The organism is Streptomyces albicerus (assembly GCF_008905045.1).
Lineage (GTDB): Bacteria > Actinomycetota > Actinomycetes > Streptomycetales > Streptomycetaceae > Streptomyces > Streptomyces albicerus.
Map to the genome: position 1 here is coordinate 1 of NZ_VWMY01000021.1, position 45,741 is coordinate 45,741.

Consider the following 45,741-nt stretch of genomic DNA (forward strand, 5'->3'; position numbering starts at 1 on the left):
GGAGCGGGGGTTCGGGGGCTGGCCCCCGAGACGGGGTCTGGGGCGGAGCCCCAGAAGGATGGGACGGGTAGGGGCGGCGGGGGCGAAATCCCCCGGCCGACCGAATCGTCGGGCTCGTCCCCCGCATTCCGCCCCGATTCGTTCCGTGCTTACGATGCGCCCTGTCGTACGACAGTTCTCGCACCACTCGGACGAGGAGCACGGTACTAGTGGAGATACCCCCGCCCTCTGGGCCCCAGCAGCCTCAGGGGCAACCCCAGGGGCAGCAGCCTCAGGGGCAGTACCCGCCGCCGGGCCAGCCGCAGGGACCGTACGGCGAGGGGCCGTACGGTCCGTATCCGGGCCAAGGGCCGGGACCGTACCCGGGTGGTCAGGGTCAGGGGCAGGGGCAGGGGCCGTATCCGCCGCAGGGGCCGGGCCCGGGCCCGTACGGCTATCAGCCCTGGGGACAGGGCTACTCCCCGTACAACAGCCCCGCGCCCGTCAACGGTCTCGCGATCGCCGCGCTCGTGCTCGGCATCCTGTGCTTCCTGCCGTTGATCGGGCTGATCCTCGGATTCTTCGCGCTGGCGCAGATCAAGAAGAAGGGCGAGCGCGGCAAGGGCATGGCGATCGCCGGGATGATCCTGTCCGGGATCGGCGCCGCCCTCCTCGCGATCGCGTTCATCACGGGCGGCGCGGCCGAGTTCTGGGACGGCTTCAAGGAGGGGGCGCGCGACGCGAGCGAGAACGGCGCGACCTTCTCCGTGAACGAGGGCGAGTGCTTCGACACGCCGGGCGGTTCCCTGGAGGGCATGGCGTACGACGTCGACACGGTGTCCTGCGAGGGCGAGCACGACGGCGAGGTCTTCGCGAACTTCAAGATGGCGAGCGGCAGTTACCCCGGCGACGACGCGATCACCGAGGCCGCCGACGACAAGTGCTACACGCTCCAGTACGCCTACGCGATGGACTCCTGGGCCCTGCCCGACAACGTCGACATCTACTACTTCACGCCCACCCGGGACAGTTGGAGCCTCGGCGACCGCGAGATCAGCTGCCTGTTCGGCAACGTGGACGAGAAGGGCAGCCTGACCGGCTCGCTGCGTCAGGACGAGACGACCCTCGACGCCGACCAGCTCGCCTATCTGAAGGCGGCCCAGGTCCTCAACGAGGCCATGGACTCGGTGCCCGAGGAGGAGTACGTCGAGGACGACCTGCCCGGCCACAAGGAGTGGGCGACCAGGGTCTCGGGCGCTGTCACCGAGCAGATCGGCATGCTGCGCGACCACGACTGGCCGGCCGACGCGAAGGAACCGGTCACCGCGCTGGTCAAGGACCTGGAGACGGCACAGGGGGAGTGGGCGAAGGCGGCGAAGGCCTCCGACGCGGACGTCTTCTACGAGCACTACGACAAGGCGCTGCAACTCACCGACGCCAAGAAGACGGTCACCACGCGCAAGGCTCTGGGTCTCGAATCGACGCCCCCGGAGTCGTACGAGGACGACGGCGGTGAGGGCGGCGGTACAGGAGGCGGCACGGGAGGCAGTGGCGCAGAGGTGTGACGGCGGCTATAGCGGGGAGAAAGTGCCTGCGTAAAGCCCCCGAGGGCCCCGAGTAATCACATCGAGTGATTCTCTGGCCTTTGCTTGCCTGGCACAACCCACGGTTGCCACCCTGTTGCTGTCTGTACAACTTGACGGGAGTGGCCAGTGACATTCGGTGAGCAGCCGGCGTATCTGCGCGTCGCAGGTGATCTTCGCAAGAAGATCGTCGACGGATCGCTGCCACCGCACACACGGCTCCCGTCACAGGCCAGAATCCGCGAGGAGTACGGGGTCTCGGACACGGTCGCCCTCGAGGCCCGCAAGGTGCTGATGGCCGAGGGCCTTGTCGAGGGCCGCTCGGGGTCCGGCACGTACGTGCGCGAGCGCCCGGTGCCGCGCCGTATCGCCCGCTCCGGGTACCGGCCGGACAGCGGCGCGACGCCGTTCCGCCAGGAGCAGGGCGATGTCTCCGCGCGCGGCACATGGGAGTCGCACAGCGCGCAGGCCGAGGCCAGCGGCGCCATCGCCGAGCGGCTCGGCATCCAGACCGGCGACCGCGTGATGTGCACGAAGTACGTCTACCGGGACGGGGGCGAGGCGATGATGCTCTCCACCTCCTGGGAGCCCCTCGCCGTCACGGGCCGTACGCCGGTGATGCTCCCCGAGGAGGGCCCCCTCGGTGGCATGGGCGTGGTCGAGCGCATGGCGGCCATCGACGTGATCGTGGACAACGTCACGGAGGAGGTGGGCGCGCGGCCCGGCCTCGCCGAGGAGCTGTCGGCGCTGGGGGGTGTGCCGGGGCACGTCGTGCTCGTCATCCAGCGGACGTTCTACGCGTCGGGCCGGCCGGTGGAGACGGCGGATGTGGTGGTGCCGGCGGATCGGTACCGGATCGCTTATCACTTGCCGGTGAAGTAGGCGGCGAAGTGAAACAGGCGGTGAAGCGGACGGTGAAGTGAAACAGGCGGTGAAGTGAGCGTTGAAGTGAAGTAGGTCGTATGGGTCGGCCCGGGCGTCGGCCCATGAGGTGGCCCGGTGGTTCCGCCCGGCAGATGCCGGTGGAATTCGGTCTTTCTCGCGGCGGGCCGCCCGTTCTCGTACTGGCCCTACGGCCCTGTCTCCGTGCTGCTGGCCCGACCCCGAGGGGGTATGAGGGGGCGCATCCATCAGGGTGCGCCCCCTCTGTGCTGGCCGGTTGCGTACCTCGCGAGTGCCTCTTTGTGAAAAGGCGTATTCGCTGCGTGAAGGTTAGGCGTAGGCTCGGGCATATGCGGATTGCGGTTTCCTTATGGGACGGGGCAGGGCGCGAGCCGGGGGCGGGGAGTGGAGGGGCGCGATGAACGACGGCACGATCACACTTCCCTGGCTCGTCATACGACAGGACGACAACGGCAATCGCTACCGCGTCGGCAGGTACGCGACGAGGGCCGAGGCCCAGAAGATCGCGGACAGCCTCGACGACCGTGGGCACAAGCAGCTCTACTGGGTCGAGCGGATCGGGCAGAACGGCGCGAAGTGACTGACGCGGGCGTGGGCGGCTGACGCCAGCGTGGTCGCGCGGCTCCCGTAGGCTCCGGCGCATGACCGAACGGATCGTGGTGGTGGGAGCCGCCGTGCTGCGGGACGGGTGTCTGCTTGCCGCGCGCCGCAGTGCGCCTGCCGAGTTGGCCGGGCGGTGGGAGTTGCCCGGGGGCAAGGTGGAGTCCGGTGAGACTCCTGAGCGGGCTCTGGTGCGGGAGCTTCGCGAGGAACTGGGCGTTGAGGCGGAGCCGGTGACGCGGGTCCCGGGCGAGTGGCCCCTCAAGCCTCCGTACGCCCTCCAGGTCTGGACCGTCCGTCTCCTCCCCGACTCCCCCGCCCCCAAGCCCCTCCAGGACCACGACGAACTCCGCTGGCTGCGCCCGGAAGAGCTCTGGGACGTGGAGTGGCTGGACCAGGATGTGGCGGCTGTCTTGGAGGTTGCGCGGGAGTCTTGGGGGAGTTGGGGGAGTGGGCTGCCTGGGGCTTGAGGCGTGTGTTGCCTCGCCCCCGCTGAAAATCAGCCCCTCCGGCGTTTGAGGAGCGGGGGTTCGGGGCTGGCCCCCGACGGGGTCTGGGGCGGAGCCCCAGAAGGATGGGACGGGTAGGGACGGCGGGGGCGAGAAAACCCACCCCAGACCGCCCGCCCCCCGCCACGTGTGACCAGCGCAACTTCGCGCACCCGAGTCTGCGGGATGCGGGACGCGCACCGTACGTGGGACGCTCGGCCCCGCGAGGCGCATGTGGCGGCTGAGGCGAGCGCCGAGTACGCCGTTCGTGCCACAGTGCGCCCTCGCGCACGGTACTCCGCCCGGGATATCGGGTATGTGCCCATTAACCCCATGAAACCGGACATGGTCCGCTTCTGGCCTGGGAGTGATCTGCGTGATCCACACCGAGGGCGACACCGCCGAGTGGACCTTCCCCGCGGATCCAGGCGCCGTGCGGACCGCCCGCACGGTCGTCCGTGGCCAGCTCCGCTCCTGGGGCCTCGAGTCCCTCGGAGACGTGACCGCGCTGCTGGTCAGCGAGCTGGTGACCAATTCCCTGCGGCACGCGACGGGCCCCATCGGCGTACGCCTCGTACGCCCCGCGGAGCCGCTCGACGCCCTGCTCGTAGAGGTCTCCGACCCCCTCCCCGACCCACCCCGGGAACGCGCCGCCCAGCCCGAGGACGAAAGCGGCCGAGGACTCCAACTGGTGGCGAACTCCTCGCGCCGCTGGGGCACCCGACCAGGCGGAACAGGCAAAACGGTGTGGTTCGAACTGGCCCTGCCGGGCTGACGGAAAGCCGACCGGAGGCCGTCCCAATGTCGACCGGAGGCGGACCGTATGCCGGCCGAAAGCCGGCCGAAAGCCGAGCGAATGACGGGCGAATGACGGGCGAATGCCGAGCGAAAGCCCGACCGCAGGGCGATCTGGAGGGGCCCCCGGGGCGCCGGCGTCGCCTCGGACATGGGAGCTACCCGGAGTCTGTGGTTCGACGGGGTGCCGCATGGTTAGAAGACTGGGAGTGTTTGTCGCGGCCGGTCCTAAAAGCATCGGGACCGTGCTGTGATCGTGAACACCGTGTTGTGCGGCACCGTAGTGCTGGATACTGCGGGCAGCCGCCTCCGGTGACCGGTGCCGGACGCGGTGAGCTGGAGGGGACGGTTCGCGTGAGCGAGATACCAGCGAAGGCCACGGAGTCCGAGGACCCGTCGGGCGGCGCGATGGCTGATGCGACGACAGGCGATGGCGCCGCGCCGGCGCCGGGCCGGGTGCCGGGCGAAGTGGGGGGCGGACTGCCCGGCGAGGCGCCGGGCGAGGTGCCCGGCGAGGTCGTGTGGCAGAGCAGTCCGCCCGGATCGATCTACGACTACATCAAGGTCGCCTCGTTCTCGATCGGCCCCGACGGCCTCGTCGACCAGTGGAGCCTGCGCGCCGAGCAGCTCTTCGGCATCGGGACCGAGCAGGCGCTGGGCATGGACCCGATCGAGGCCTTCGTCGCGGAGGACAAGCGCGAACTGGGCCAGCGGAAGATGGCCGAGGTCCTCGACGGCAGAGAGTGGACCGGTGTGGTCCCCTTCCGGCTGCCGGACCCCGAGGGCACCGGCCGGATCGCCGAGGGACTCGCCGAGGTCTACGTCATGCCGACGCGGACCGAGGAGGGCGAGCGGGCGGCCGTATGCATCGTCGTGGACGTGCGCACCCTGCGCCGGATCGAGACCGATCTCGCCGCTTCGCAGGCGATTTTCGGCCAATCTCCGTTCGGTTTCCTCCTGATCGACCCGGACCTGCGGATCCGCCGCGCCAACGAGCGGTTCGCCTTGGTCTTCGGCGGCACCGTCGACGACCATCGCGGACGCACAGTCAAGGACTATCTGGGACCGGGCGAGGCGGAACGTGTCGCCGCGGTACTGCGCAGGGTCCTGGAGACGGGTGACTCGGTCACGGAGATGCTGGTCACGGGCACGGTGCCCGGCTCCACCGAGCGTCGCCACTGGTCCATCAACCTCTATCGCGTACACAGCGGTTCGGGCCGTCCGATCGGTATCGCCTGGCTGGGCACCGACATCACCGGGCGCCGCGCCGCCGCCCGCGAGGCCGCGCAAGCCCGGCGCAATCTCGCCCTCCTGAACGAGGCGGGCGCGCGCATCGGCAACTCGCTCGACCTGGAGACCACGGCCCGCGAACTCCTCGACGTGGCCGTGCCCGGCTTCTGCGACCTCGCCTCCGTCGACCTCTACCAGGGTCTCCTCGCCGGTGACGAGACCCCGCCGGGCCTCGCCGACGGCAGCGCCGAGCTGCGCCGCGTCGCCTTCTCCAGCGCCGTGTCCGACGCTCCCTTCATCGGCGGTCCGGAGGCCGTGAACGTCGGCGCGGTCCACCACTACGCGTTCAACTCCCCGTTCGCGGACGCCCTGCGCACCGCCCGCCCGCAGGCCGTCGCCGCCGAGGAGGGCGGCCTGATCCAGTCCACGCTCGCGGTCCCGATGGTCGCCCACGACACGGTCGTCGGGCTGGTCCAGTTCTCCCGTACGAAGGGCAGCGAGCCGTTCGGGGAGCGCGACCGCGCCCTCGCGGTCGAACTGGCCGCGCGTGCCGCGGTCTGCATGGACAACGCCCGCCTCTACCGCCGCGAACACGAACGCGCCCTGATACTCCAGCGTTCCCTGCTCCCGCCCGGCGACCCGGAGGCCTCCGGCCTGGACATCGCCTGCCGCTACCTCCCGGGAAACGCGGCCACGGAGGTCGGCGGTGACTGGTTCGACGTCATCGAACTCCCCGGCCACCGCACGGCGTTGGTCGTCGGCGACGTGATGGGCCGCGGCCTGCGCGCGGCCGTCGCGATGGGTGAACTCCGCACGGCCGTACGCACCTTGGCCCTCCTCGACCTCGAACCGGCCGAGGTCCTCTCCGCGCTGGACGAGATCGCCCGGGGCCTGGGCACGCCCGGCGGAGTCCAGCAATCTACGCGCGGTGCCCGCCAGTCCCGGGACGCCGACCTCTCCGAGGTCTACCTCGCCACCTGCGTGTACGCGGTCTACGACTCCGTCACACGCCGCTGCACCTTCGCCAACGCGGGCCACCTCCCGCCGGTCCTCGTCGAGCCCGGCGAGAGCGCGCTCATGCTGGACGTACCGCCGGGGATGCCGCTCGGCGTGGGCGGCGAGCCGTTCGAGGAGGTCGAGGTCGAGCTCCCGGAGGGTGCCCTGCTCGCGCTCTACACGGATGGGCTGGTCGAATCCCGCGACCACCCCCTCGACGAGGGCCTGCAGGCCTTCGTGGGCGCCCTCACGGACCCCTCCAGCCCGCTGGAGGACGTCTGCGACCACGTCCTCAACACCCTCGACACGCACCACGGCGAGGACGACATCGCGCTGCTGATGGCACGTGTCCAGGGGCTGCCCGCCGAGTCGGTCGGCGACTGGACGCTGCCGCGCGAGCCGCGCAGTGTGGGCCGCGCGCGGGAGTACGCCCGCGGCCAGCTGCTCGGCTGGGGCCTCGAACCGCTCGTCGACACCGCCGAACTCCTCGTCAGCGAACTCGTCACCAACGCCCTCCGTTACGGCGAGGGCGAGATCCGCCTCCGCCTCCTCCTCGACCGCACCCTGGTCTGCGAGGTCTGGGACGCCGGCCTCGTCCAGCCCCGCCGCCGCCGGGCCCGCGACACGGACGAGGGCGGCCGGGGCCTCCAACTGGTCGGCCTCCTCAGCGCGGCCTGGGGCTCCCGCCGGACGCCCCGCGGGAAGACGGTGTGGTTCGAACTGCCCCTGCCCAACGGCGAATCGAGCCTGACGGATCCGGCGGAGGCGTTGCTGAGCCTGTTCTGAGCCTGGTTGGCCCGGGTGCAGGGCGAGTCGGCCCGTCGGCTCACAACCGAACGAGTCGGCCCGCCGGTTCACAACCGACCGCCACCGGCCTCCCGCCGTCGCGTCCCACCGCGCCGTCGAAGAGGTGTAGTCACCCGCCTACGCCGACTCGGACGGCCTCCGGCGGATCTTGTTCCCCAGCCACACCAGCGGATCGTACTTCCGGTCGACCGCCCGTTCCTTCAAGGGGATCAGCGCGTTGTCCGTGATCTTGATGCCCTCGGGGCAGACCTCCGTGCAGCACTTGGTGATGTTGCAGTAGCCGAGCCCGTGCTCGTCCTGGGCGGTGCGTTTGCGGTCCAGACCGGTCTCGGAGGCCGCGTCCAGCGGGTGCATGTCCAGCTCGGCGACCCGCATGAGGAAGCGCGGGCCGGCGAAGGCGGTCTTGTTCTCCTCGTGGTCGCGCACCACGTGGCACGTGTCCTGGCAGAGGAAGCACTCGATGCACTTGCGGAACTCCTGGGAGCGGTCCACGTCCTCCTGCATCATCCGGTACTCACCTGGGCCGACACCCTCCGGCGGTACGAACGCGGGCACCTCTCGCGCCTTCGTGTAGTTGAAGCCGACGTCGGTGACGAGGTCACGCACAACGGGGAAGGCCCGCAAGGGAGTTACGGTGATCGTCTCCTCCCGCGTGAACACCGACATCCGCGTCATGCACAGCAGCCGCGGCCGCCCGTTGATCTCCGCCGAACACGAACCGCACTTGCCCGCCTTGCAGTTCCAGCGCACGGCGAGATCGGGGGCCTGGGTCGCCTGGAGGCGGTGGATGATGTCGAGGACCACCTCGCCGTCGTTCACCTCGACCTTGAAGTCCTCCAGGCCACCGCCCTCGATGTCCCCGCGCCACACCTTGAAGCGGGCCTCATAGCTGCTCACTCGTAGAGCTCCTCTTCGGCGAGGTACTTGACCAGCTCCTCCTTCTCGAAGAGGGCGAGCAGGTCGGGGCGGATGGGTTCGGTGGTCTCGCGGACCAGATCGATCTGACCGTGTACGGGATCGGTGGCCGCCAACCCGCCCGTCGGGTCGGTCAGTTGACAGAGCAGGTTCACGCGCCGCCAATCCCGCTCCATCGCCGGATGGTCCTCCCGCGTATGGCCGCCGCGCGACTCCGTACGCTCCAGCGCGGCCCGCGCCACACACTCACTGACCAGCAGCATGTTCCGCAGGTCGAGTGCCAGGTGCCAGCCCGGGTTGAACTGCCGGTGCCCCTCGACCCCGGCCCGCCGCGCCCGTACCCGCAGGTCCGCGAGCTTCTCCAGCGCCGCCTCCATCTCCGCCTCACGACGGATGATGCCGACGAGGTCGTTCATCGTCTGCTGGAGCTCCTGGTGGAGGGTGTACGGGTTCTCCGGCGGACGCCCCTGCTCGGCACCGGGCTCGGGGCCCTCGGCCGAGAAGGGCCGCAGTGCCTCCGCGGCCGCCGTGTCGACCTGGACGTCGTCCACGAGGGGCCGTCCCCCGGAGAGCCCGGTGGCGTACTGCGCGGCGTGCAGCCCGGCCCGTCGCCCGAAGACCAGCAGGTCGGAGAGCGAGTTGCCGCCGAGCCGGTTGGAGCCGTGCATCCCGCCGGCCACCTCCCCGGCCGCGAACAGTCCGGGCACTCCACGGGCCGCCGCCGTGTCCGACTCGACCGCGATCCCGCCCATCACGTAGTGACAGGTGGGCCCGACCTCCATCGCCTCGGCGGTGATGTCGACGTCCGCGAGCTCCTTGAACTGGTGGTACATGGACGGCAGCCGGCGCCTGATCACCTCGGCGGGCATGCGCGTGGAGACGTCAAGGAAGACACCGCCGTGCGGGGAGCCGCGGCCTGCCTTGACCTCCGAGTTGATGGCCCGCGCCACCTCGTCCCGGGGGAGCAGTTCGGGGGGACGCCGGTTGTTGTCCGGGTCCTCGTACCAGCGGTCGCCCTCCTCCTCCGACTGCGCGTACTTCTCCTTGAAGACGTCCGGGATGTAGTCGAACATGAACCGCTTGCCCTCGGAGTTCCTGAGCACCCCGCCGTCCCCGCGCACGGACTCCGTGACGAGGATCCCTTTCACCGACGGCGGCCAGACCATGCCGGTCGGGTGGAACTGCACGAACTCCATGTTCAGCAGCGGCGCACCCGCGAGGAGCGCCAGCGCGTGACCGTCACCCGTGTACTCCCACGAGTTCGACGTCACCTTGAAGGACTTGCCGATTCCGCCGGTGGAGATCACGACCGAAGGGGCTTCGAGGACGAAGAAGCGGCCGGACTCGCGCTCGTAGCAGAAGGCCCCGGAGACCCGGCTCCCGTCTTTGAGGATCCGGGTGACCGTGCACTCCTGGTAGACCTTCAGCCGCGACTCGTAGTCACCGGTTTCCTTGTAGTCCTCCTGCTGGAGCGACACGATCTTCTGCTGGAGCGTCCGGATCAGCTCGAGTCCCGTGCGGTCGCCGACATGCGCGAGCCGCGGGTACTCGTGCCCGCCGAAGTTGCGCTGGGAGATGCGCCCGTCCTTCGTACGGTCGAAGAGGGCGCCCCAGGTCTCCAGCTCCCACACCCGGTCCGGGGCCTCCTGCGCGTGCAGTTCGGCCATCCGCCACTGGTTGAGGAACTTGCCGCCGCGCATGGTGTCGCGGAAGTGGACCTGCCAGTTGTCGCCGGCGTTGACGTTGCCCATGGCCGCCGCGATGCCGCCCTCGGCCATCACCGTGTGCGCCTTGCCGAACAGCGACTTGCAGATCACGGCCGTACGCGCCCCGCGCTCGCGTGCCTCGATGGCGGCCCGGAGGCCGGCGCCCCCGGCACCGACCACGACGACGTCCCACTCCTGTCGGTCGACCACGGACATCAGAACAACCTCGGATCGTCGAAGGCGCCGGACGCGACCAGGTACACGTAGAAGTCGGCGAGTGCCACGCTCACCAACGACGTCCAGGCGAGCAGCATGTGACGGGCATTCAGTTTTCCGACGAGCTGCCAGGTCCGGTAGCGCACGGGGTGCTTGGAGAAGTGCTTGAGCTTGCCGCCGACGATGTGCCGGCAGGAGTGGCAGGAGAGGGTGTAGGCCCAGATCAGCACGATGTTCACGAGGAAGACGATCGTGCCGAGGCCCATGTGGCCCCACTCGTAGTGCTCGTCACGGAAGGCGAGCACGGTGTCGTACGTGAGGATCCCGGCGACCGGCACCGCCGCGTAGAAGAAGTAGCGGTGGATGTTCTGGAAGATCAGCGGGAAGCGGGTCTCGCCGGTGTACTTCTTGTGCGGCTCGGCGACCGCGCAGGCCGGGGGCGAGGCCCAGAAGCCCCGGTAGTAGGCCTTGCGGTAGTAGTAGCAGGTCAGCCGGAAGCCGAGCGGGAAGATCAGGATGAGCAGCGCGGGGGACAGGCCCCACCAGCTGCCGAAGATCTCCCAGTTCGGGCCGCTGCGCATCGGCTCGCAGTTCTCCGCCAGACAGGGCGAGTAGAACGGCGAGACGTACGGGGCCGCGTAGTAGTCGCTGTTCGCGAACGCCCGCCAGGTCGAGTAGACGACGAAGGCCAGCAGCCCGGCCGCGGTGGCGGCGGGCGCCAGCCACCAGCGGTCGGTCCGCAGATGCGGGGCGGCGATCGCGGCGCGCGTACGGGTCCGTACTCCGCCGCTGTTCATTTGGGGTTCCGTACCAGTGGCCAACTCAAAGCTCCGGTCGGGGATCAGGGTGCGTGGCGGTCGCGGGCGCCGAGACCCTCGTCGTCGGAGTCCGTCCACAGGGTGTTGTCGTACGGGGTGTCGGGGATGGACACGAGGTCGGGGCGCCGGGGTTTGGCGAGGTCGGGGGCGGCCTCGCGCAGCAGCGCCACGCTCTCGCGCAGATGGTCGGCGTCGGTGCGTACCCGGCGGATCTCCAGGCCGCCCCCACCCATCTGCTGTTCCAGACGCTTCACGGACCTCACCAGGTCGTCGAGACAGCGCTGGACTGACGTCAGGTCGTCGTGCACGGACATGACTTGCCCTCACTTCCGCGGACCCTCCGGCCCAAAGGCGGCAACGTTCATGCGCCTGCGAGTGTCGCGCGTCACATCGGTCCCTGTGAAGGGATCTGCATGGATTACCGGATCGTGTCGTCCCTCGCGCGCCGTACGCGCGCCCCCCCGGCCGGGCGGGGCGCGCCCCTTCGCGCGAAACCGTTGGGCCGGACGGGTGGCCTTCCGTGGCCCGGTCGCCGTGTCGCCGCCCGGAGGCGGCGACGGTCCCCTTCAGTGGGGCGATACATCTGATCAACGCCATTATACCGCCAAACGTGATCTACATCACAAGGCCTGACCTGCACGCTCAACGTGATCAGCACCGCCCCGGAGGTACCAGTCATGTCCCACGACGGCGTCGGACCCCGCGCGGTGATGCGCTCGGTCGCGTTCCTCACGGCGGGCGTGCTCGCGGTGCCCGCCCTCGCCGGATGCAGTGAGAAGGACGAGGCCGGCAGGCCCACCGCGGGCCAGGACATCGCCCCCGCGGGGCGTGCTCTGATCGCCGACGGCGGCACGGTGCGCTGGGCCGTGGACAGAGTCCCGCAGACCCTCAACACCTTCCAGGCCGACGCGGACGCCGCCACCTCGCGCGTCGCGGGCGCCGTGCTGCCCGCCATGTACCGGCTCGACGCCAGCGGCCGGCCGCAGCGCAACCCCGACTACCTGGAGTCCGCGAAGGTCGTGAAGCGCGAGCCCAAGCAGGTCGTGCTCTACAAGCTCAACCAGCAGGCCGTCTGGAGCGACGGCCGGGAGATCGGCGCAGCCGACTTCGCCGCCCAGTGGCGCGCCCTGTCCGGCAGGGACACCGCGTACTGGACCGCCCGCAACGCCGGCTACGACCGCATCGAGAAGATCGAACGCGGCGCCAGCGATCTCGAGGTGCGGGTCACCTTCAGCAAGCCGTACGCCGACTGGCAGTCGCTCTTCTCGCCGCTGTACCCGAAGGACGTCATGGGCGCCCCGGGCACCTTCAACGACGGTGCCCGCCGCAAGCTGAAGGTCACCGCGGGGCCCTTCGCGATCGACAAGATCGACCGCGAGGCCGGCGACGTCACACTCAAGCGCAACCCGCGCTGGTGGGGCCGCCCCGCCAAGCTCTCCGAGCTGGTCCTGCGCGCCGTACCGCGGGAGCGGCGCGCCGCCGCGCTCGCCGACGGCCGGCTCGACCTGGCCGAGATCGACTCCTCCGAGGCCCACCGCATCGCGCTGGCCGCCCGCGACAAGGGGAAGTCCCTGACGCAAGGGCCCGGCGCCGCGCTGACACCCGGCAAGGCCCTGCGCTCCTGGGCGATCGCGCACGGCTCCGACGAGGAGGCGGCCGACGAGGAGATCACGGCCCGCGAGAAGCGCGGCAAGGCCATCGCGAAGTACGCCGACGAGCAGTCGGCCCTGCGCGCCTTCGAGGTCCGCAAGTCCCTCGAACCCGCCTTCACACAGCTCGCGTTGAACGGATCCGAGGGTCCGCTCGCCGACGAACGGGTCCGCCGGGCCGTGGCCCGCGCCCTGGACCGGGACGAGCTCGCCCGGGTGGTGCTGCAGCCCCTGGGCCTGCCTGCCGAACCGGTCGGCAGCCATCTCGCGCTCGCCGGACAGCACGCCTACGCCGACAACAGCGGGGCACTCGGCGACCAGGACACCAAGGAGGCGCAGGCGCTGCTGTCCGACGCCGGGTGGGTGGCCGGCGGTCCCGTCAAGGAGAAGAAAGAGAAGAAGGCGGCCGGCGCCGAAGCCGCCAAGACGTCGAAGAGCGACGACGGCTCAGGGGACGACGGTACGTACATCGTCGGCGAGGACCCGAAGCCGGGCGAGGCGTACGGCTCCGCTTACGGCTCCACGGACAGCTTCGCCGGGGATGACAAGCCTGGTGACAGCGGCAGCTCCGCCGTACTCGCGCCCGCCCCCATGGCCCGGCTGCAGCGGGTCGCACTCCTCGACCAGGCCTATGCGCTGGGCGCACGCGACGAGGCCGAGCGGGAGAAGAAGAAGCAGGAGAAGAAGCAGCCGAAGGGGAAGCAGGACGGGGCGGACACGTCCGGCCAGGCTGCGAAGAAGCACCTCGCCCAGGACGGAAAACAGCAGCTCAAGCGTGGTGGCGCCCCCGGCGCGTACGCACCGAAGGGCACGGCCGCCCCGGAGCGTGCCGCGGCCGGACCGCTCGCCAAGGACGGCAAGCCGCTGTCCCTGCGCTTCGTGCTTCCGTCGGGCCCCGGCTCGGAGTCGCTGCGGGCGGTCGGCGAGCGGATCTCACGGATGCTGGAACGTATCGGCATCCGTACGGAGATGTCCAAGGTCGCGGACGAGAGCTACTTCAAGGACCACATCGCGTCGGGTCAGTACGACCTGGCGCTGTACTCCTGGCCCGCGTCCGCGTTCCCCGCGACCGACGCCCGTCCCATCTACTCCAAGCCGGTCCCGGCGGCCGACGGCTCCCTGAACGTCGAGCAGAACTACACGCGGGTCGGCACCGACCAGGTCGACCAGCTCTTCGACCAGGCCATCGCCGAACTCGACACCGGCAAGTCCCGCTCCCTGATCCGCAGGGCCGACGCCCGCATCTGGTCCGCCGCGGGTTCGATCCCCCTCTACCAGCGCCCCCAGCTCACAGCAGCCCGCACCGCCCTCGCCAACGCAGGCGCCTTCGGCTTCCAAACCCCGATCTACGAGAACATGGGCTTCTTGAAGAAGAGCACGAGGCCGCAGGCGACCCCATCGTCCTGAGCAGGGCATTGCCCGGTAAGTGGGCGCGGGGCTGTGACATATGCGGCGTCGCCGCGTGGGCGCGCGCAGCCCCCACAGCCCGCCTGTGAGAACCACCCCACCCGGCCAGCGAAGCCCAAGCGGCCGCGTGCCCGTACGATGGAGTAAGGCCGTGGCATGTTCAAGCCCGGCGGGGCCCCGCTCGGCGGTGGCCGTTCACTCACTCCGGGAGAAGCGCCTCAATATGGCCACGCGCCACGACATCCGCAACGTCGCCATCGTCGCCCACGTCGACCATGGCAAGACCACCCTGGTCGACGCCATGCTCAAGCAGGCCGGTGCCTTCGCCGCGCACGCCGCCGAGTCGCTCGACGACCGCATGATGGACAGCAATGACCTGGAGCGTGAGAAGGGCATCACGATCCTGGCCAAGAACACGGCGGTCAAGTACCACCCGAAGGATGGCGGCGACGTCATCACGATCAACATCATCGACACCCCCGGCCACGCCGACTTCGGCGGCGAGGTCGAGCGCGGCCTGTCGATGGTGGACGCGGTCGTCCTCCTCGTCGACGCCTCCGAGGGGCCGCTGCCCCAGACCCGCTTCGTGCTGCGCAAGGCGCTGCAGGCCCGCCTGCCCGTCATCCTGTGCATCAACAAGACGGACCGCGCGGACTCCCGTATCGACGAGGTCGTGAACGAGGCGTACGACCTCTTCCTGGACCTCGACGCCGACGAGGACCAGATCGAGTTCCCCATCGTCTACGCGTGTGCACGCGACGGCGTGGCCTCGCTGACCAAGCCGGAGGACGGCACCGTCCCGGCCGACAGCGACAGCCTGGAGCCGTTCTTCTCCACGATCCTGTCGCACGTCCCGGCCCCCGAGTACGACGAGGAGGCCCCGCTCCAGGCGCACGTCACGAACCTGGACGCCGACAACTTCCTCGGCCGTATCGCGCTGCTCCGCGTCGAGCAGGGCGAGCTGCGCAAGGGCCAGACGGTCACGTGGATCAAGCGTGACGGCACGATGTCCAACGTCCGCATCACCGAGCTGATGATGACCGAGGCGCTCACCCGCAAGCCCGCCGAGATGGCCGGCCCGGGTGACATCTGCGCCGTCGCCGGTATCCCGGACATCATGATCGGCGAGACCCTCGCCGACCCCGAGAACCCCATCGCGCTGCCGCTGATCACGGTCGACGAGCCCGCGATCTCCATGACCATCGGCACGAACACCTCGCCGCTGGTCGGTCGCGGCGCCACCGGCAAGGGCGCGGACAACAAGGCCGCGGTCAAGGACCGCAAGGTCACGGCCCGCCAGGTCAAGGACCGCCTCGACCGCGAGCTGGTCGGTAACGTCTCGCTGCGTGTCCTGGACACCGAGCGTCCCGACGCCTGGGAGGTGCAGGGCCGTGGTGAGCTGGCGCTGGCCATCCTGGTCGAGCAGATGCGCCGTGAGGGCTTCGAGCTGACCATCGGCAAGCCGCAGGTGGTCACCCAGGTGATCGACGGCAAGGTCCACGAGCCGGTCGAGCGCATGACGATCGACGTCCCCGAGGAGCACATGGGCGCGGTCACGCAGCTCATGGGCGTCCGCAAGGGCCGGATGGACAACATGTCCAACCACGGTTCGGGATGGGTGCGTCTGGAGTTCGTCGTGCCGTCCCGCGGTCTCATCGGGTTCCGGACCGAGTTCCTCACCGGCACCCGCGGCACCGGCATCGCGCACTCGATCCACGAGGGCCACGAGCCGTGGTTCGGCACGCTGACGACCCGTAACAACGGCTCGCTGGTCGCCGACCGCTCCGGCTCCGTCACCGCCTTCGCGATGACGAACCTCCAGGAGCGCGGCGTGCTCTTCACCGATCCGGGCACCGAGGTGTACGAGGGCATGATCGTCGGCGAGAACTCGCGCGCCGACGACATGGACGTGAACATCACCAAGGAGAAGAAGCTCACCAACATGCGGTCGGCCGCGGCCGACTCGTTCGAGGCGATCGTCCCGCCGCGCAAGCTCTCCCTGGAGCAGTCCCTGGAGTTCTGCCGCGACGACGAGTGTGTCGAGGTCACCCCGGAGTCCGTCCGCATCCGCAAGGTGAACCTGGACGCCCGCGAGCGCGCCCGCGCCGCGAGCCGCGCCAAGCACGGCTGACGCTCTCTCAGACGGCGCCGCACGCCTCTGAACGCCCGGTTCTCCGCACGACGGGAGCCGGGCCTTCAGCGTGCCCGAGTGCCGAAACCGTCCTACTTCGGGCGACGGCGGAATCGATGCCACTGCGTTCGCATACCGGGCATCGGGCAATCAAGTTTCGGACACGTAAACGAAATTTTCCTCACCGATGTCCGTTTTGGGAGATTCACATCTCACCTGTCAAGCGCGCGCAGGTGTCATTCTCTGCAATTTTTGCTCAAAATATCGACGGTAGGGAGATCCCTATGTCTTCCGCCCTTGACGCGCGTTGACCCACTTGGTGAAAGTTCCCTGAAACCACAGAACCTGCCGGTATCTGTGCTGCGCTCAACTCTCCATCCCCCGGGGGAAGAACAAAGATGACCAGTCCAACCAAGGCCGAGGGCTCCGGGCCGTCGGCGGCCTTGGACCCCGAGCTCGCGACGATCGCCGAGCCCGCCGAGGCGGAGAAGCTCGAGGGCCGTTCCCCCGGGCAGTTGATGTGGCATCGCTTCAAGCGGGACCGTACCGGAGTGATCTCCGCGGGCGTAGTGATTTTTTTCTTCGCCATCGCCGCCCTGGCCCCGGTCATCTCGAAGCTGTATGGCAAGGACCCCTACACGCTCTACGCGCAGGAGCCCGACTACCCGTTCCTGCTCGATGACTTCGCCATGCCGACCGGTTCCTTCGGGGGGATCTCCGGTGACTTCTGGTTCGGCGTGGAGCCCAAGCTGGGGCGCGATGTGTTCACCATGCTGCTGTACGGCATGCGCACCTCGCTCTACATGGCCGTAGTCGTCACGGTGTTCAGCGTTGTGACGGGCGTCATCATCGGTATGGTCAGCGGCTACTTCGGTGGCAAGGTCGACTACTGGCTGGGCCGGACGACCGACTTCTTCCTGGCCTTCCCGCAGCAGTTGTTCTTCATCGCCTTCATGCCGGTGGTCACGGCGCTGTTCGTCTCCCCGACGGACGAGACTCCGGTCTATCTGCGCGCCGTCGCCATCATCCTCGTGATGTGGTTCCTCGGCTGGATGGGCATGGCCCGCCTGGTGCGAAGCTCCGTGCTCTCCCTGCGGGAGCGGGAGTTCGTCGAGGCGGCCAAGGTCTCGGGAGCCTCTCCGGCGCGCATTGTCCGCAAGGAGATCCTGCCGAACATCGTCACCCCCATCCTCGTGCAGGGCACCTACATGCTGCCCAGCTCGATCCTCTCCATCGCCTTCCTCTCGTTCGTGGGTGTGGGCTTCACCGAGCCGACGCCGGACTGGGGCCGCATGTTCGCCATCGGCGCCGGAGTCTACGAGCAGGACCCCATGTTCATGTTCTTCCCGGGCGTCGCGATGGTGGTCTTCGTGCTCTGCTTCAACCTTCTCGGCGACTCCGTCCGGGACGCATTCGACCCCAAGACCGGACGCTAACCGTCCATTGGTGGTGGGGGGGCTGCCACCCCCGTTCCGGGCGACCGGACCGTCAGGCAGCACTCGTGGACAACTATCGACAGGTAGGTGCATCGGCATCATGAAGCCCAACAGATTGCGCACCGTGCGCGCCATAGCCGTCGCCATCACAGCGGGGTCGCTGGCGCTGACCGGCTGCTCCAGTGACAGTGGCAAGGACAACTCCAAGGACAACTCCAAGTCCAAGGAAGACGCCGCCGCACAGTCGAATCCTGTCGCCTACGGTGACGCCCAGGCGTCCAACGGCCCGGCCGAGGCGGTGGCCGGGGCCAAGTCCGGCGGCACCATCAACGTGTACCAGCAGTCCGACCTGACCCACATGGACCCGGGTCAGATCTACGTCAGCGACGCCGGCCAGTTCGCCAACCTGGTCCACCGCGGTCTGACGAACTTCCAGGAGGACGACAAGGGCAACCTGACGGTCGTCGGTGACGTCGCCACCGACTCCGGCAAGTCGTCCGACGGCGGCAAGACCTGGACGTACACCCTCAAGGACGGCATCAAGGACGAGGACGGCAACGCCATCACGTCCGCCGACGTCCGCCACTCCATCGAGCGGATGTACGCCAAGTTCATCTTCGACGGTCCGACCTACGTTCAGACGTGGCTCTCGGGTGCCGAGTACCGCAAGACGCTGCCGGACGGCCCCTACAAGGGCAAGCACCTGCCGGACTCCGTCCTGGAGACCCCGGACGACAAGACCGTGGTCTTCCACTTCAAGCAGGCCCAGCCGGACCTCCCGCAGGCCCTGGCCATGGCCGGCTACGCCATCGTGCCCGAGAAGCAGGACACGAAGGAGAAGTACGACAAGGCCCCGGCCGCCCTCGGCCCGTACAAGGTCTCGGAGTACAAGGCAGGCAAGTCCGTGAAGCTGGTCAAGAACGACCAGTGGGACGAGAAGACGGACTCGGTGCGCCACCAGTACGTCGACGGCTACAACTTCACCAACACCATCGACCAGGCCAGCCAGACGAAGCGTCTGCTCGCCGACCAGGGCGAGGCCAAGAACGCCATCCAGTTCACGGACTCGGTGGACCCGGCCCAGCTCTCCACGGTCATCGGCAACGCGGCCGCGAAGAAGCGCACCATCCAGGGCTACCAGCCCTACGTGTGGCAGCTCTCCTTCAACCTCGACAGCGCCAAGATGAAGGACAAGAAGGTCCGCGACGCGATCACCTACGCGATCCCGAACCAGTCCATGGTCCAGGCCGACGGTGGCCGGTACGGCGGTGAGGTCGCCGGTGGTCTGATGGCGCCGACCCTGCCGGGCTTCGACCCGAAGTACGACCCGTTCGGCAAGCTGAAGAAGCCCAACGGTGACCCGGCGAAGGCGAAGCAGCTGCTGGAGGAGGCGGGCGTCAAGGAGGGCACCAAGCTCAGCTACGCCTACTCCAACACCCCGCGCGGCCAGGCCCAGATGGTCATCATCAAGGACGCGCTGAACAAGCTCGGCTTCGACGTCCAGGCCAAGGAGATCGACCGCGCGACGTTCTACGAGCAGGTCGGCAAGCTGAAGAACCCGTACGACCTCTACATGACCGGCTGGGGCCAGGACTGGCCGTCCCCGGGCACGGTCATCACCCCGGTCTACGACGGCACGCAGGTCGCCGACGGTTCGCCGAACTACTCGCACATCAACGACAAGCAGGTCAACGACCTCATCCAGAAGGCCCTGACCGAGCAGCCGGAGGCCGCCGCCAAGACGTGGGCAGAGGCTCACCACCGCATCGTGGAGGAGATCAACCCCGGTGCCCCGGTGTACTACTCGAAGCAGATCCAGCTCTACGGTTCGAACATCGGTGGTGCCCGGTACAGCGTCGAGTCGAGCTACATCGACATCAACGACGTGTTCCTGAAGCAGCCGTAATCCGTCAGTTCGGCTGATCCGCGGGGGTGTGCGCCAGGCGGAGCGCACCCCCGCGGACGGTATCCCCCTCCTGCCGCCGCGTTTCGAAGAGAGCATCCACCCGCCATGCTTCAGTTCCTCATCCGCAGGCTGATCGGCGCCGTCGTCATCATGTTCCTGATCGGCGCCTTCACGTTCTTCCTGTTCTATACGATCCCTCAGGACTTCGCGCAGCTGGCCTGCGGAAGAAACTGTTCCCCCCAGAACATCGAGGTCATCCGGGAGAACCTGGGCCTGGACAAGCCCATCACGACGCAGTTCTGGGAGTTCATGACCGGCATCGTGTCCGGGCGGGACTTCCCCCAGGGGCACTGTTCCGCCCCCTGCCTGGGCGTCTCCTTCGACACGGGTGACTTCGTCTGGGACTCCATCATGGACCGCTTCCCGCTGACGCTCTCGCTGACGGTCGGCGGCCTGGTGATCTTCCTGCTCTTCGGCCTCGGCACGGGTCTGCTGGCCGCGTGGAAGCGCGGTACCTTCGTCGACAAGCTGGTGAGCGGCGCCTCGATGGTGCTCAGCTCGTTCCAGATCTACTTCCTGGGCCCGATCGTCCTCGGCCTCCTCGTCTACAGCACCGGCTGGATGGAGAACCCCAGGTACGTCTCGTTCACCGGTGATCCGGCGGGCTGGTTCGTGGGGATGCTGATCCCCTGGGCCGTGATGGCGACGATCTTCACCGCCCAGTACACGCGTATGGCACGCTCGACCATGATCGAGCAGCTTCAGGAGGAGCACGTCCGCACCGCGCGCGCCAAGGGCATGCGGCAGCGGTACGTATTCTTCAGGTACGCCTGGCGCGGTTCCCTCATCCCCATCGTCACCATCATCGGCATGGACCTCAGCGCACTCCTCTCGGGCGCCGTGGTCACGGAGTTCACCTTCGACCTGGCCGGTATCGGGCGTCTGGCGGTCGAGTCCTCGCTGACCAAGGACCTTCCGCTGACGATGGGCGTCATGCTGTTCGGGGCCTTCTTCATCCTGATCCTGAACATCATCGTGGACCTCGCCTACGCCTACATCGACCCGCGCGTGCGCCTCGCCTAGGAGAAATACCGTGACCACACTGACCAAGACCGAAGGCGCCGAGGCCCCGAGCGGGTCTGAGGCCTTCCTCTCGGTCCGCGACCTGCGGGTGCGGTTCTCCACCGAGGACGGCATCGTGAAGGCCGTCGACGGACTCTCCTTCGACGTCGAACGGGGCAAGACCCTCGGCATCGTCGGTGAGTCGGGCTCCGGCAAGTCCGTCACCAACCTGGCCGTTCTCGGTCTGCACAACCCCAAGAGCTCCACCGTCGAGGGCGAGATCGTCCTGGACGGGAAGGAACTGGTCACGGCGACCGAGAAGGAGATGGAGAAGCTTCGCGGCAACAAGGTCGCGATGATCTTCCAGGACCCGCTGACCGCGCTCTCGCCGTACTACACGGTGGGCCGGCAGATCGCGGAACCGTTCATGAAGCACACCGGCGCCTCCAAGAAGGAGGCGAAGGCGCGGGCCATCGAGATGCTCGACAAGGTCGGCATCCCGCAGCCCGCCATGCGCTTCAACGACTATCCGCACCAGTTCTCCGGCGGTATGCGCCAGCGCGCGATGATCGCGATGGCCCTGATCTGCGACCCCGATCTGCTGATCGCGGACGAGCCGACCACGGCCCTGGACGTGACCGTCCAGGCGCAGATCCTGGACCTGCTCAAGGACCTCCAGCAGGAGTTCGGTTCGGCGATCATCTTCATCACCCACGATCTGGGCGTCATCTCCAACATGGCCGACGACCTGCTGGTGATGTACTCGGGGCGTGCCGTGGAACGCGGCACCGTCCGCGAAGTCCTGCGCAACCCCCAGCACCCCTACACCTGGGGTCTGCTGAGTTCGATGCCGCGACTCGGCGGTGACACGGCGCAGGCGCTCACCCCGATTCCCGGGACTCCGCCCAGCCTGCTGAACCCGCCGTCGGGCTGCCCCTTCCACCCGCGCTGCGGCTTCACCGCCGAGGTCGGCGGAACCCGCTGCTCGGACGAGAGGCCGCAGTTGCCCGAGGGCCGGGGTGCCGCCTGTCATCTCGGCGCGGAGCAGAAGTCGACCTTTTTCATCGAGCAGATCAAGCCCCGGCTGGGCTAGGGAGAACGAGACATGAGCGACAAACTCACCCTGCCGAAGCCGCAGGACCCCGTCGACGGAGTCGGCGAGACGCTGCTCTCCGTCGAGGGCCTGACGAAACACTTCCCGATCTACGGCGGCTTTCCGATCAAACGCAAGGTCGGAGCCGTGCAGGCGGTGGACGGAATCGACCTGTCCGTCGGCGTCGGCGAGAGCGTCGGCCTGGTCGGTGAGTCCGGCTGCGGCAAGTCGACGACGGGCCGGCTCATCACCCGGCTCCTGGAGCCGACCGGCGGCAAGATCACGTACGCGGGGCAGGACATCACGCATGCCTCGCGCAAGCAGATCGCCCCTGTACGGTCCGAGATCCAGATGATCTTCCAGGACCCGTACTCCTCGCTGAACCCGCGGCAGACCGTCGGCACCATCATCAAGTCGCCGATGGAGGTCAACGGCATCAATCCGCCGGGTGGCCGGGAGACACGAGTCCGGGAACTGCTCGAACTCGTCGGCCTCAACCCTGAGCACTACAACCGCTTCCCGCACGAGTTCTCCGGCGGTCAGCGTCAGCGCATCGGTGTGGCCCGGGCGTTGGCCCTGCAGCCGAAGCTGATCGTCGCCGACGAGCCGGTGTCGGCCCTGGACGTGTCGATCCAGGCGCAGGTCGTCAACCTGCTGCAGAAGGTCCAGGAAGAGATGGGCATCGCCTTCCTCTTCATCGCCCACGACCTGGCGATCGTCCGGCACTTCTCGCAGCGCCTCGCGGTGATGTATCTCGGCAAGGTGGTGGAGGTCGGCGACCGGGACTCCATCTACAACCGGCCTCGCCACCCCTACACCCATGCCCTGCTGTCGGCGGTTCCGGAGGTCGCGCTCGACGACGAGCCCCAGGACCGCGAGCGGATCCGGCTCTCCGGCGACGTTCCCTCGCCGATCCACCCGCCGTCCGGCTGCCGCTTCCGCACGCGCTGCTGGAAGGCGCAGGACAAGTGCGCCACCACGGAGCCCCCGCTGGTCCAGATCTCCGGAAACCGTGCGGGTCACCTGACGGCCTGCCACTTCCCGGAGGACCCGACCACCGAGGCGCGCGACGAGGACATCGTCCTCGACCCGGCGCTGGCGGCGCTGGAGAAGGACGTGGAGGACTCGAAGTAGGGCAGAGCTCGGAGCGGGGCGTAGGGCTGGTCCGGGGACTGGCGGGACTGGTGGGAGCGCGGGGGCTCCCACCCAGTCCCCGGAAGCCGTTGAGTGTGGGTACGTACGCCTGCGCTCGCGCTCCGCGAGCCAACAGACCGGCCCGCTCCGCGAGTTAATCGTTCGACATCCCCTCGGCCGTCGGCGATGCTCCCTGCGATGAGTCGAACCGACACGCCTCCCGTATGGGACGAGCGCACGCAGCTGGCCACCTTCCTCGACTACGTACGGGACACCGCGCGCGCCAAGTGCGAGGGTGTGACGCCTGAGGACGCGCGGAAGGCGCCGCTTCCGGGGTCCCCGCTGATGACGCTGTGCGGGCTGATCAGCCATCTGCGGTGGGTCGAGCACTACTGGTTCGAGGTGGTGTTCCTGGGTGAGGAGCTCCAGGGACCGCTCGCCGGGGCGACCGAGGACGACCCCGACCCGGAGATGCGGACCGCCGTCGACATCCCGCTGTCCCAGCTCCTCGCCGAGTACGAGGAACAGAGCGCCCGCTGCCGCCGACTGCTGGCGGACCACGACCTGAACACCGCGGCCAAGCGCCCCGTCAGGGACGGCCGGTACGTCGACCTCCGCTGGGTGGTCCTCCACATCATCGAGGAGACCTCCCGCCACAACGGCCACCTCGACATCGTCCGCGAACTGGTCGACGGGAACACCGGCGTCTAGCGATGGCATGCGTTCGGCGAGGGCGTGCGATTCAGCGGTGACTCGCGACAAGGCCCATGGAGGAGCCAGTTGAACCAGGTGAACCCCACCATCCGCCACATCACCTTCGACTGCACCGGAGACCCGTACGATCTCGGGCTGTTCTGGAGCGAGCTGCTCGGACGGCCGCTGGCCGACGACGACAAGCCCGGCGACCCGGAGGCGGTACTCAAGGATCCCGACGGCGGTCCGGCCCTGCTCTTCGTCCGGGTCCCGGAGGGCAAGACGGCCAAGAACCGCATCCACTTCGACCTGTGGCCACAGGGGCGCACCCGGGAGGCGGAGGTCGAGCGGGCCGTCGCCCTCGGAGCCCGCCTGATCGCGGACCGGACCCGGCCCGACGGCGGCGGCTGGTTCACCCTGGAGGATCCCGAGGGCAATGAATTCTGTGTAGAGCGGGGGGAGTTGGGCCGGATCACCGACACCCCGTCTGACTCGGCCGACTCGGCCGGCGCCCTCGGGTAGTCGGGGGATGTCTTCGGCGCTCCGCCCGGAGCCGTCTCGCCTGGAGCCGTCTCGCCCGGAGTCGCCACACCCGGAGTCACTCCACCTGGAAAAGGTCACCCCGGACAACGTCGAGGCCGCAATCGCCCTCAAGGTCCGCCCCGACCAGGAACGCTTCGTCTCCCCGGTCGTGAAGTCCCTGGCCGAGGCCTACGCGCAGCCCGAGACCGCCTGGCCCCGGCTGGTGTACGACGGCGACGAACTCGTCGGCTTCGTCATGGCCTTCTTCGACGTCCGCTTCGACCCCGACAACCCCGACGACCGCCCCCGCTCCGGCCTCTGGCGCCTCAACATCGCCGAAGGCAAGCAGGGACGCGGATACGGCCGCTTCGCGGTGGAGTCGGTCTGCGAGGAGATCCGCCGACGCGGCAACTCCCACCTCGTGACGGTCACCTGGGCGGAGGGCGAGGGCGGCCCCGAACCGTTCTACCTGCGGCTCGGCTTTCACCGTACGGGGGAGATGAGCGGGGACCAGGTCGTGGGGGAGCTGGATCTGAACCGGTGGGCCGAGGGGCGGTGAGCCGGGGCGTCTGACGAGTAGGGCACGTCAGCCCGCTTCCTCGGTACCCCTGGACAGGCGGGGCGCCGACACGGTGTCCCGGGATCTCCGGGGAGTGGCACGCCGTCAGATACCCCTCCCCGTTCCCCTCGACGCGCACCAGCCCCGGCGCTCCGACGTGCGCCTCTCCGTGGCCTTCCAAGCAGTGAGTCCGGAAGCGGCAGTCGGATGGCGAGTTGCGCGGGGGAGTGTTCGATATGCAGCCTCCGATGTTTCGTCATGCACGCACCCGGCCGTGGCGCGCCGTGCGTGCATTCGGAGGGTGTCTCCACTCGGAAGGGTGGGATGAATGTGCGCTATGAGCCTTCTGACCCAATATTGGGCGCTAAAGGCACAGCGCTCCGCGCCGGAGCCACAGCGCACTCTGAGGAGGCACTCCATGCGTGGAGCGACGCACGCCAGATGGGCCGCATGTGCGGTGGCGGTGGTCCTCGCCGCGACGGCCTGCGGGGACAACGGTGGCGGCGACGAAGGCGGCGGCGGCAGCGGCGACGGCTCCGGGACCCTGAGCGCCTCGTGGACCGATCCGCAGAATCCGCTGGAACCGGCCAACACCAACGAGGTGCAGGGTGGCAAGGTCCTCGACATGATCTTCCGGGGGCTGAAGCGGTACAACCCCAAGACCGGCGCGGCCGAGGACATGCTGGCCGAGAAGATCGACACCTCGGACTCGCAGAACTTCACCATCACGATCAAGGACGGGTGGAAGTTCAGCAACGGCGAGGCCGTCACCGCCCAGTCGTTCGTGGACGCCTGGAACTACGGCGCCAGCCTCAAGAACAACCAGAAGAACGCGTACTTCTTCGGGTACATCGAGGGCTACGACAAGACGCATCCCGAGGACGGCGGAAAGCAGACCGCCGACACCCTCTCCGGGCTGAAGGTCGTCGACGACAAGACCTTCACCGTCAAGCTCAACCAGAAGTTCTCGACCTTCCCCGACACCCTCGGCTACTCGGCCTTCGTCCCGCTGCCCAAGGCGTTCTTCGACGACCGCGCCGGCTGGCTGAAGAAGCCCGTCGGCAACGGCCCGTACAGCGTCGAGTCGTACACCAAGGGCTCGCAGATGGCCCTCAAGAAGTGGGACGGCTACACCGGCGACGACAAGGCGCAGAACGGCGGAGTGACCCTGAAGGTCTACACCGACAACAACACCGCCTACACAGACCTCATGGCCGGCAACCTCGACCTCGTCGACGACGTGCCGGCCTCGCAGCTCAGGAACGTCCAGAGCGACCTCGGCGACCGCTACATCAACACCCCCGCCGGAATCATCCAGACCCTCGGCTTCCCGTTCTACGACAAGGCCTGGGACAGGGACGGCATGGAGAAGGTCCGCCAGGGCCTGTCCAGGGCGATCAACCGCGAACAGATCACCGACACGATCTTCCAGAAGACGCGTACGCCCGCCACCGACTGGACCTCGCCCGTGCTCGGCGCGGAGGGCGGGTTCAAGGAGGGGCTGTGCGGTGACGCCTGCGAGTACAACGCGGCCGAGGCGAAGAAGCTGATCTCCGAGGGCGGCGGCATCCCCGGCGGCAAGTTCACGATCTCGTACAACGCGGACACCGGCTCCCACAAGGAGTGGGTCGACGCCGTCTGCAACAGCATCAACAACGCCCTCGGCGACGACAAGGCCTGCGCGGGCAACCCGGTCGGCACCTTCGCCGACTTCCGCAACCAGGTCTCGCAGCAGAAGCTCTCCGGTCCGTTCCGGGCCGGCTGGCAGATGGACTACCCGCTGATCCAGAACTTCCTGCAGCCGCTGTACTACACCAACGCCTCCTCCAACGACGGCAAGTGGTCCAACGCGGACTTCGACAAGCTCGTCGACCAGGCTAACCAGGAGACGGACACCGGCAAGGCCGTCGAACTCTTCCAGCAGGCCGAGGAGGTCGTACGGGACAACATGGCCGCCATCCCGCTCTGGTACCAGAACGGCAGCGCCGGCTATTCGGAGCGGCTCTCGAATGTCGCGCTCAACCCGTTCAGCGTGCCCGTCTACGACGAGATCAAGGTCAGCTGAGCCGAGGGGACACCCGTCGGCATCGGCACACGGGTGTCCCCGCCTACCTCCGGAGCCCTCATGGGACGGTATGTGATCCGGCGTCTGCTGCAGATGATCCCGGTCTTCATCGGCGCCACCCTGTTGATCTTCCTGATGGTGAACGTGATGGGCGACCCCATCGCGGGCCTGTGCGGCGACCGGCAGTGCGACCCCGCCACGGCCGCCCAGCTGCGCCGGGAGTTCGGCCTCGACAAGTCCGTGGCGCAGCAATACGCGACCTACATGGGCAACGTCTTCACCGGCGACTTCGGCACCGCGTTCAACGGGCAGGAGGTCACCGAGCTGATGGCGACCGCCTTCCCGGTCACCATCCGGTTGACGATCGTCGCGATCCTCTTCGAGATCGTCATCGGCATCACGCTGGGCGTCGTCACCGGGCTGCGCCGCGGCCGTCCCGTCGACTCGGGCGTGCTGCTGGTCACCCTCGTCGTCATCTCGGTGCCGACGTTCGTCACCGGTCTGCTGCTGCAACTGCTGCTCGGCGTCGAGTGGGGCTGGATCAAGCCCTCGGTCTCCTCGGACGCCACCTTCAGCGAACTGATCGTGCCGGGCCTGGTGCTCGCGTCCGTCTCCCTCGCGTACGTGACCCGGCTGACCCGTACGTCCATCGCCGAGAACCGCCGCGCCGACTACGTCCGTACGGCCGTCGCCAAGGGCCTGCCCCGGCGCCGGGTCATCACCCGGCATCTGCTGCGCAACTCGCTGATCCCGGTGGTCACCTTCATCGGCACCGACATCGGCGCGCTGATGGGCGGCGCGATCGTCACCGAGCGAATCTTCAACATCCACGGCGTCGGCTTCCAGCTCTACCAGGGGATCCTCCGCCAGAACACCCAGACCGTCGTCGGCTTCGTGACCGTCCTCGTCCTCGTGTTCCTGGTGGCCAACCTGCTGGTCGACCTGCTGTACGCCGTACTCGACCCGAGGATCCGCTATGCCTGAACCCCAGGAGCCCGAGGGTGCCATCGCCGCGACAGGCATGGGAGGCGCGATGGACCTGGCCACGAGCGAGGGCGCGAGCCTGGAGAAGGTTCCCGGCGGCCCGGAAGGCAGGGGCCCGTCGGAGAAGCCCCGCTCCCTCTGGTCCGACGCCTGGCGCGACCTGCGACGCAACCCCGTCTTCATCATCTCGGGGCTCGTCATCCTCTTCCTCGTCTTCATCTCCCTGTGGCCCTCGGTGATCGCCTCCGGCAACCCGCTCAAGTGCGATCTCGCCAAGTCGCAGGAGGGCTCCCAGCCCGGCCACCCCTTCGGATACGACGGCCAGGGCTGCGACGTCTACACGCGCACGGTGTACGGGGCGCGGGTGTCCGTCACCGTCGGCGTGTGCGCCACGCTCGGGGTCGCGATCCTCGGCTCGGTGCTCGGCGGGCTCGCCGGGTTCTTCGGCGGGGTGTGGGACGCGATCCTGTCCCGGATCACCGACATCTTCTTCGCGATCCCCGTCGTCCTCGGCGGTCTGGTGCTGCTGTCCGTCGTGACCAGCTCGACGGTCTGGCCGGTGATCGGGTTCATGGTGCTGCTCGGCTGGCCGCAGATCTCCCGTATCGCCCGGGGATCGGTGATCACCACCAAGCAGAACGACTACGTCCAGGCGGCCCGGGCGCTCGGCGCCTCCAACTCCCGGATGCTGCTGCGGCACATCACGCCCAATGCGATCGCCCCGGTCATCGTCGTGGCGACCATCGCGCTCGGTACGTACATCGCGCTGGAGGCGACCCTCTCGTACCTCGGTGTCGGTCTGAAGCCGCCGACCGTGAGCTGGGGCATCGACATCTCTGCGGCGTCCCAGTACATCCGCTCGGCGCCGCACGCGCTCCTGTGGCCGGCCGGCGCCCTCGCCGTCACCGTCCTGGCGTTCATCATGCTCGGCGACGCGGTGCGCGACGCCCTCGACCCGAAGCTGAGGTGAGCGGCCGTGCTGCTCGAAGTGCGCGATCTGCACGTGGAGTTCAGGACCAGGGACGGCGTCGCCAAGGCCGTCAACGGTGTCACCTACAGCGTGGACGAGGGCGAGACGCTCGCCGTGCTCGGTGAGTCGGGCTCCGGCAAGTCCGTGACCGCGCAGGCCGTGATGGGCATCCTCGACGTGCCGCCCGGGAAGATCACCGCGGGTGAGATCCTCTTCCAGGGCCGGGACCTGCTGAAGTTCAAGGAGGAGGAGCGGCGGAAGGTCCGCGGCGCCGAGATGGCGATGATCTTCCAGGATGCCCTCAGTTCCCTGAACCCCGTCCTGTCCGTCGGCGCCCAGCTCGGCGAGATGTTCGTGGTCCACCAGGGCATGTCGAGGAAGAACGCCAGGACGAAGGCGATCGAGCTGATGGACCGGGTGCGCATCCCGGCTGCGAGCGCCCGCGTCGGCGACTATCCCCACCAGTTCTCCGGCGGTATGCGCCAGCGCATCATGATCGCCATGGCGATGGCCCTCGAACCCGCGCTGATCATCGCCGACGAACCCACCACCGCGCTCGACGTCACCGTCCAGGCCCAGGTCATGGACCTGCTCGCGGAGTTGCGGCGCGAGCTCGACATGGGGCTCATCCTGATCACCCACGACCTCGGTGTGGTCGCGGACGTCGCCGACCGGATCGCCGTCATGTACGCGGGCCGGATCGTCGAGTCGGCCCCGGTCCACGACATCTACAAGGCCCCGGCCCATCCGTACACGAAGGGCCTCCTGGAATCGATCCCCAGGCTCGACCAGAAGGGCCAGGAGCTGTACGCGGTCAAGGGCCTGCCGCCGAACCTCATGAACATCCCGCCGGGCTGTGCCTTCAACCCGCGCTGCCCCCTGGCCCAGGACGTGTGCCGCACCGACGAGCCGCCGCTGTACGAGGTCTCCGGCGACCGCGGGAGCGCGTGCCACTTCTGGAGGGAGTGCCTCGATGGCTGAGCGGCTCAGTGGTTCGGTGGCCGAGCGGCCGAGCGACCCAGTGGCTGAACCGATCCTCCAGGTGCGCGGCCTGGTCAAGCACTACCCGCTCACCCAGGGGATCCTCTTCAAGAAGCAGGTCGGCGCGGTCAGGGCCGTCGACGGCGTCGACTTCGAGCTCGGCGCGGGCGAGACCCTCGGCATCGTCGGCGAGTCCGGCTGCGGCAAGTCGACCGTCGCCAAGATGCTGGTCAACCTGGAGAAGCCCACGGCCGGCGAGATCAAGTACAAGGGCGAGGACATCACCACGCTGTCCGGCCGCGCCCTGAAGGCCGTACGCCGCAACATCCAGATGGTCTTCCAGGACCCGTACACCTCGCTCAACCCGCGGATGACCGTCGGCGACATCATCGGAGAGCCGTACGAGATCCACCCCGAGGTCGCGCCGAAGGGCGACCGGCGCAGGAAGGTCCAGGACCTGCTGGACGTGGTCGGGCTCAACCCGGAGTACATCAATCGCTATCCGCACCAGTTCTCCGGCGGCCAGCGCCAGCGCATCGGCATCGCCCGCGGACTCGCCCTGCGCCCCGAGATCATCGTCGCGGACGAGCCGGTGTCGGCCCTCGACGTGTCGGTGCAGGCGCAGGTGATCAACCTGATGGACAGGCTCCAGAGCGAGTTCAACCTCTCGTACGTGTTCATCGCGCACGACCTGTCGATCGTGCGGCACATCTCCGACCGGGTCGGCGTGATGTACCTCGGGCGGATCGTGGAGATCGGCAAGGACGCCGAGATCTACGACCACCCGACGCATCCTTATACACAGGCCCTGCTGTCCGCCGTGCCCGTCCCGGACCCGGAGGCCCGCGAGCGCCGGGAGCGGATCATCCTCTTCGGCGACGTGCCGTCCCCGGCGAACATCCCCTCCGGCTGCCGCTTCCGCACCCGCTGCTGGAAAGCCCAGGAGCGGTGCGCGCTCGAGGTCCCGCTGCTCGCGGTGCCCGCGGAGTTCCGGTACGGGGGAGGGCCGGCCGCCCATGACTCCGCGTGCCACTTCGCGGAGGACGTATCCATTTGGCGCTCCGCGCCGGGGCAAGCGGTTCCGCCGGAGGAGCCCACGGACGAGGTCCCGGACGAGCCGACGGACAAGATCCCGGACGAGCCCACGGACGAATCGAAATAGCATGACAAATGCGCATCAACTTCGTTAACACGTAGGCAACTTCACCGACCCGATACCGATATACGGACGCGTCAGTCTGAACAGCGTACGGCCGTGCGGGTGCCGTAGACCGGCCGGGGAGCGCCATGTCTCCCCGGCCGGTCGCATGTTCACGGCAGCTTCAGGGCCCGCTTCAGGAAGTCCACCTGGAGCAGCAGCAGGTTCTCGGCGACCTGCTCCTGCGGGGTCATGTGCGTGACTCCGGACAGCGGCAGCACCTCGTGCGGACGGCCCGCGGCCAGCAGCGCGGAGGAGAGCCGCAGGGAGTGCGCGACCACCACGTTGTCGTCGGCGAGGCCGTGCACGATCATCATCGGGCGGGCCGGCTCCGCGGCCTTCACCAGGCCGTTGTCGTCGAGCAGTGAGTTCGCGGCGTACACCTCGGGCTGCCGGTTCGGATCGCCCAGGTACCGCTCGGTGTAGTGGGTGTCGTACAGCCGCTGGTCGGTGACCGGCGCGCCCACCACACCCGCGTGGAAGACGTCAGGGCGGCGCAGCACCGCGAGCCCCGCGAGATAGCCGCCGAACGACCAGCCACGGATGGCGACCCGGCCCAGGTCCAGCGGGAAGCGCTCGGCGAGCGCATGGAGCGCGTGGATCTGGTCGTCGAGCACGACCGCCGCCATGTCGTCCTTGATCGCCTTCTCCCAGGCGGGCGAACGCCCCGGCATGCCCCGCCCGTCCGCGACGACCACGGCGAAGCCCTGGTCGGCGAACCACTGCGGGGCGAGATACGGGTTGTGCGCGGCCAGCACACGCTGCCCGTGCGGTCCGCCGTACGGGTCCATCAGGACCGGCAGCAGACCGTCCGTGTAGCCGGTGGGGAGCAGGACGGCGCACGGAATCCGCCGCTCGCCCGCCTCCGTCAGCGTCACGCGCGGGCTCAGTCCGGGGTGCTGCGCGTACGAGGCCACGGTCGCCGCCGGCTTGCCGTCCCGCAGCACCTGCACCTGGGTGCCCGGCTGGTCGGGCACGGCCGACACGAGCACCGTCACACCGCCCGCGCGCACCGCCGAATGTACGCCGGGCTCCTGCGAAATCCGTTCCATGCCAAGGTCGTTGACCCGGTAGACGTGCACCTCACCGGTCTCCGGAGCGGCCGCCGCCTCGCCCGCGGACGCCGACACCAGCACGTCCTCGTCCGCCACGTCGAGCACCGCGCGGACGTGCAACTGCGGTCCCGTCAACGGGCGTTCCCCCACCGCGAGCACCCGTGCCCCGCCCTCGTCGGCGATCCGCACGAGCTGTCCGCTCGGGCTCCAGCTCGGCACCCCGGGGAAAAGATCAAGCCATTGTGGATCTTCGTCCGCATGCACCATCCGAGTCGCCCCGGTGTCCGGATCCACGGCCAGATAGAGCTGACTCGTCTGGTCCCGCGCCTGCACCAGCACAAGCGGCGCTCCGGCCGCTGACCAGTGCACTCGTGCCAGATAGGGGTAGCGCGCCCGGTCCCAGACGACCTCCGTGCGCGCCCCGTCGAGACCGAACACGAAGAGCCGTACGTCCGCGTTGTCCGTCCCCGCCGCCGGGTACGCCACCTGCTGCGGCTCCCGCTCGGGGTGCGCGGGATCGGAGATCCACCAGCGGCGTACGGGAGCGTCGTCGGCCCGTGCCACCAGCAGCCGGTCCGAGTCCGGCGACCACCAGAAACCGCGCGAACGGCCCATCTCCTCGGCCGCGATGAACTCCGCAAGGCCGTACGTGACCGTGTCCGACTCAGGCTCCGCGAGCGACCGGTCGTCCTCGCCCTCGGCGCCGACGACCCTCAGGGCGCCCCCGGCGACGTACGCGACGAGCCGTCCGTCAGGGGACGGCCGAGGGTCCAACACCGGTCCGGGAACGCGCAGTTCACGTGCCGTACCGGCCCGCAGCTCCGCTGTGAAAAGCCGCCCCGACAAGGCGAAGGACGCCAACTCCACGGCCGTGTCGGTGGCGTAGCCGACGATGCCCGCCCCGCCCTCGCGGCTGCGTTCGCGCCGGGCCCGCTCCGCCGCCGACAGCCGTTCCGTGGTGCCCCCGAGAAGCGCCGGCGGATCGGCGGCGACACGTTCCTCGCCCTCCTCCACGTCGAGGACCCACAGCTGATTCGCCCGGTCCGTACCGGACGGGGACCGCAGGAACACGACTCGGGAACCGTCGGGCGCCACGGTGAACGCGCGGGGCGCGCCGAGTGTGAAGCGCAGGGTGCGCGCCTGCCGGCGCGGAAAGGAGAGAGGCTCGGTCGTCATGCTCCGACCATATTGGCCATGCGCCCCCTTGTGCGGCCGTGCGCCGATCGATGCGCACGTAGGAATAGTTATGATCACTACCGCTGCGTGGGTATCAACCTGCTGGCCGCTGTATGGATTTACTGCCCCCATAATCCGACCCCCCGACCCCCGCGTCCCTGGGATCTTTGGAGGTGAACCGCCGTGGCACTTTCGATTTCGGCGGTGGTGCTGCTGGCGATCATCGTCTTCATCCTGGTCAGGAAATCAGGGCTGAAGGCCGGGCACGCGGTCGTGTGTGTCCTGCTCGGCTTCTACCTGGCCAGCTCGACGATCGCGCCCACGATCAACGAGCTGACCACGAACATCGCAGGCATGATCGGGGACATCAAGTTCTGACCCGCCTCGTAGGGTGGAGTCCATGACGGAACTGCCCTCCCCCGGCCCCCGGCCGGGGGGACTCCCACCCGGCCTCGCGCGGCGTCTGCTCCTGGTGCACGCGCACCCGGACGACGAGGCGATCAACAACGGCGCGACCATGGCCAGGTACGCGGCCGAGGGCGCCCAGGTCACGCTCGTGACCTGCACACGGGGTGAGCAGGGCGAGGTCATCCCGCCCGAGCTCGCCCATCTGTCGGGCGAGGCCCTCGGCGTGTACCGCCTGTCCGAGCTCGGCGCCGCGATGCGCGCGCTGGGCGTGCGTGACGCCCGCTCCCTCGGCGGCGCCGGCCGCCACCAGGACTCCGGGATGATGGGCGTCCCGGAGAACGACGATCCGCGCTGCTTCTGGCGGGCCGACGTCGACGAGGCGGCCGCCGACCTCGTCCGGGTGATCCGCGAAGTACGCCCCCAGGTGCTCGTCACGTACGACCCGAACGGCGGCTACGGCCACCCGGACCACATCCAGACCCACCGCGTCGCGATGCGCGCCGCCGACCTGGCCGCGGAGCCCGGCTTCTGTCCGGACCTCGGCGAACCGTGGACGATCGCGAAGATCTACTGGAACCGCGTGCCGCGCTCCGTCGCCGAGGAGGGCTTCGCCCGTCTGAAGGACGTACTCGACGAACTGCCGTTCCCCTCCTCCGCCGCGGTCGACGACGTGCCGGGCGTGGTGGACGACTCCCTGGTCACCACGGAGATCGACGGCACCGCCTTCGCCGCCGCCAAGGCCGCCGCCATGCGGGCGCACGCCACACAGATCGAGGTCACCGAGCCGTGGTTCGCGCTCTCCAACCGGCTCGCGCAGCCGCTGTTCGTCGTGGAGTACTACGAGTTGGTGCGCGGCGAGCGCGCCGGGGCGGCCCGGGAGACGGATCTGTTCGCCGGGATTGCCGAGGAGGGTGTCCAATGAGTCGTGGTGGATGCCTGATGCGTACTGAGGTGCATGTGTGATGAGTACGACGAACAAGCCGGGCGCGGGCAGCATGCTCGCCCAGCCACTGGGGCCGCCCTCGGCCGGGCGGATCGCCGCACACCTGGGGCTCTTCGTGCTCGGTGCCGTGATCGGCGTGGCCGGCGGGCTGGTCCAGTCGGGTTGGTTCCCGGGCGGGCTGCTGCTCGCGCTGCTGGGTGCGGCCGGGCTCTTCCTGGGCGGGGCGCGCGCGACGGGCGGCCGGGCCGGGGCGGTCGCGCCCGCGGTCGGCTGGATGATCGCGGTAATCCTGCTCACAGCCAGCCGCCCGGAGGGCGACTTCCTCTTCGCCGCAGGAGCGGGCTCCTACCTCTTCCTGCTCGGTGGGATGGCTGTGGCTGTGATGTGCGCCACCCTTGGACAAGGGCGGCAACCGGGCGGCCCCGCCGCCCGACTTGGCAAGTGACGTACCACTTCGCCGCTGCGCGCAGGTGCAAGTCCGGTGTGGGTTTCCCCGACGGCCGCAAGATGCGTGCGACAAGTGGCCAGTATGGTGGTGCGCGCCGCCGAGCCGCCCGAATCGAGGTCGAGTAAACGGGCGGTGGAGCCAACCGGGAGAACCTGCCTTGAGCCGTGAAACTGACAGTTCGTCCTCCGGGCCCAACGGGCGCGGAGGAACCGCATACCCGTCGGGGACTCCGCCGTACGGAACGCCCATGGCTTCCGACGACGGTACTGACGCGGGGCGTTCCGCCGGTGACCGGCCGGAGCAGCCCAAGACCGAGACCACGCTGACGACCCGGATCCGCATCAACATCCCCGGATCCAGGCCCATTCCGCCGGTCGTCGTGCGCACGCCCGTCGGGGGCGGCGAGTCCTCCGACGGTACGAGTGCGTCCGCGCCGGTCTCCGCGGAGACCGGGCCGGGTGCCGGTGCGGGCGGGTCCGTGGACTCCGACACCGGGTCCCACGCCGTGCCCGCCCCTGCCGCCGAGGACAAGACGAGCGACTGGTTCGCGCCGCGCAAGTCCGGCGCGCCCAAGGGCGGCCCGGGCGGTGGCGACACCAACGGCGCCGGGGTGCCCGGGGGTTCGGGCACACCGGGCTCGGGGACGGGTGCCGGGGCGGGAGTTGGCGGCTCCGGCGCACGGCCTTCCGGTTCCGGTGCGCCCAAGGGCGCCGGAGCCGGTGGTGCGGCTCGGCCCGGCGGCACGAACGGTACGAACGGTACGAATGGCGCGGGGCTGCCCGGCGCGGGCGGTACCGGGCCTGTGGCGCCCGGTCACGGCGGCGGTACCGGTTCCTTCGACGTGTCCGCTGCGCTGGCGGCGGGGCCGCTGGGTCCCGGATCTGCCGGGTCGCCGTATCCGACGGACGACGCGGGCGAGCGTGGCGGCGAGCAGCGGCGTGACGGGCTTCCGTACTTCTCCGCCGGTGGCCAGGGCGGGCCGGGCGGTCAGGGCGGGCCCGCGGGGCCGACCAGCGGGCCGGCCACCGGCGACGGATCGCTGACGGCGCCCGGTGGTGCGCGTGGTCCCGGCGGGCCGGCGGGTCCGGGCGGCCCGGGTGCCTCCGGCGGTCCGGGTGCGCCCGGCGGTCCCGGCGCGCCCAATGGTCCGCGTCACCGCGGCGGTGCGGGCGGGCAGAGTGGCCAGGGCGGCCCGGGTTATCCCGGCGGTCAGGGCGGTGCCGGTTTCCCCGGTGCTCCTGGAGGCCCAGGTGCTCCTGGTGGTCCCGGTACTCCTGGAGGCCCCGGTACTCACGGTGCCGCGCGCGCTTCCGGCGGGCCCGGTGCTCCGGACGCCTCGGGCTTCCCCGGCGGCCAGAGCAGCCAGAACGGCTCCGCCTTCCCCGGTGCACACGGTGCCCCCGGTGCACACGGCGCCCCGGGTGCACACGGCGCCCCCGGAGGACCCGGTGGTCGTCCTCCCGGTGGCGGGATGAGCGATGACACCGCGATCCTGACCCCGCAGAAGCCCGCGCCCGAACCGGGCACGCCGGGCTACGGCGGGGTCGGCGAGAACGTCTCCGGACACACCCTGACCAGCGGCATCCCCGTCGTGCCGCCCGCCCCGAACTCACCGTTCGGACCGGGCGCGCACACCGAAGGACCGCTGCCGCATCAGCCCCCGAAGCTGCCCGACCCGGTCTCGCCGGCCGCGCCCGCCGCGGCGCGCCCGAAGAAGAAGGGCCGCAACAAGCTGGTGCTCCTGACCGTCGGCGTGGTGACCCTGGGCGGTATCGCGTACGGCGCCGGGCTGCTCATGAACCGCTCCGACGTGCCCCAGGGCACCACCGTGCTCGGCGTCGACATCGGCGGTGGCACCCGTGACGAGGCCGTCAAGAAGCTCAACGACGCCTTCAGGGCGCGGGCGGCCAAGCCGCTGCAGCTCTCGGTCGACGGCGACACGGTCGCGCTCAAGCCGGACCAGGCCGGGCTCCAGCTCGACAGCCAGGCGACGGTACGGGCCGCGGCGGGCAGCGACTACAACCCCGTCTCGGTGATCGGCTCGCTGTTCGGCCAAGAACGCGTCGTCGCCCCCGAGATGCCCGTCGACGAGGAGAAGCTGGCGGCCGCCCTGGAGCGCGCCGCGGGCGGCTCGGGTTCGGCGACCGAGGGCACGATCAAGTTCCAGTCGGGCAAGGCCGTCCCCGTCTACGGCAAGGCGGGCAAGGGCCTCGACGTCGGCCAGTCCACGGAGGCCGTCGAGGAGGCGTACCGCGCGCAGGTGGAGACCGGGAAGACGGATCCCGTCAAGGTCCCCACCACGACGAAGGAGCCCAAGGTCACCAAGGCCGAGGTCGACCGCATGATGAAGGCGTTCGCGGAGCCTGCGATGTCGGACATAGTGACCGTCAGGGCCGGCGGGGTGGAGGTCGCGTTCAGCCCGGAGAACTCCCTGTGGAAGTTCCTCGGTGTGAAGGCGAACGCCCAGGGCAAGCTCGTCGAGTACTACGACACGGCCGCGCTGAAGGACTTGTACGGCGGCGCGTTCGACGGTGTCCTGATCACCCGGGGCAACGGCAAGAAGACCGCCGTGACCCCCCAGGACGTGATCGGCGCGATGCGCCCGGCCCTCCTCGGCAAGACGGCGGCGGACCGCGTGGGAGAGATCGAGACCAACCCCAGTTAGCCGCAAGCTGGTTGAAGGGGGCACCCGTCCACGGACGGGTGCCCCCTTTGGTGCCCCTGAATACGGGCCGGCCACGCTCGGCAGAAGTTCTACGGCGCCTGGGCCAGGGCGAATGCTCAGTTGAGCATCGCGCGAGCGGCCCGCGCCTGGCGTCGTACGCGGTCGGCGGCCGGTTCGTCGACGGCGGCCACGATTTCGGCGTACGCATCGAGTTCCGTGGCGCCGGTGAGGAAGTCGCCGCGCTGCACGAGGAGTTGGGCGCGGTCGTAGCGGAGACGGGCGGGGTGGGCGGGGAGCAGGAGGGAGAGGTCGACGGCCCAGAGGGCGACCTCGGAGCGTTCGGGGCGGGCGGCGGCCCAGGCGCGGATGTTGTTGAGGATGCGCAGGACGACGTCGAGCGGGTCGGCGGGCGAGAGCATCGACGGATCGAGCGGCGCGCCGGTGGCACCGGCCACCAGCAGCTCGGTGTCGGTGCCGGTCAGGACGCGGCCGCCGTCGAAGGGATCGGCGAGGACCTGCTGCTCGGGCGGCCCGAACCCGACGACGAAATGCCCGGGCAGGGCGACCCCGTACACGGGCGCCCCCGCCCTCCGCGCGACCTCCATCCACACCACCGAGAGCAGGATGGGCAGTCCCCGGCGGCGCCGCAGCACCTGGTGCAGCAACGAGGACTCCAGACGCTGGTAGTCGCCGGGCGTACCGCGGAACCCGCAGCGGCCGCCGAGATGCTCGGCGAGTGCCGTGGCCCAGGACCGCGGCCCGCCCGGCCGGAACGGCAGCTCCCCGGCCAGCCGGTCCAGCTCGATCTGCGCCGCGTCCATACCGGCCTCGTCCAGCTCGCCGTCCGCCTGCGCGCCGACCAGCAGACACAACGCCGACAGATCGGGCCGCTCGGCCCGAGCCTCGTCGCCGAACAGCCGCCGCCACACGGCGCTCCGCTCCGGCCCGGGAGGATGAAGAGGACGCATAGCTGCCTCGTGCCCTTTCACACCGATCGATACCGCTCTGTGGCCCCACCACGATTCTGGTCACCGGCCCGCTGACCGAGGCGCCCGCCGCCCGGCACACCTGATTGCTGCCGGAAGACTCCGCCTCCGCCGCCCTCGACGAGCGGACTGCCGCACGCTCCACTCGAGCCCCCGGCCCGCTGACCGACGGCTTCGCCGTACGCGCCGTCGGACGGGTGGCTGGGGCGTGCCCGACCCGCGCCGCCAGGCGGACGGCCGTCGGCTTCGCGATACACGTCGCCGAGCGAGTCGCCCGCGTGCACGTCGCCCGCGTGCACGTGGCCCGCGCCACTGCCCGGCGGAGGACCGCCGGGTTCCCCGTGCGTGCTCCCGGCGCCGCGGTCCGCGTCGGCGGGGAGGCGGGAGGCCGTCCGCTCCTCGGCAGGTTCGGTCGTTGCTGTGGGCTCGCGGTAGTGGTGGTAGGTGTGATGGGTCGTGAAGCCCATGGCCGCGTACAGCGCACGGGCACCCGCGTTGTCGGTCTCCACCTGGAGCCAGGCTGCCGAGGCGCCCTCGGTCAGGGCCTGGCGGGCGAGGGCCGTCATGACGGTCGTGGCCAGGCCCTGGCGGCGCTGCGACGGGTCGACCTCCACCGCGGCGAAGCCGGCCCAGCGGCCGTCGATCACACAGCGGCCGATCGCCGCCGGTATGCCCGGCTCGGCGCCGGGCACGGTCGCGAACCACACCGAGGGCCCGCTGCCCAGCACCCGCAACGCCACCTCGCTCACACCCTTGCGCTGGTAGCGGCCCAGCCACGCCTCGTCCGCCTCGCGGGAAAGCACGACCGGCCGGTCCGGGCCGGGGTCCGGGAGGTCACCGACACGGGCCAGCGCACCGATCCACATCTCCGCGCTCACCTCACGCACCCACCCCCGCGCCTCCAGCTCGGCACACAGCACCTCCTGCGTGCCCTCGGCCCCCGTCGCGGTCTGGATGTACGCGGGCAGCCCCCGGGCCGCGTACCACTGACGTACGAACGCGAGCGCCTCGCCCAGCGGTACACCCGGATCGCCGAGCGGCAGCACGGAGTTCGCGCGCCGGGTGAACCCGGCGGCGGCCCGCAGCTCCCACGCGCCGAGCCGCTCCCGCTCCACCGGCTGCCAGGCCCGCGCGGCGACCCGCGCGAGCTCCTCGTACGAAGCGGAAGGCCCCCGTCGCCGGGCCGGCGCGGACGGCACCACCTTGCCCGCCACCAGCGCCGATTCCGCAATCCGGACACTCTCCCCGGACCGTCGTGTGATCTGCAGCACACCGTTGTCCCATGATGTGAGAACGCCAACCGTGTCGGTGAACTTCTCACCCTCAGGAGCGTCTTCGTCCACCCGTCGCACTGAGACGCGTTTGCCCACGTCAGCTGGGGTAACACGGACCTCAAGCCGGAAGTGTGCGGAGAATTCCACAGCTCAGTCCAACCCTCCTGTTCGGATCATGCCCAAGAACGGAGATACTAGGTGCGGGCATCGACGACGCCGCGCTCCCGCGCGCCAGGTGGCGGAGCCTGAAGACGGCTCGCCAGCGCCCTATCGAGGAGGAACGACAGCGTGACCTACGTCATCGCGCAGCCTTGTGTCGACGTCAAGGACAAGGCGTGCATCGAGGAGTGCCCGGTCGACTGCATCTACGAGGGCTCCAGGTCCTTGTACATCCACCCGGACGAATGCGTCGACTGTGGAGCCTGCGAGCCGGTCTGCCCGGTCGAGGCGATCTTCTACGAGGACGACACTCCCGAAGAGTGGAAGGACTACTACAAGGCGAACGTCGAGTTCTTCGACGAGCTCGGCTCGCCCGGCGGCGCCAGCAAGCTTGGCCTGATCGAACGGGACCACCCCTTCGTCGCAGCGCTGCCGCCGCAGAACCAGTAAGCGGTACGCACCCGGTACGCGAGTGCGCCGCCTCGGTCCCGTACGGCCCGCCGCCGTACGGGACCGAGGCGTTTGCCGTACGCGCCCGATGTACGCCCGTACGAGCCGTACGTACGAGAAAGTGAGCCAGAACCCGTGTCCGCAGTCTCCGACCGGCTTCCCACCTTTCCCTGGGACAAGCTGGAGCCCTTCAAGGCGACAGCCGCCGCTCACCCGGGCGGCATCGTCGACCTCTCCGTCGGCACCCCGGTCGACCCGGTGCCCGAGCTGGTCCAGAAAGCCCTGGTCGCGGCCGCCGACTCGCCCGGTTATCCCACGGTGTGGGGCACACCGGAGCTGCGGGACGCCCTGGTCGGCTGGTGCGAGCGAAGGCTGGGCGCGCGGGACCTCACCCATCGCAACGTCCTGCCGGTCGTCGGGTCCAAGGAACTGGTGGCCTGGCTGCCGACCCAGCTGGGCCTCGGCCCGGGAGACAGGGTGGCGTACCCCCGGCTGGCCTACCCGACGTACGAGGTCGGCGCCCGCCTGGCCCGCGCGGACTACGTGGCGTACGAGGACCCGACGGACCTGGACCCGACGGGCCTGAAGCTCCTCTGGCTCAACTCCCCCTCCAACCCCACAGGCCGCGTGCTGTCCCAGCAGGAACTCACCCGGATCGTGGCCTGGGCGCGCGAGCACGACATCCTCGTCTTCTCCGACGAGTGCTACATCGAGCTGGGCTGGGAGGCCGAGCCGGTCTCGGTCCTGCACCCGGACGTGTGCGGCGGTTCCTACGAGGGGATCGTCTCGGTCCACTCGCTCTCGAAGCGCTCGAACCTGGCGGGCTACCGGGCGGCGTTCCTGGCCGGCGACTCCGCGGTCCTCGGCGACCTCCTCCAGATCCGCAAGCACGGCGGCATGATGACCCCCGCGCCCACCCAGGCCGCGACGGTCGCCGCCCTCGCCGACGACACCCACGTCCGAGAACAGCGCGAACGCTACGCCGCCCGCCGCACCGCCCTCCGCGACGCCCTCCTGGCCCACGGCTTCCGCATCGAACACAGCGAGGCGAGCCTCTACCTCTGGGCGACGCGGGACGAACCGTGCTGGGACACCGTCGCCCACCTGGCCGACCTGGGCATCCTGGTGGCCCCGGGCGACTTCTACGGCCCGGCGGGCGACAGGTTCGTACGCGTGGCCCTCACGGCAACGGACGAACGGGTACGGGCGGCGGTAGAGCGCCTGGCGCCCCGTTAGGGGCGCGGGCTGTGTCAATGTGCGGCTCGGCCGCGTGAGCGCGCGGCGATCCGCACGTACCACCGGACACAAGCGAAGGGGTCCAGGGAAGCTCCCTGGACCCCTTCGCATACCAGCCTGGCGGCAAGCGAGCCGGCTCAGCCGAGCGGCAGCCCCTGCACCGGCAGATTCCCGGTCCCGGGCAGCCCGCCCGTGGCGACGCCGGTGGCGGGCAGCCCACCACCGGTGGCTCCCGCGGCGTCACCGAGTACTTCACCCGCGGTCCCGGCGACACTCCCGGCGGTCTTCTGCGCGGTGGGCGTCGTGGTCTTGATGGCCTTGCCGGCGGTCTTGCCCGCGTTCGGCAGGGTCTTCTTGACGGCCTTGCTGCCCGCGTCGCCCGCGAGCCCGGTGGCGTTCTGAGCGGCGCCGTCGACGCTGGTGCCCGCGCTGTCCAGCGCGCTCACCCCGCCGAGGTTGGGGGTGGCCGGCAGTTCGGCCGCGCTCGCGGAGCCGGCCGCACCGACCACGGGCGCCGCTCCCGCTGCGATGAGCAGCGCGGCACGGGCGATCCGACGGGTCAGGGGGAGGGACATGGTGCTCCTTTGACGGAAGAGAACGATGAAGTGTCCTATCGCGCCCGGCAGTTGACCGACTGGCTGTCGGCCTGCTGTCGATCGACCGGCTGTTGATCGTTCCGGGCTCGGACGCAGTGACTACCGCTCGAAGTCCGCGAAGGTTGCGGTGGTCCAACGTAAAGAGTTGGCAATGCGTCGCATTATCGGCTGCGGAGAAACCCGGGCAAAGAACGCCCGGTGAGAAAGTCTGCCGAATCCTTACGGCCCTTTGCTACCAAGGGATTTGACGGATGCGGGGGAGGTGCGGGAGAGGCCGGAGGAAAATCGGGGCGGGCCGTCGACTTGGCGCGCCGGGCGTGCCCCCAACGGGTGATGACCCGTACTACTGACCGGTGACGATTCGGACCTCGCCCGTGGAGTTCCGCGCGCCCGAGCCGTCGTCGCGCCACTCGCTCTGCGTGTTCCCGGCCGTCCAGACCCGGCCCGCGTACGAGACCCGCTCGATGTGCAGCGCGGAGGAGTTGGCCACGGCCCAGTGCGCCAGGGCCCAGCCGCGCTGCCGCTCCCCGCCCCCGGCGGCCGAGGTCTTCGGGACGGTCACGATCACCGTGCGCGGGTTGCCGGAGCCGCTCGCCCCGGTGGGCGAGACCGACGGCGTGCCCGATGGTGTGGCCGACGGGGTGGCGGCCACCTCCGCGCCCGCCTCCTGGAACTCCTCGCGCCCGAAGTCCCGTACGAGCGCGGCCCGCACCGCGTCCGGGCCGCCGGGACGCATGTCGGGGCGCCCGTCGCAGGTGAGCGTGGCGACGGCGCGCCCGGTCAGCGCCGCGGCCAGCACCGTGGCGTCCGGCTCGTGCTTCGCGTACGCCTCCGGGTAGCCGCTGCGCTGGACGCGCTGCGCAGCGACCGTGAGCGGCAGTTGCGCGTAGTCCGGCACCTTGTCCAGGTGCTCGTAGAACTCGTTCGCCGCGTACGTCGGATCCAGGATCTCTTTCTCGGTGCCCCAGCCCTGCGACGGCCGCTGCTGGAACAGGCCCAGTGAATCCCGGTCGCCATGGCTGATGTTGCGCAGACCGGACTCCTGGAGCGCCGTCGCGAGGGCGATGGTGACGGCCCGCTCGGGCATGCCCCGGTTGGTGCCGACCGCCGTGATCGTCGCCGCGTTCACCGCCTGTTCCGCCGTGAACTCGTACGACGTGCCGTCTCCCTTTCCGGAGACGACCGTGCACTTCGGCACTCCTGTGCCGCCGGTCAGGTAGTGGACCGCGAGATAGCCCGCGACGGCGAGCGAAACCGCGAGGGCCGCTCCGAAACGGAGAAGGCGGCCGCGGCGTACGGGAGTGGGGGACGGCTCTGGCACGCGTACAAGGTACTGGACAGTAGGGTCAGCTATCCGTGGTCCTGTGGACAGGACAGTCAGGGCAGCGATATCAGGTCACTGACAAAGCCGGGGCCGCCCTTCCGGGCCTCCCTCCCGGGCCTCGCTCCGGGCCGCCGACAGGACCCGCCGACCGTGCGCGTTAGGGTCGACGGCATGGCCGACATCCCGCTTGACCTCACCCTGGACGCCGCCCGGCTCACCGCGCAGCTCGTCGACTTCCCCTCGGAGAGCGGCAGCGAGAAGCCCCTCGCGGACGCCGTCGAGACCGCGCTGCGCGCCCTGCCGCACCTGACGGTCGACCGGTACGGCAACAACGTCGTCGCGCGGACGAACCTGGGGCGGGCCCAGCGCGTCATCCTGGCCGGCCACATCGACACGGTCCCGATCGCCGACAACGTCCCCTCCCGCCTGGACGAGGACGGCGTGCTGTGGGGCTGCGGCACCTGCGACATGAAGTCGGGTGTCGCGGTCCAGCTGCGGATCGCGGCCACGGTCCCGGCACCCAACCGCGACCTCACCTTCGTCTTCTACGACAACGAAGAGGTCGCCGCACACCTGAACGGCCTGAAGCATGTGGCCGAGGCCCACCCCGACTGGCTGAAGGGCGACTTCGCGGTCCTCCTGGAGCCGTCCGACGGGCAGGTCGAGGGCGGCTGCCAGGGAACCCTCCGGGTGCTGCTGAAGACGAAGGGCGAGCGGGCGCACTCCGCGCGCAGCTGGATGGGCTCGAACGCCATCCACGCGGCCTCCCCGATCCTCGCCCGCCTCGCCTCGTACGAGCCGCGCTACCCGGTCATCGACGGGCTGGAGTACCGCGAGGGCCTGAACGCCGTCGCGATCTCCGGCGGGGTGGCGGGCAACGTCATCCCCGACGAGTGCGTGGTGACCGTCAACTTCCGTTACGCGCCCGATCGCAGCGAGGAAGAGGCCCTCGCCCACGTCCACGAGGTCTTCGCGGACTGCGGTGTCGAGGAGTTCGTGGTCGACGACCACAGCGGCGCGGCGCTACCGGGTCTGTCCCACCCCGCTGCCGCCGCCTTCATCGAAGCCGTGGGCGGTACCCCCCAGCCCAAGTACGGCTGGACGGACGTCTCCCGCTTCAGTGCGCTCGGCGTCCCGGCCGTCAACTACGGACCGGGCAATCCGCACTTGGCGCACAAAAGGGATGAGCGGGTCGAAACGGCGAAGATCCTGGCGGGCGAGGAGCGACTGAGGGCCTGGCTGACCGCCTGAGCCGTACCTGATGGCGGTTCATGGCGGACATGCCCGCGTCCCCCCTCCGTAACCCGCGTAGACCTACGCTGGGGTGGAACGACCCGCAAGCGGAGGGAGCGGACATGGCTACTGGCAACCCGGAGGGCAAGAAGCGGCCACCGGAGGAGCAGCGGCTGGGCCCCGTGCTGCGCAGGCGGGGGCAGGTGCAGGCGAGCACGACGGACCAGCGGCTGCTGGACGCGGGCGGGCCGTCGGACTGGGTGCACACCGATCCCTGGCGGGTGCTGCGCATCCAGTCGGAGTTCATTGAGGGCTTCGGCACGCTGGCCGAACTCCCGCCCGCGATCAGCGTGTTCGGCTCGGCCCGGACGCCGGTCGACTCCGCTGAGTACGATGCCGGGGTCGCGCTCGGACGCGGGCTGGTCGAGGCCGGGTTCGCCGTGATCACGGGTGGTGGCCCCGGGGCCATGGAAGCGGCCAACAAGGGCGCGTGCGAGGCGAAGGGCATCTCGGTCGGCCTCGGCATCGAGCTGCCCTTCGAGCAGGGGCTGAACCCCTACGTCGACATCGGCCTCAACTTCCGCTACTTCTTCGTCCGCAAGATGATGTTCGTCAAGTACGCGCAGGGGTTCGTGGTCCTCCCTGGCGGCCTCGGCACCCTCGACGAACTCTTCGAGGCGCTCACCCTCGTCCAGACCCAGAAGGTCACCCGCTTCCCGATCGTCCTCTTCGGTACGGAGTACTGGGGCGGGCTGGTGGACTGGCTCAAGAACACCCTGATCGCCCAGGGCAAGGCGTCGGAGAAGGACCTGCTGCTGTTCCATCTGACGGACGACGTGGACGAGGCAGTGGCGTTGGTTTCGAAGGAGGCGGGGAGGTAAGGGGGACCCAGCCCGTCCGGCGTTTGAGGACGAGGCCGTTCAGGCCGATAGCGGGGGTCTGGGGGCGGCAGCCCCCAGGGA

37 protein-coding genes and 1 pseudogene are annotated in these 45,741 nt (G+C 69.6%); 29 read left to right on the forward strand and 9 right to left on the reverse strand.

The features are described from left to right. Positions 1-209: 209 nt before the first annotated feature. The 6 genes from GAS53_RS19985 (at position 210) to GAS53_RS20010 (ending at position 7,360) form a co-directional block, all read left to right on the forward strand. A complete protein-coding gene (locus GAS53_RS19985; RefSeq protein ID WP_151478999.1) occupies positions 210-1,544 on the forward strand; it encodes a DUF4190 domain-containing protein in 1,335 nt (444 codons plus the stop codon). 147 nt (positions 1,545-1,691) lie between these two features. After that, entirely contained in the window at positions 1,692-2,444 is a 753-nt protein-coding gene (locus GAS53_RS19990; protein WP_151479000.1) for a GntR family transcriptional regulator, read from the forward strand. A 418-nt stretch (positions 2,445-2,862) separates the two neighbouring features. After that, positions 2,863-3,045, forward strand: a complete 183-nt coding sequence (locus tag GAS53_RS19995) for an SPOR domain-containing protein (RefSeq protein WP_151479001.1) — start codon at positions 2,863-2,865, stop codon at positions 3,043-3,045. Positions 3,046-3,106: 61 nt separating this feature from the next. Continuing rightward, entirely contained in the window at positions 3,107-3,535 is a 429-nt protein-coding gene (locus GAS53_RS20000) for a (deoxy)nucleoside triphosphate pyrophosphohydrolase (protein ID WP_151479002.1), read from the forward strand. Between the two features lie 385 nt (positions 3,536-3,920). Further along, a complete protein-coding gene (locus GAS53_RS20005; RefSeq protein WP_151479003.1) occupies positions 3,921-4,328 on the forward strand; it encodes an ATP-binding protein in 408 nt (135 codons plus the stop codon). A gap of 374 nt (positions 4,329-4,702) precedes the next feature. Continuing rightward, the gene (locus tag GAS53_RS20010) at positions 4,703-7,360 is read left to right on the forward strand and encodes a SpoIIE family protein phosphatase (protein ID WP_151479004.1); all 2,658 of its coding nucleotides are present in this window, start codon (positions 4,703-4,705) and stop codon (positions 7,358-7,360) included. Positions 7,361-7,498: 138 nt separating this feature from the next. Here the strand turns inward: GAS53_RS20010 and GAS53_RS20015 are convergent, their stop codons facing one another. Genes GAS53_RS20015 through GAS53_RS20030 form a run of 4 tightly spaced genes read right to left on the reverse strand, consistent with a single transcriptional unit; the run spans position 7,499 to position 11,350 of the window. Next, complete coding sequence (locus tag GAS53_RS20015; RefSeq protein ID WP_151479005.1) at positions 7,499-8,278, reverse strand: succinate dehydrogenase/fumarate reductase iron-sulfur subunit; 780 nt, start codon at positions 8,276-8,278, stop codon at positions 7,499-7,501. Beyond that, the gene (locus GAS53_RS20020; protein ID WP_151479006.1) at positions 8,275-10,218 is read right to left on the reverse strand and encodes a fumarate reductase/succinate dehydrogenase flavoprotein subunit; all 1,944 of its coding nucleotides are present in this window, start codon (positions 10,216-10,218) and stop codon (positions 8,275-8,277) included. The genes GAS53_RS20015 and GAS53_RS20020 overlap by 4 nt, the downstream gene beginning before the upstream one ends. Further along, the gene (locus tag GAS53_RS20025) at positions 10,218-11,039 is read right to left on the reverse strand and encodes a hypothetical protein (protein WP_151479007.1); all 822 of its coding nucleotides are present in this window, start codon (positions 11,037-11,039) and stop codon (positions 10,218-10,220) included. Before GAS53_RS20025 ends, GAS53_RS20020 begins: the two co-directional genes overlap by 1 nt. Positions 11,040-11,059: 20 nt before the next feature. Further along, positions 11,060-11,350: a hypothetical protein gene (locus GAS53_RS20030; RefSeq protein ID WP_151479008.1), complete on the reverse strand. Its 291-nt coding sequence runs from the start codon at positions 11,348-11,350 to the stop codon at positions 11,060-11,062. Between the two features lie 363 nt (positions 11,351-11,713). Here GAS53_RS20030 and GAS53_RS20035 point away from each other — a divergent pair, with 363 nt between their 5' ends. The 15 genes from GAS53_RS20035 (at position 11,714) to GAS53_RS20105 (ending at position 30,790) form a co-directional block, all read left to right on the forward strand. Beyond that, on the forward strand, positions 11,714-14,092 hold the full coding sequence (locus GAS53_RS20035) for an ABC transporter family substrate-binding protein (protein ID WP_151479009.1): 2,379 nt from the start codon (positions 11,714-11,716) through the stop codon (positions 14,090-14,092). A 223-nt stretch (positions 14,093-14,315) separates the two neighbouring features. Next, complete coding sequence (gene typA / locus GAS53_RS20040; protein WP_151479010.1) at positions 14,316-16,223, forward strand: translational GTPase TypA; 1,908 nt, start codon at positions 14,316-14,318, stop codon at positions 16,221-16,223. A 398-nt stretch (positions 16,224-16,621) separates the two neighbouring features. Further along, positions 16,622-17,659 (forward strand): ABC transporter permease, encoded by a 1,038-nt coding sequence (locus GAS53_RS20045; RefSeq protein ID WP_151479011.1) that lies wholly within the window; start codon positions 16,622-16,624, stop codon positions 17,657-17,659. A 100-nt stretch (positions 17,660-17,759) separates the two neighbouring features. Further along, positions 17,760-19,565: an ABC transporter substrate-binding protein gene (locus GAS53_RS20050; protein WP_151479012.1), complete on the forward strand. Its 1,806-nt coding sequence runs from the start codon at positions 17,760-17,762 to the stop codon at positions 19,563-19,565. Positions 19,566-19,670: 105 nt separating this feature from the next. Continuing rightward, complete coding sequence (locus GAS53_RS20055; protein WP_151479013.1) at positions 19,671-20,648, forward strand: ABC transporter permease; 978 nt, start codon at positions 19,671-19,673, stop codon at positions 20,646-20,648. Between the two features lie 10 nt (positions 20,649-20,658). Continuing rightward, a complete protein-coding gene (locus GAS53_RS20060; RefSeq protein WP_151479014.1) occupies positions 20,659-21,720 on the forward strand; it encodes an ABC transporter ATP-binding protein in 1,062 nt (353 codons plus the stop codon). Between the two features lie 12 nt (positions 21,721-21,732). After that, positions 21,733-22,854: an ABC transporter ATP-binding protein gene (locus GAS53_RS20065; protein ID WP_151479015.1), complete on the forward strand. Its 1,122-nt coding sequence runs from the start codon at positions 21,733-21,735 to the stop codon at positions 22,852-22,854. A 198-nt stretch (positions 22,855-23,052) separates the two neighbouring features. After that, positions 23,053-23,565 carry a DinB family protein gene (locus tag GAS53_RS20070; RefSeq protein WP_151479016.1) on the forward strand — a complete coding sequence of 171 codons (513 nt, stop codon included), beginning with the start codon at positions 23,053-23,055 and terminating at the stop codon, positions 23,563-23,565. 78 nt (positions 23,566-23,643) lie between these two features. After that, positions 23,644-24,069, forward strand: coding sequence for a VOC family protein (locus GAS53_RS20075; protein WP_404829257.1), 426 nt, complete (start codon positions 23,644-23,646; stop codon positions 24,067-24,069). 7 nt (positions 24,070-24,076) lie between these two features. Further along, on the forward strand, positions 24,077-24,628 hold the full coding sequence (locus GAS53_RS20080) for a GNAT family N-acetyltransferase (RefSeq protein WP_151479018.1): 552 nt from the start codon (positions 24,077-24,079) through the stop codon (positions 24,626-24,628). A gap of 418 nt (positions 24,629-25,046) precedes the next feature. Continuing rightward, on the forward strand, positions 25,047-26,693 hold the full coding sequence (locus GAS53_RS20085) for a peptide ABC transporter substrate-binding protein (RefSeq protein ID WP_151479019.1): 1,647 nt from the start codon (positions 25,047-25,049) through the stop codon (positions 26,691-26,693). A 60-nt stretch (positions 26,694-26,753) separates the two neighbouring features. Continuing rightward, on the forward strand, positions 26,754-27,677 hold the full coding sequence (locus tag GAS53_RS20090) for an ABC transporter permease (protein WP_151479020.1): 924 nt from the start codon (positions 26,754-26,756) through the stop codon (positions 27,675-27,677). Then, positions 27,670-28,647 carry an ABC transporter permease gene (locus GAS53_RS20095; protein WP_151479021.1) on the forward strand — a complete coding sequence of 326 codons (978 nt, stop codon included), beginning with the start codon at positions 27,670-27,672 and terminating at the stop codon, positions 28,645-28,647. The genes GAS53_RS20090 and GAS53_RS20095 overlap by 8 nt, the downstream gene beginning before the upstream one ends. 6 nt (positions 28,648-28,653) lie before the next feature. Then, a complete protein-coding gene (locus tag GAS53_RS20100; RefSeq protein WP_151479022.1) occupies positions 28,654-29,628 on the forward strand; it encodes an ABC transporter ATP-binding protein in 975 nt (324 codons plus the stop codon). Next, positions 29,621-30,790, forward strand: a complete 1,170-nt coding sequence (locus GAS53_RS20105) for an ABC transporter ATP-binding protein (RefSeq protein ID WP_151479023.1) — start codon at positions 29,621-29,623, stop codon at positions 30,788-30,790. Before GAS53_RS20100 ends, GAS53_RS20105 begins: the two co-directional genes overlap by 8 nt. 149 nt (positions 30,791-30,939) lie before the next feature. Here the strand turns inward: GAS53_RS20105 and GAS53_RS20110 are convergent, their stop codons facing one another. After that, complete coding sequence (locus GAS53_RS20110; RefSeq protein WP_151479024.1) at positions 30,940-33,057, reverse strand: S9 family peptidase; 2,118 nt, start codon at positions 33,055-33,057, stop codon at positions 30,940-30,942. A gap of 183 nt (positions 33,058-33,240) precedes the next feature. Between GAS53_RS20110 and GAS53_RS20115 the strand changes: the two genes are divergently transcribed. From GAS53_RS20115 to GAS53_RS55245, 4 genes are all read left to right on the forward strand, one after another. Next, entirely contained in the window at positions 33,241-33,435 is a 195-nt protein-coding gene (locus GAS53_RS20115; protein ID WP_151479025.1) for a hypothetical protein, read from the forward strand. A 22-nt stretch (positions 33,436-33,457) separates the two neighbouring features. Continuing rightward, positions 33,458-34,387: an N-acetyl-1-D-myo-inositol-2-amino-2-deoxy-alpha-D-glucopyranoside deacetylase gene (mshB, locus tag GAS53_RS20120; protein ID WP_151479026.1), complete on the forward strand. Its 930-nt coding sequence runs from the start codon at positions 33,458-33,460 to the stop codon at positions 34,385-34,387. Between the two features lie 40 nt (positions 34,388-34,427). Further along, positions 34,428-34,853, forward strand: a complete 426-nt coding sequence (locus tag GAS53_RS20125; RefSeq protein ID WP_151479027.1) for a DUF6113 family protein — start codon at positions 34,428-34,430, stop codon at positions 34,851-34,853. A gap of 160 nt (positions 34,854-35,013) precedes the next feature. Continuing rightward, positions 35,014-37,521: a hypothetical protein gene (locus GAS53_RS55245; RefSeq protein ID WP_192583185.1), complete on the forward strand. Its 2,508-nt coding sequence runs from the start codon at positions 35,014-35,016 to the stop codon at positions 37,519-37,521. A 116-nt stretch (positions 37,522-37,637) separates the two neighbouring features. On the opposite strand, the gene GAS53_RS20140 is transcribed toward GAS53_RS55245, so the two are convergent. Together GAS53_RS20140 and GAS53_RS20145 are read right to left on the reverse strand one after the other, a co-directional pair. After that, complete coding sequence (locus GAS53_RS20140; protein ID WP_151479030.1) at positions 37,638-38,489, reverse strand: transglutaminase family protein; 852 nt, start codon at positions 38,487-38,489, stop codon at positions 37,638-37,640. A 437-nt stretch (positions 38,490-38,926) separates the two neighbouring features. Continuing rightward, a pseudogene (locus tag GAS53_RS20145) lies at positions 38,927-39,928 on the reverse strand (GNAT family N-acetyltransferase); the annotation flags it as partial. A gap of 141 nt (positions 39,929-40,069) precedes the next feature. Between GAS53_RS20145 and fdxA the strand changes: the two are divergent. Then, on the forward strand, positions 40,070-40,390 hold the full coding sequence (gene fdxA, locus GAS53_RS20150; RefSeq protein ID WP_019058397.1) for a ferredoxin: 321 nt from the start codon (positions 40,070-40,072) through the stop codon (positions 40,388-40,390). 135 nt (positions 40,391-40,525) lie between these two features. Continuing rightward, the gene (locus GAS53_RS20155; protein WP_151479031.1) at positions 40,526-41,626 is read left to right on the forward strand and encodes a bifunctional succinyldiaminopimelate transaminase/glutamate-prephenate aminotransferase; all 1,101 of its coding nucleotides are present in this window, start codon (positions 40,526-40,528) and stop codon (positions 41,624-41,626) included. Positions 41,627-41,763: 137 nt separating this feature from the next. On the opposite strand, the gene GAS53_RS20160 is transcribed toward GAS53_RS20155, so the two are convergent. Continuing rightward, entirely contained in the window at positions 41,764-42,201 is a 438-nt protein-coding gene (locus GAS53_RS20160) for an ATP-binding protein (protein ID WP_151479032.1), read from the reverse strand. Positions 42,202-42,565: 364 nt separating this feature from the next. After that, positions 42,566-43,543, reverse strand: a complete 978-nt coding sequence (locus tag GAS53_RS20165) for a heavy metal transporter (protein ID WP_192583186.1) — start codon at positions 43,541-43,543, stop codon at positions 42,566-42,568. A gap of 174 nt (positions 43,544-43,717) precedes the next feature. On the opposite strand from GAS53_RS20165, the gene dapE reads away from it, so the two are divergent. Next, a complete protein-coding gene (dapE, locus tag GAS53_RS20170; protein WP_151479033.1) occupies positions 43,718-44,797 on the forward strand; it encodes a succinyl-diaminopimelate desuccinylase in 1,080 nt (359 codons plus the stop codon). 104 nt (positions 44,798-44,901) lie between these two features. Next, complete coding sequence (locus GAS53_RS20175; protein ID WP_151479034.1) at positions 44,902-45,660, forward strand: LOG family protein; 759 nt, start codon at positions 44,902-44,904, stop codon at positions 45,658-45,660. Positions 45,661-45,741 lie beyond the last annotated feature (81 nt).

Coding starts and splice junctions, on each gene's coding strand:
- GAS53_RS20045 (WP_151479011.1), top strand. CDS start 16,622: ATGACCAGTCCAACCAAGGCCGAGGGCTCCGGGCCGTCGGCGGCCTTG.
- GAS53_RS20065 (WP_151479015.1), top strand. CDS start 21,733: ATGAGCGACAAACTCACCCTGCCGAAGCCGCAGGACCCCGTCGACGGA.
- GAS53_RS20110 (WP_151479024.1), bottom strand. CDS start 33,057: ATGACGACCGAGCCTCTCTCCTTTCCGCGCCGGCAGGCGCGCACCCTG.
- GAS53_RS20070 (WP_151479016.1), top strand. CDS start 23,053: ATGAGTCGAACCGACACGCCTCCCGTATGGGACGAGCGCACGCAGCTG.
- GAS53_RS20035 (WP_151479009.1), top strand. CDS start 11,714: ATGTCCCACGACGGCGTCGGACCCCGCGCGGTGATGCGCTCGGTCGCG.
- GAS53_RS20055 (WP_151479013.1), top strand. CDS start 19,671: ATGCTTCAGTTCCTCATCCGCAGGCTGATCGGCGCCGTCGTCATCATG.
- GAS53_RS19995 (WP_151479001.1), top strand. CDS start 2,863: ATGAACGACGGCACGATCACACTTCCCTGGCTCGTCATACGACAGGAC.
- GAS53_RS20125 (WP_151479027.1), top strand. CDS start 34,428: ATGAGTACGACGAACAAGCCGGGCGCGGGCAGCATGCTCGCCCAGCCA.
- GAS53_RS20160 (WP_151479032.1), bottom strand. CDS start 42,201: ATGTCCCTCCCCCTGACCCGTCGGATCGCCCGTGCCGCGCTGCTCATC.
- GAS53_RS20020 (WP_151479006.1), bottom strand. CDS start 10,218: ATGTCCGTGGTCGACCGACAGGAGTGGGACGTCGTCGTGGTCGGTGCC.
- GAS53_RS20050 (WP_151479012.1), top strand. CDS start 17,760: ATGAAGCCCAACAGATTGCGCACCGTGCGCGCCATAGCCGTCGCCATC.
- GAS53_RS20175 (WP_151479034.1), top strand. CDS start 44,902: ATGGCTACTGGCAACCCGGAGGGCAAGAAGCGGCCACCGGAGGAGCAG.
- GAS53_RS20140 (WP_151479030.1), bottom strand. CDS start 38,489: ATGCGTCCTCTTCATCCTCCCGGGCCGGAGCGGAGCGCCGTGTGGCGG.
- dapE (WP_151479033.1), top strand. CDS start 43,718: ATGGCCGACATCCCGCTTGACCTCACCCTGGACGCCGCCCGGCTCACC.
- mshB (WP_151479026.1), top strand. CDS start 33,458: ATGACGGAACTGCCCTCCCCCGGCCCCCGGCCGGGGGGACTCCCACCC.
- GAS53_RS20105 (WP_151479023.1), top strand. CDS start 29,621: ATGGCTGAGCGGCTCAGTGGTTCGGTGGCCGAGCGGCCGAGCGACCCA.
- typA (WP_151479010.1), top strand. CDS start 14,316: ATGGCCACGCGCCACGACATCCGCAACGTCGCCATCGTCGCCCACGTC.
- GAS53_RS20090 (WP_151479020.1), top strand. CDS start 26,754: ATGGGACGGTATGTGATCCGGCGTCTGCTGCAGATGATCCCGGTCTTC.
- GAS53_RS20000 (WP_151479002.1), top strand. CDS start 3,107: ATGACCGAACGGATCGTGGTGGTGGGAGCCGCCGTGCTGCGGGACGGG.
- GAS53_RS20030 (WP_151479008.1), bottom strand. CDS start 11,350: ATGTCCGTGCACGACGACCTGACGTCAGTCCAGCGCTGTCTCGACGAC.
- GAS53_RS20085 (WP_151479019.1), top strand. CDS start 25,047: ATGCGTGGAGCGACGCACGCCAGATGGGCCGCATGTGCGGTGGCGGTG.
- GAS53_RS20080 (WP_151479018.1), top strand. CDS start 24,077: ATGTCTTCGGCGCTCCGCCCGGAGCCGTCTCGCCTGGAGCCGTCTCGC.
- GAS53_RS20095 (WP_151479021.1), top strand. CDS start 27,670: ATGCCTGAACCCCAGGAGCCCGAGGGTGCCATCGCCGCGACAGGCATG.